Source organism: Amycolatopsis sp. NPDC041971, assembly GCF_055588925.1.
The window spans coordinates 1-57034 of record NZ_JBVJCE010000026.1 but is presented as its reverse complement, the minus strand read 5'-3'; the positions used below and the strand labels follow the sequence as shown (position 1 = coordinate 57034).

Genomic DNA, 57034 nt, shown 5'->3' with positions numbered 1-57034 from the left:
GCGCTGGCGCTGCTGATCGCCGATCCGCCGGAGGTGCTCCTGCTGGACGAGCCGACGAACCACATCTCGCTCACGCTGGCCGAGGAACTGTTCGCAGCGCTCGATACCGCGCCGGGTGCCGTCGTCATCGCGTCGCATGATCGGTGGCTGCGGCGGGACTGGGCCGGTGACCACCTCCGGCTGGAGGCCGGTCGCGTCGCCGTGTAGGGCGTTATACACACTGCTGGGGCGGAGAAGCCCTCCGCCCCAGCAGTGTTTCAGAGCTCGATGCCGAGCAACGCGTCGACGGCGTTCCGGATCAGGCCAGGCGCCGATGGGTCGGTGCCGGAGCGGTTCAGCGCCTGCTCCGCCCAGGCGTCGACGGCCTCGAGCGCCTTGGGTGTGTCGAGGTCGTCGGTGAGGTGGTCACGCAGACGCGCGACGGTGTCGTCCGCCGACGGACCCGTACCGACGGAGACGGCTTCGCGCCAGCGCGCGAGGCGCGCTTCGGCGTCCGTGCGCAACTGCTCGGTCCACGGACGGTCCTCGCGGTAATGGCCGGCGAACAGCGCGAGCCGGATCACACCAGGGTCGACCTTGTCGGCACGCAGCCGCGAGACGAACACGAGGTTCCCGCGCGACTTCGACATCTTCTCGCCGTCGAGGCCGATCATCCCGGCGTGCACGTAGTGCCGCGCGAACGGCCGGTCCCCCGCGACGGCCTCCGCGTGCGCGGCGCTGTACTCGTGGTGGGGGAAGATCAGGTCCGAGCCGCCACCCTGGACGTCGAAGCCGAGGCCGAGCCGGTTGACCGCGATCGCGCTGCACTCGATGTGCCAGCCCGGCCGCCCGGCGCCCAGTTCGGACTCCCACGACGGCTCGCCCGGCCGCGCCATCCGCCACAGCAACGCGTCGAGCGGGTGCCGCTTGCCAGGACGGTCCGGGTCGCCGCCGCGTTCGGCGAAGAACTTCGCCATGGTCCCGGCGTCGTAGTTCGACTCCGAACCGAAGTGCCCGGTCGCGTTGTGCTCGAAGTAGATGTCCGGGTACTCCGCGTCGTCCGCGCGGTACGCGCTGCCGTTCGCCACCAGCTTGGCGATGACCTCGACGATCTCCGGGATGCTCTCGACGGCCCCGACGAACTGCCGCGGCGGCAGCACCCGCAACGCGGTCATGTCCTCACGGAACAACGCCGTCTCGCGCATGCCGAGGACGACCCAGTCGTCCTTGTCCCGCTCCGCGCGCTCCAACAGGGGCTCGTCGATGTCCGTCACGTTCTGCACGTAGTGGACGTCGTGCCCGGCGTCCCGCCACAGGCGGTTCACCAGGTCGAATGTCAGATACGTGGCGGCGTGCCCCAGATGGGTCGCGTCGTACGGCGTGATGCCGCAGACGTACATCCGGGCGGTGGACCCGGGCGCCGTGGGGCGGATCTGCCCCGTGGCGGTGTCGTGGAGCCGCAGCGGACGGGGGGTGCCGGGGATACGGGGCACGTCGACCGATGACCAAGTCTGCATACCTCGACTGTAAGCGGAGCCGCCACGCCGTTCCCGTCCGGTGGGAGCCGGACACGGCCGGAGTAACAGATTCGCTATGCCGCGGCCCGGTCGGCGTTGGCGTGGACGGCCTCGCGGATGTATTCGCCGAGGCCCGGTCGCTGGTCCGGCTCCCGCACCAGGAACCCCAGCTGGACCGGTTCGGTCGCGTACAACCCGCCGAGCTCGCGGTGTGTCGCGAAGTCGCACTCCCCCATGAACGCCGCGAGCATCCGGCGGTGCTCCTCGGCGAGGTCCATCGCCTCGTCGCTGTCGGCGGGCGCACCGGAGTCGAAGACGGCGAGCAGCCGCCGGACCCAGTCCTTCCGGACTTTCTCCGCCTCGATCCATTCCTCCTTGGACCGCGGCGCGGCCGCCGTCCGCCACTGCGGGGTGTCACCCCACCGGCGGACGGCCTCCTCCGCGTATCCCCTTGGTTCCCGGAAGTCGCCGAAGACCTCGAACCGCTCCTCCGGTGTCAGCGCTTCGCCGATCTTCTTCGCCGCGATGACCCGATCGACGGAGTCGACCATCCGCGTCAGCTCGCCGATCCGGTCCACGAGTAGCGACCGCTGACGCCGCAGGTGCTCCAGCGCGTCCACAGCCGGGTCATCGACCACCTTCGCGATCGCTTCGAGCCCGAACCCTAGTTCGCGGTAGAACAGGACACGCTGCAAGCGATCGAGGTCGTCGTCGTTGTAGCTGCGGTACCCGGCGGCCGTCCGCCCGCTCGGGGACAGCAGGCCGATCTCGTCGTAGTGATGCAGCGTGCGCACGGTGATCCCCGACAGCGCCGCGACCTTTCCGACCGAGTACCCCATCGGGCAAGGGTAAGCGAGTTCAGCGCTTCCTGGTCCGCAGGTAGTCGCCGACCACGGCGGCACCGAGCCCGTCCAGATCCGGAGCGACGACTCGACCGCCCGAGCGCCGGGCGATGAGGTCGACGAACTCCGTCAGGCGCGGGTCGTCCCCGAGCCGGAACACCGTCACCGACGCGCCCAGCTTCGCCATCCGGTCCACTTCGGACAGCGTCTTGAGCAGCGTCCTCGGCTGGGGCGGGTAGTCGAACTCCGCCGCGCCGTCGGGCTCCAGATGCGCCGTCGGCTCGCCGTCGGTGACCATCAGGACCACCGGCCGCGCGTCGGGATGGCGCCGCAGATGCCGTCCGGCCAGCAGCAGGGCGTGGTGGGCGTTGGTGCCCTGCTCCCAAGCGCCCTCCAGCCCGATGAGTTCGGCCAGCTCGACCGCCGTCGCGTAGCGGCCGAAGGTGATCAACTGGAGGGCGTCGTCGCGGAACCGGGTGCTGATCAGCTGGTGCAACGCGAGCGCCGTCCGCTTCATCGGCAGCCAGCGATCCTCCTGCACCATCGACCACGACGTGTCCACGAGCAACGCCACCGCCGCCCGCGACCGGTGCTCGGTCTCGATCACCTCGACGTCGGAGACGTCCATCCGGACCGACCGCTCGCCCACCGAGACCGAGCGCAGGACGGAGTTGCGGACCGTCCTGGAGACGTCCCACGGCTGCATGTCCCCGAACCGCCACGGCCTGGTCGCGCCGGTCGGCTCGCCCGCGGCTCCGGCGGACTCGGTCTCCCGCCGGCCGGTCCTACCGCGCAACGCGTTCACGACGTCGGCGAGCGCCGTCTCCCCGAGCCGTCGCAAAGCCTTGGGCGACAAGCGAAGCGTACCGTCGGGGGCACGCTCGAAGAGGCCTTGCCGCCGGAGCTCGCGTTCCAGTTCGGACAGCCGCCGCGCGTCCACGCCGGCGTCCGGTCCGAGCTGTCGTTCGAGAGCGTCGACGTCGATGTCCTCCAGTCGCGCACCGGGGTAGGACTGGCCGAGCTGTTCGGCCAGCGCGTCCAGTTCGGCGAGATCGGACATCGCCCGGGCGCCTTCGCCGAGGCCCAGGGGATCGTTGCCCCGGAACCGTTCCGACGACGTCCAGTCCTCGCCTGGCCGCAGCGCTCGCAGGTGAGCGTCCAAAGTGGATAGTTGCTGCGCGAGCCGGGGATCGCCGAACGCCTGCTGCGACAGTTCGGACAGTTCGGCCCGCTGCTCCGGAGTCATCGAGTTGAGCATCCGCTGCGCGGCCGCGGCGCGAGCGGCGAGGACGTCGATCAGCTCCTCGACGTTCTTCGGGTTCTCCGGGAAGAATTCGCCGTGCTCGCGCATGAACTCCGCGAACCGCTCCGGGACGTCCTCGCGGCCCTGCGCGTGCGCGGCCAGCAGATCGTTGAGATCGGCGAGCATCCTGTTGGCTCGCTCGGCCTCTTCCGGTCCGGCGTTCCGCAGCGTCTCCTTCATCCCTTCGAAACGGGAATCCAGCAGCTCACGCCCGAGCAGGTCACGGATCTTCTCGTAGGTCTCCCTGCCCTCTCCCGACCGCCAGTCGTACTCGGCGAGATCGCGCACGGCCGCCGCCGTGCCCGGCGGCAACGCGTCCAGCTGAGCCTCACGGAAGCGGGCGTCGTCGTCCGGATCGGGGAACAGCTCACGCCGTTCGGCCTCCAGTGCCTGGTCGAGCAGCCGCTGGACCTCCTGGAGCGTGCCGTCCAGCCGATGCCGCCGCTGGATCTCCGACCGGCGCTGCCAGAGCCGCCTGCTCAGTTCGTCGAGCCCGGCGGTGCGCGGGGTGCCGCGCCGCAACAGCTCTTCCAGCGCGGACCGGGGCGAAGCACCCGCCATCACGTCACGGCCGATCTCGTCGAGCGCGTCCCGCAGATCCGCCGGCGGCGCCAGCGGATCCGGACCGTCGTGCCACGGCCCGTACGAGTAGCCCTCCGCGACCGCGCTCATCGGCCGTAGACGGTCGTGTCGTCGTCGGAGTCCTTGGCGAGTTTTCTCGACAGGAACAGGGATTCCAGCGCCAGTTCGACCGCGGCCGCGATCCGCCCCGCCGGTTCGTCCGGGCCGACCCCGGCGCGCGCGGCGACGTCGTGGAGCACGGGTAGTTCCGGCAGCGCGGCGAGGACATCCTTACCGGGCACGCGTTCCCCGGTGGCGACCAGATGCCCGGATTCGACGGCGTCGGCCAGCGGCAGCAGATCCAGTCCGGCGAACCGCGAACGGGCCGTCTCCGCGACCGCCCGGCGCAACAGGTGCACGAGGTGCTCGGTCTCGCGACCTTCCTCCCCCGGCTCGAATTCGAGTTTGCCCCGCAGGACCGCGGGCACCGCGTCGAGGTCGACCGGGCGCGCCACGGCGGGTTCCTCGCCGGTCAGCGCGGACCGGCGAAGTGCGGCCGCGGCGACCGTTTCCGCCGCCGCGACGGCGAACCGGGCCGAGACGCCGGACCGCTGGTCGATCACCGGCGATTCGCGCAGGTTCCGCACGAACCTGGCCAGCACTTCCAGCAGCGGCTCGCCGACCTCGGCGACCAGATGCGCCTCCTGCCGGACGACGGCGATCTCCGCCTCGACGTCGAGCGGATAGTGCGTCCGGATCTCGGCGCCGAACCGGTCCTTGAGCGGGGTGATGATGCGGCCGCGGTTGGTGTAGTCCTCGGGATTGGCCGTCGACACCAGCAGCACGTCCAGCGGCAGGCGCAGCGTGTAGCCGCGCACCTGGATGTCGCGCTCCTCCATCACGTTCAGCAACGCGACCTGGATGCGTTCGGCGAGGTCCGGCAGCTCGTTGATCGCCACGATGCCCCGGTGGGCGCGCGGGACGAGTCCGAAGTGGATGGTCTCGGGATCGCCGAGGCTGCGGCCTTCGGCGACCTTCACCGGGTCGACGTCGCCGATCAGGTCACCGACCGAAGTGTCCGGTGTGGCCAGTTTCTCGGTGTACCGCTCGTCGCGGTGGCGCCAGGACACCGGCAGGGCGTCGCCGAGTTCGGCGGCGCGACGGCGCGATTCCGGGGTGATCGGGTCGAGCGGATGCTCGGCCAGCTCGGCACCCTCGATGACGGGCGTCCATTCGTCGAGGAGCCCCGTGAGAGTACGGAGCAACCGGGTCTTGCCTTGGCCGCGTTCGCCGAGGAGGACGACGTCGTGCCCGGCCAGCAGCGCCCGTTCCAGCTGCGGCAGCACGGTGCGCGAGAAACCGACGATCCCGGGCCAGGCGTCCTCCCCGGCGCGGAGCTTGGCGAGCAGGTTGTCGTGCAGTTCTTGTTTGATCGACCGCGGCAGGTGACCCGCCGCGCGGAGGTCCCCGGCGGTCCGGGGCAGGTTTGCGGGAACATCGTTCACCCGTTCGACGCTACGTCGCGACCGTGGCCCCTGTCGACGTGAAGCAACTCCAGCTGAGACGTTCACCCGCCCTCCCCCTGGATATCGCGCCCATTTCCGGGTTTCGCCGGAAGCACGACTAAAATCAATCCAGTGTGCCGTCCTAGTGCGACCCTCGCGGTCTGGTCTTCGGCGTGGCTGAACGGAGCCGCCGCCTCCGACGACATCCTTGACGCCCTTCAGGTCTGGGGCGAAGCCCACGATTTCGTCGCCGCGGACGCGGCGGCCGCCGAGGCGTTCGACCTGCCGCTCGCGTTCAACCGGGCCGCGACCCCGGTCCAGCTGCTGCTCGCCCTGCGCTCGCAGGGGGCCAAGAGCATGCAGTTGCTGCTCCCGGTGCCCGGCGACGTGCGGGGGCTGGGTGGCGGCGGGCAATTCACCGAGGCCGCGCTTCGGATCGGGGAGGCCGTCCTGTTGCCGGATCTCGGCTACGGCATCGTCCCCGAGGCCATCGCCGAAGGTCTCATGCGGTGGACCGTGTACTCGGTGCCCACACCGGGCATCCTCGAGCACCGCCCGCTGGGTGAGGCCGAGCACGGCTTGACCGACGCGATCCGCGCCAGCGCGGGCGCGCTCCAGACACTGGACGTCGCCAGTGAACGGCCAGGTGTGCGGGCGGAACTCTCGGCACGGTTGCGGGCGGCCACCGACGCCCCATGGCCCGCCGGGATGCCCGGCCGGGCGCTGCGGGTGCTCCAGCGAGCGCAGGAGATCGCGGCGATCCTCGCCATCGCCGAATCCGACGATCCGGGCGGCGCGCTCTCCGCGTCGGCGGCGCTTCGGCGGGCCGAGGCCCTCCGGCCGCTGACCGAAGCCGTCCGCGCCGCCCGGTGCGCGGCGATCAACGAGGCGGTGCGGGAGTTCGCCGAGCAGGCGGACAGGCACCCGTAGCGGCTCACGTGGTCACGGTGTGCCTTTTCTGGACCTTCTCGGCATACCGGACGGACCACAGCGAAAGCCCGCCGATGACAACGACCAGCAGGACCACGCTGAGCGCGTTCATCACGTCCGCCGACAAGGTGTAGACCAGCGGCACCCGGACCGCGGCTTCCAGCAGCAGCGCCACTGCCCACACCGCCGACATCCGGGTGAACGCCCGGCGGAAACCGGGCACCTCGTCGGTGAGACGGTCGATCTCCGCGCGTTTCGCCGCGCTGGAACCGGCCCGCACGGCGACGAGCACCATGGGCGTGCGGCTGAAGCAGCTCACCAGCAGCACGATCGCGGCGGTCGCGGTGGCGAAGGATTCCTTGAGCAACAGGAACTTCGCGTCACCGCTGACCAGCGAAAGCACGAGCCCGACACCGAGCACACCGGCCAGCAACGCGGCGAAGCCGTCGAAGGACCGGTCACGGACGGCGACCCACGCGATCCGGGCCGCGGCCACCACCGCCCCGGCCAGTAAGGAGACCTGCTCGCTCTGCCCGGCGAGCCGGAGCCCGTAGTAGGCGGCCAACGGGAGCGCGACATCCCAGAGCAGCAAGGAGAGCGTCGGGTTTCTGCCTTGCCCGGTCACGACGGTGTCTCCTCTGCCGCCAGGAAGGTCAGGATCCGCGCGTTGACCTCGTCCGCCGCTTCGCCCGCGATGGCGTGGGTCGCCGACGGCCACAGTTCGACCTGTCCCCGCGGCAGAAGCTCACGAGCCCGTGCGGCCGCGCGGTCCGGGTGATGGATGACGCTGCGTCCGGCGATCAGCGCCAGCACGGGCATCCGCAGTGAGCGCAACCGCGCGTCGGTGATCAACCTGGGTGACGGCAGGGCGATGCGGTAGGTCCGCATTCCTTCGTCGATCACCCGCGCGACCGGATCCGCGGTGTCGATCTCCGCGCCACCGGAGATCCAGTGCAGGAACGACGGCCGGGCCCAGCGGTTGACGCCGGGGATCGCGGCGAGCGTCGCGCGGACGACCAGTCCCGCGGTGAGCCCACCGAACGTCAGCACCGGGTCGATCAGCGTGAGCGACCTCAGCCGCTCCGGCGCCCGCGCGGCGAGGTTGGCCGCGAGCCAGCCGCCGAACGAGTACCCGATCAGGTGCACGGCCGCCAGGTCGAGTTCCGCGAGTACCGTACTCAACCAGGCGGCTTGATCCGAACCGTCCCGGATCGGGGCGGTCTGTTCACTGCGGCCGGGTTCGCCGATGAGGTCCACCGCGTAAACCTCGCCATGCCGGAGCAACGCGGTGAGGTTGGGTTCCCACATCACCGCGGTCCCGGCGCGGCCGGGCAACAGCACGATCGGCGTTCCGCCCGGCTGCCCGAACCGGTACACACGCGCCACCCCGAACGCCGTCTCGACGTCGTGGATCCCGGCCGGCGCGGGCAAGGCCGCCAGGCCTCGTTCGTAGACGACGTCGTATTCGGCCCGTGCCGCCGACGAGGCGAAACCGCCCACCTTCATACTCACCCCTCCTTTTACGGTACGATCGGATTGTAAACAGTTGGTGAGAAGTTTGCAATCCGATCAGACTGCCAAAAGGAGGAGTGGGTGCCCAAACGAGTCGATCACGAGCACCGGCGGCAGCAGATCGCCGCGGCCGTCCGACGCATCGCGGCCGACCGGGGACTCGAAGGGGTCAGCCTGAACGAGGTCGCGGCCGAAGCCGGTATTTCGAAAGGGTTCGTCCAGCACTACTTCGCGTCGAGAGACGACATGCTGCGCTTCGCGACGACCACCTTGCGAAGCGGACTCGAGGAGCGCATCACCACCCCCTCAGCACCCCGCGTCCGGGATCTGCTCGTCGCCCTGCTCCCCCTGGACGAGGCCGCCAGGGACGACGCGCTGGTCGCCAACGCCTTCCTGATGCGCGCGCTCAAGGATCCGGAGATCGCCGGCCACTTCCGGACCGGCCACGGCCAGCTCCGCGACGCGGTGGCGGCCATGCTCGCCGCCGCCCTGGACGACGGCGAGTTCGTGCCCACCGTCGACCCTGCCACCGAAGCCGCGCTTCTGCTGGCGCTGGTCTCCGGCCTCGGCGACGCGGTGCTGCTCGGCTATCAGTCCGGCGAAGAGGCCATCGCCCTGATCGACCTCCACCTGTCGAGGATCACCGCCACCCCGGGAAAAGCTCACTGACCATCGACAGTGGCAGGAATCGAACCGCACGTTCGGGTCAGCTGGGCGGTCCGTGAAGGCCTCCTTGAGGGACTCTGGGTCCCTCAAGGAGGCCTTCACGGACCGTCGGCCTACGCCAAAGTAACTTTCGCGACACGTCTCGGCATTGCGGGACTGACCTCAATGCTCAAGGGCGCGCGGGCCTCTTCGCGGGCTCGCAACACCCGATCGCGCAAGGCGCCCCGTTGACCGTGCACCCGGCCGCCGGGAACGGCGACAGCTTCCGCGCGGGCGCTCCTTCGGTGTGTTCCCGGATCAGCTCCACGACGAGCTCGGCGAAACGCGGGTCGGCATCTGGCGTCGCGGCCCGGGCGAAGCCCATGCCGTACTCCGCGGCCCGTTCGGCGGCCTCGTTGTCGAGGTCCCAGATCACTTCAAGGTGATCGGACACGAAACCCACCGGGCAGACGACCACCGAGGTGACGCCTTCCGCGTGCAGTGCGTCGATGTGGTCGACGATGTCCGGCTCCAGCCACGGCACCTGCGGCGGGCCGGAGCGTGACTGCCATACGACGTCGTAGGTCTCGATACCCGCTTCGGCCGCGACAAGGCGCGCGGCCTCGGCGATCTGGCGCGAGTAGCGCCGGCCGCCTTCCGAGGGCGGTCCGGACGCGGTGTCAGCGGATTCGGGCACCGAGTGAGCGCAGAAGACGGTCCTGGTTCCGGGCTGATTCCCCAGCTTCGCGTGCGCGGCGCGAACGGCGTCGGCGAAGGCGGCGACGAACAGCGGGTGGTCGAAGAACTGCCGCAGCTTCACCAGTTCCGGCGCGCCGTCACCGACCGACGCGCGGGCGCGCTCGATGTCCTCGTCGTACTGACGGCAGGCGGAATAGCCGCCGTACGCGCTCGTGGGGAAGACCAGGACGCGCCGGGCACCCGCCTTGGTGATCTCGGCGAGGGTGTCCTCGACCATCGGCCGCCAGTTGCGGTTGCCGAAGTGGACGGGCAGCTCGATCCCGGCGGCCGCGAGTCGCTTCTCCACCGCGGAGATCGCGTCCCGATTCAGCCGATTGATCGGCGAGACCCCGCCGAAGTGCTGGTAGTGCTCGGAGACCTCGAGCAGTCGTTCCCGGGGGACCCCACGGCCCCGCGTGACGTTCTCCAGGAACGGCATCACTTCGTCGGGTCCCTCGGGACCACCGAACGAAAGCCAAAGCAGCGCGTCGTAACCCACCCTGTCATCTTGCCGTTGTGGCACCCCGCACGCTGACTGGGCCCGTTTTGAACTGATCGATCCAAAATCTGGTACGGTCGCTCCCATGGCCAGGCCGAAGGAATTCGACGAGCGCGCCGCGATCGGGCGCGCCATGAACGCGTTCTGGCTTCGCGGCTACGAGGGCACGTCGACGCAGGCCCTCTGCGAAGCCACCGGCCTGGGCCGCAGCAGCATCTACAACACCTTCACCAGCAAGCACGAACTGTTCATACGTGCGCTCGACCACTACGCCGAACGCGGAATCGTGGCCAGGACGGCCTTGCTGGAGGAGCCCGGGACCGGCGTCGTACGGTTCCGCGCGCTGTTCTCTTACACGATCGACGAGGAAGTCGCACACGACGGCCGCGGTTGCCTCGTGGTCAACACGGTGGCCGAATTCGGCGACCGCGATCTCGAGATCAAAGCGCGGATCGACGCCGACACCGCGCGGCATCTCACCCTTCTCTCGGCCTGCGCCAGAGAAGGACAGCTCGACGGGACGATCGACGGCGACCGCGATCCCGGCGCCATCGCCGAGTTCGCGCACAGCACCGTCGCCGGACTCCGGCTGATGTCCCGGCGCGGCGCCGGACGGGAGGCGATGGAGGCCGTCTCCGCCATCGCACTGGACGCGATCGCCGCGAACTGACACTTGGAAGAACCCCGCGCGCAACGCTGCCCAAATTTTGGACTGATCAATACAAAACTGGAGGGAATCCCCGTGCCTTTGGCAGTCTGCGTACTCGGACTGAGCGTGTTCGCGCTCGGCACGTCCGAGTTCATGATCACCGGCCTGCTGCCCGGGATGGCGGCCGATCTGAACGTCGGCATCCCAGAGGCCGGGCTGCTCATCTCGGCTTTCGCGATCGGCATGGTCGTCGGCGCTCCCCTGCTCGCGATCGCGACGCTGAGGGTGCCGAGGCGCGCCACCCTGATGGCCTTGCTCGTCGTCTTCGGCATCTCGCACGTCGTCGGCGCGCTGAGCTCGGGATACGCCTTGCTCTTCGCGACCCGCGTGGTCAGCGCCGTCGCCTGCGCCGGCTTCTGGGCGGTCGCGGCGGCCACCGCCGTCGCGCTGGTCCCGGTCGAGCGCCGCGGCCGCGCGCTGGCCATCCTGGTCGGAGGGCTCACCATCGCGAACATCGCCGGCGTGCCCGCGGGGACCTTCCTCGGCCAGCACGCGGGCTGGCGGGCCGCGTTCTGGGCGGTCACGGCACTGACCGTCGTCGCGTTGATCGGGGTCTTCGCCTTGGTCCCCGAGACGCAGAACGGTGCGACCAAGACCGACGTGGCGACCGAACTGCGGCTCTACCGCGGCGGCCGGTTCTGGCTGGCGCTCGGCGTCATCGCGTTCGCGCAGGCGATGATCTTCGCAACGTTCAGCTACCTCGCGCCCCTGCTGACCGAGGTCGCCGGGCTGCCGGAAAGCTGGGTGCCGGGTGTGCTCTCCCTGTTCGGGCTCGGCGCGCTGATCGGTATCACCGCCGGTGGACGGCTCGCCGACGCGCGCCCCTTCGCGACCCTCTACGTCGGACTCGCCGTCGCCCTCCTCGCCCTGGTGCTGCTCGCGCTGTCCGGCCCGGCCACCCCGGTCGCGATCGTCGCCGTCTTCCTGTTCGGCGTCGCCGGATTCGGGGTCAACCCCGCTTTGAACGTCCGCGCCTTCGCCGTGGCGGGCAACGCGCCCACGCTCGTCGGCGCGAGCACGACCGCCGCGTTCAACGTCGGCAACACCGTCGGCCCGTGGCTCGGCGGCGAGTCGATCGACGCCGGTCTCGGCTATCCCAGCGTCGCCTGGGTGAGCGTCGGCCTCGGCGTCGCCACCGTCGTCGCGCTCACCTTCGCCGCCGGTGTCCAGCGCACCGACGACACCCGCCTGCTCCGCGAACCCGTTACCCAGTAAGGAGAATCATGTCCGAACGAACCCGAGCCACCCTTGCCGAGTTCTTCCGTCGAATGTCCAAAGGGGACACCGACGGAGCCACGGAACTGTTCGCCGAACGTGTCGCGTGGGACATCCCCGGTGCGACCGAACTGGTCCCGTGGATCGGACCGCGCCGGAACCGGGCGGAGATCCGCGAGTTCTACGATCTGCTCGACAAAGGGCTCGTCAAGGACCGGTTCGACGTCGAACGCGTCCTCGTCGACGGGCCGCACGCGGTCGCGATCGGCCGCCTCCGCTCGACGATCCGCGGCACCGGCAAGGTGATCGAAACGGCCTTCACCATCGAATTCGAGGTGAACGACGACGGCCTGATCACCAAGTACCTGCTGCTCGAGGACTCGTGGCAGGTGGCTCAGGCCGTTCTCCCCTGATGCGCGTCCCCTGAAGTACATGAAGGCCCCCTTCCTTGCGCCTGGCGCAAGGAAGGGGGCCTTCATGTACTTGTGGAACTAGAAGCCGGTGGCGTGCAAACCGCCGTCGACCATGATCATCGAACCGGTGGTCGCGGGCAGCCAGTCCGAAAGCACGGCGCAGACGGACTTCGCCGTCGGGTCCGGGTCGGAACTGTCCCAGCCGAGCGGGGCCCGGTCGCCCCAGCCGTTCTCCAGATCCGAGAACCCGGGGATCGACTTCGCGGCCATGGTCTTCATCGGGCCGGCGCTGACCAGGTTGACCCGGATGCCCTGCGGGCCCAGGTCGCGGGCCAGGTACCGGTTGACCGACTCCAGCGCGGCCTTCGCGACGCCCATCCAGTTGTAAGCGGGCCACGCGACGCGCGCGTCGAAGTCCATGCCGACGATCGACGAACCGCGCGACAGCAGCGGCAGGGTCGCGACCGTGAGTGCCTTGAAGGAGTACGCCGAGACGTCGACGGCTACCTTCACGTCTTCGCTGGGGGCGTCCAGGAACGGCGCACCCAGGCACGACGGCGGGGCGAACCCGATCGAGTGCAGCACCCCGTCGAGACCGTCGACGTGCTCACGGACGCGGTCGGCGAGCGAGTCGAGGTGCTCCTGGTTGGTGACGTCCAGCTCCAGCACCGGCGCCTCCTCGGGGAGACGCTTGGCGATGCGCTCGACGAGCGACAGCCTGCCGAAGCCGGTGAGCACGACCTTCGCGCCCTCCTGCTGCGCGATCTTGGCCGCGTGGAACGCGAGCGAGGCGTCGGTGATGACGCCGGTGATCAGCAGGCGCTTGCCTTCGAGCAGTCCTGGCACGGGACCTCCAGTCCGGGTGGTTTCGATCAGTACGGGAAAACGGGGACGTCAGTGGCCCATGCCGAGGCCGCCGTCGACCGGCAGCACGGCGCCGTTGACGTACCCGGCCTCTTCGGAGGCGAGATAGCGGACGGCTGCGGCGATCTCCGACGGCTCGGCGTACCGGCCGGAGGGAACCTGGGCGAGGATCTCCTTCTTGCGGTCCTCGCCGAGTTCGTCGGTCATGTCCGTGGCGACGAATCCCGGCGCGATGACGTTCGAGGTGATGTTGCGCGAGCCCAGCTCACGCGCGAGCGAACGGGCGAGACCGACGAGACCGGCCTTGCTCGCCGCGTAGTTGACCTGGCCGGCCGAGCCGGTGAGGCCGACGACGGACGAGATGAAGATGTAGCGACCCCATTTCCCGCGCAGCATGCCGCGCGAGGCGCGTTTGGCGACCCGGTAGGCGCCGGTGAGGTTGGCGTCCACCACTCGGGTGAACTGCTCCTCGCTCATCCGCATGAGGAGGGTGTCGTCGGTCATGCCCGCGTTCGCGACGAGGACCTCGACCGGGCCCTGGTGCTCCTCGACGAGTTTGAAGGCGGCGTCGATCTGCTCGGCGTCGGTGACGTCGGCCTGCACCCCGAAGAGGCCTTCGGGCGCTCCGGAACCGCGGTGTGTGATCGCGACCTTGTGCCCCTGCGCCGCGAGGTCCTTCGCGATCGCCAAACCGATGCCGCGGTTTCCGCCGGTGACCAGTACCGACCGTCCCACTTCAGCTCTCCTCGCCTCGTCCTGTCGCGCTGACGGCACTGAGGTTATCGGCACACCCGGCGCCCGCCGGAGCCGCGCCACCCCTACCTCCGGGTAACCGCGACCGTCCTAAGCGGATGTTAGGAACCGCGCCGAAACCTTGCCCGGCGGTCACGGATTGTTCACCGTGAGCCGGAACACAGGAGGTCAAAGATGACAACCCGGATCGGCGAAGCGTCGCCGCCCGTGAGCGAGAGGCGAGTCGTCGGCAACGTGCTGCGCGGCTCCATCGGCAACCTGGTCGAGTGGTACGACTGGTACGCCTACGCCGCCTTCACCACGTACTTCGCCAAGTCCTTCTTCCCCACCAAAGACACAACGGCGGCCTTCCTCGGCACCGCTGCGGTCTTCGCCGTCGGTTTCCTCATGCGGCCGCTCGGCGGCTGGATGCTGGGCCGGTTCGCCGACCGCTTCGGGCGGCGAAGCGCACTCGTGCTTTCCGTCACTTTGATGGCCGCGGGCTCGTTGATGATCGCGCTGACGCCGACCTACGCCTCGATCGGGATCGCCGCGCCGATCCTGCTGCTGGTGGCCCGGCTCATCCAAGGGCTCTCGGTCGGCGGTGAGTATTCGACCTCCGCGACCTATCTGTCCGAAGTGGCCACTCCGGGCAAGCGCGGCTTCTACTCCAGCTTCCAGTACGTGACGCTCTACGGCGGCCAGCTGCTGGCGCTCGGTCTCCAGCTGCTGCTGCAGGCCACCCTGACCGAACAACAGCTGACGTCGTGGGGCTGGCGGATCGCGTTCGTCGTCGGCGCGCTCGCCGCGGTCGTGGTGATGTTCCTGCGCCGCGGGATGGACGAGTCGGCCAGCTTCGAGGAGGCCAAGGCGTCCGGCACCGGCAAGGACGCGGGCGACAAGGGCACGCTGCGAGCGCTGATCAAGTACCCCAAGGAGATCGCGCTCGTCATCGGCCTCACCCTCGGCGGCACGGTGTCGTTCTACACCTTCGCCACCTACAGTCAGAAGTTCATGGAGAACACCGCGGGCATCCCGCGCCGGACGGTCACGCTGATCCTGTTCTGCGCGATCCTCGTGGCCGCGATCCTGCAGCCGTTCGCGGGCAAACTCTCCGACCGCATCGGCCGCCGTCCGCTGCTGATGTTCTTCGGCATCGCCGGCACGCTGCTGACCGTCCCGATCATGACGCTGATGGGCGGGACGAAGGAGCCGGTGCTCGCCTTCCTGCTGATGCTGGCCGGGCTGGTGATCGTCACCGGGTACACCTCGATCAACGCGATCGTGAAGGCCGAGCTGTTCCCGACGAAGATCCGCGCCATCGGCGTCGGTCTCCCCTACGCGCTCACCGTGGCGATCTTCGGCGGCACCGCCGAGCTCATCGCGCAGGCGCTGAAGGGCGCCGGTCACGAATCGGTGTTCTTCTTCTACGTCGCGGGCTGTGTCCTGGTGTCGCTGATCGTGTACGGCACAATGCGGGAAACCTCGAAGACCTCGGAGCTGGACAAGAAGAAGCAGCCCGAGCCCGAGCTCGTGTCCGGCCGGGAAGGCTAGGCGGGAAGGTATGGCCGTGCGGGTGCTGCTCGTCGAAGACGACGCCGGGGTCGCCGACGCGCTCGCCGAAGCGCTGCAATCGCGCGGCCATACCGTCTCCCACGCGATCCGGGGCAGCGACGCGCTGCACCGGCATCGCGCGGCCGACGTGATCCTGCTGGATCTCAACCTGCCCGACATGCACGGGCTCGACGTGCTCAGGAAGGTCCGGCAGGTGTCGCCGGTGCCGGTGCTCGTGCTCACCGCGAGCGGGGACGAACGGTCCGTGGTGCGCGGACTGCGGCTCGGCGCCGACGACTACCTGACCAAACCGGTCCGCCTGGCCGAACTGCTGGCGAGGATGGACGCGGTCGTCCGGCGTGCCGCGGTCTCGGCCACGCCGCAGGACGGCGTCGTCCGCGTCGAGGACGTCGAGATCGACCTCGGCGCGCGGCGCGTGCTTGTCGACGGGACCGACATCGGGCTCACCGCCAAGGAATTCGCCGTACTCGCCGTGCTCGCCGCGCGGCCGGGCACCGCGGTGAGCCGCCAGCAGCTGATGGACGAGGTCTGGGGCGACGCGTACCTCGCCGTCTCCCGTTCGCTCGACGTGCACCTGACCCAGCTGCGCGCGAAGCTCGACCGGCCGGGACTGCTCACCACGATCCGGGGTTTCGGCTACCGCCTCGGCCGGGACTGACCCGTGCGCACCCGGCTGTTGGTCGTCCTCGTCGCGCTCGCGCTGACCGTGGTCGCCGCGTTCGCGATCCCGTTGTTCGGTTCGACCGCCGCGCAGCGGACCCAGCAGCTGGTGATCGCCCGCAACGCCGACGTCGACCGGTTCGCCGTCCTCGCCCAGCAGTCCGTCGACGCCGGCGACGCGACCACGCTGACGGTCGACGCCGCCCGGTATTCGTCGTTATACGGCGAGGCCGTCGTGGTGGTCGACGCGCGCGGAGGTCCGCTGGTCGAAACCGGCGGGATGACCGCCGGGGAACCGGTGGTCCGCTCGCTCGTCGAGGCCGCGCTGCGCAACCAGCCCGCGAAGGGACCGGAGCAGCTGAGCCCATGGTCGGCGGATCCGGTCTACTTCGCCCGCCCTGTGGGAACCGGGACCCGGGTGGCCGGAGTGGTCGTCCTTCGCGCGTCGGTGACCGCGGCGGCGGCCGACGTCGCCACCCGCTGGGCCGCCATCGTCGCGGGCGCGGTGCTGGTCGCGGCGCTGTTCGTCCTGCTCGCGGTCCTGCTCGCCCGCTGGATGGTGCGGCCGCTGCACGAATTGGAAACCGGCGTCCAGGCGGTCACCGAGGGGCATCGCGCACAGGTGCCCGACCGCGCGGGGCCCCGCGAGCTGCGTTCGCTCGCCACGTCGTTCAACCGGATGTCCGACGCCGTCGTCGAGGCGTCCGAGCAGCAGCGGCGGCTCGTCGCGGACGCGTCGCATCAGCTGCGGAATCCCATGGCCGCCTTGCGGTTGCGGGTGGATTCGCTGGCCGCGCAGGTCGACGGGGACGGCCAGCGGGCCTACCGGGCGACCGTCGCGGAGGTCGAGCGCCTGGAGTCCTTGCTCGACGGGCTGCTCGCGCTGGCGCTCGCCGAAAGCGCCGCGACCCGGCTCGCCGCGGGTGAATCCGGCGACGAACCCTGCGATCTCCCGGCCGTACTGGCCGAACGGGTCGACGCGTGGCGTCCCTCGGCAGACGACGCGGGAGTCCACCTCGCGGCGTCGGAAGGCCACGACGAGCCGGTGCCCGTGCGGTGCCCGGAAGGCGATCTCGCCCAGGTGCTGGACGTCCTGCTGGACAACGCGGTGCACTACGCGGGCCGCGGCGCCACGATCACCACCGGCTATGTGGCCGGTGACGCGAGCGCCACGGTCTTCGTCTCCGACAACGGTCCTGGACTGTCCACAGAGGACCGTGAACGGGCGACCGAACGGTTCTGGCGGGCAGGTGGCGACGGCGCGCCGCGCGGGACGGGACTCGGCCTCTCGATCGCGAACCAGCACGTGCTCGCCCGGGGCGGGAAACTCGAGCTGCGCCAAGCCGAACCGCACGGACTCGAAGTCCGCGTCGAACTCCCCCTCGCCACGGGAGGGACATCATGACCGTCACCAGGCGTACGGCGATAGTCGCCGGGCTGGCCACACTCGCGGGCTGTTCGACGGCGGGTTACCGGGGGCCGGAGCGGGAGGTCGTCATCTCGGCGGGCGAAAGCGGCGGTTTCTATCTCGCCTTCGCGGAACTGCTCGCCCAGCAGCTGAACCGCGCCGAGCCGCGGCTGCGCGCGACGGCCGTCGCCACCGAGGCCAGCGTCGAGAACCTCCGGCGGTTGCGGGACGGCCGGGCCGATCTCGGGCTCGTCCTCGGCGACGTCGCCGAGGCGGCCTTCGCCGGCGCGGAGCCGTTCTCCGTCCCGATCGCCTTCTCGGCCATCGGCCGTGTCTACGAGAACTATCACCAGCTCGTGGTCCGCGCGGACGGCCGTGTGCGGTCGCTCGCCGATCTGGCCGGACGGCCGGTGGCGATGGGCGCGAGCGGCTCCGGCGTGGCGGTGTTCAGCTCGCGGCTGTTCGCCCGCGCCCAAGTTTCGGTGAAGGCGAAGAACCTGCTCCTGGGTGCGGCGATCACCGCGTTGGCGGCACACGAGGTCGACGCGCTGTTCTGGTCCGGCGGGATCCCGACTCCCGCGCTCACCGAGCTGAACCGGACCACCGCGATCACCCTGCTCCCCCTGGACGCCCATCTGCCGGAGCTGCGGGCGGGCTACGGCCCGGTATATGACCAGGTCCACGTGCCGGCGCAGGCCTACCAGGGAGTCGGCGAACTGCGGACGATCGGCGTCGCGAACCTGTTGCTGGCCGCGCCTTCGCTACCCGACGACGTCGCGGCCGCCGTCGCGCGCGTGCTCGCCGGACACGCCGCCGACCTCGTCCCCGCACCCGCTGTCGGAACCCAGTTCCTCGACGTCCGGACGCTGATCGGTACCGGCAAGGTCCCGCTGCATCCCGGTGCCGCGTCGGCCTACCGTGCCCTGCACGGGTGACCCGCGCTCCATCCTCAGAGGGATGCGCGCCGACCTGGAGCGCTGCCAGAGTCGGAGGCAGGCGGCCGCCCGGCCGCCCCGATCCGGAAGGACTCCAGCAGTGTCATCGAGACACACCAGGGTGGTGCGGGGTTCGGCGCTGATCGCGGGCCTCGCGCTCGCGGGCGGGCTCGCCACGGCGGCCCCCGCCGTCGCGGCCGGCCAGGCCAAGCTCACCGCACCGGCCCTCACCGGCCACCACGACGTCGGTACCACCGACATCCACCTCGTCGACGGTTCCCGGCCCGATCCGTGGAAACCGGAACGGCGCCGGGAACTCATGGTCACCGTCACCTATCCGGCGGACCGGTTCGCCGACGGGCCGCGCGCGCCGTGGCTCACCCCGGGGATGAGCGGCGTCATCGACCAGGCGCTGTCCGGCGAGGACTATCTCGGCCTCCCGGTCGGCTCCATCGACTGGGCGTCGGCGAAGCGACGGGCCGAGATCGGCGTTCCCGCCGCGCATGGCGCGCCCAAGCCGGTCGCGCTCTTCTCCCCCGGTTTCGGCGGCCCTCGGGAGACGTACTCGGCGATCGTCGACGATCTGGCGAGCCGTGGCTACGTGGTCGTCTCGCTCTCGCACACCTATGAGAGCGCGGCGGTCGAATTCCCCGGCGGGCGGCTCGAAACGGCCCTGCCGCCGGGCGAGGGACCCGAATTCATGAAGAAGGCCCTCGACGCACGGGTCGGCGACACCCGATTCGTCCTCGACCAGCTCGCGAAGATCGCCCGTGGCGAGAATCCCGACGCGGAGAAGCGGCAGCTCCCCCGCGGCCTCGGCTGGTCCCTCGACCTGTCCCGCGTCGGCGCCTACGGGCATTCCTACGGCGGGTTCACCTCCGGCGAGACGATGGTGCACGACCGCCGGATCGACGCCGGGATCAACCTGGACGGCGCGATGGCGACCGCGTTCGGCTACCCCCCGGGCAGTGCCTACGTGCCCGGCGAGGTCACGAAACGCGGTCTCGACCGGCCGTTCATGCTGATGGGCGCCGAGGGCGTCGACGAGAACGGGAAGCCGCTGGAGCACACGCACCGGCAGCCCGAGTTCGACCGCAGCTGGTCCGACTTCTGGGCCAACCAACGAGGCTGGAAGCGGGACCTGCTGCTGCGCGGCGGCAGCACGCACATGGCCTACAGCGATCTTCAGGTCGTCGTGCCGCAACTCGGCTCGCGAGTGGCGCCGGAGAAACGTGAGGCGGTCATCGGCACCATCGATCCCCGCCGATCGCTGGCGGCGCAACGGGAGTACATCGGCGCGTTCTTCGATCTGCACCTGAAGGGCCGCGACCGGCACCTGTTCGACGGTGAGTCGCCGCGCCATCCGAACATCGATTTCATCGACTGAACCCCGTGAAGGGCTCCTTCCCCCGAGGCCAGGGTCCCGGCAAAGTCGCATAGCCGCTGGTCGGTTTCGCTCTTGGTAATTCGAGCTGGGCATCGTCTACTACCCCAAGGGGGCAGATGACAGGGGGCCGAGCCGCATGACGGGATGGACGACGCGAGTGAGCCGATGGACGACACGCGTGTCGTCCATCCTGTCACGTGTGTCGTCCCGCTGGTCACGCGACACCGCCACCCGCACACCGCGATAGTTACCAGGCGAGCCCTCTCTTAGGTACCTGCGGCGTTCCTTTGCCTGATGCCACGAGGTCGTACGAGGTACATGAAGGCCCCCTTCCTGTACCTAGACGCAAGGAAGGGGCCTTCATGTACTGGGAAGGGAACCTTCACGCGCAGCACCAGTAGGTACCTAAACCCTCTTGGCTCTAACCATCCTCACCACTTACGACCGCTCCGCAAACACCCGAATCGGGCACCATCTCCCCTGAAGCGTCCTCTGTGGACAGTCGAGAAGGTGCCAGGCCGCTGTGACGAGCCCGCCTCCGTCACTCCAACACTCACTTGACCAGCGGTGATGCGACTGCGCCGGAACCCTGCCCTCAAGCCAAGCCAAAGGAAGGAGTCTTTCACGTAGGTTGGAACCGTGACCGAGCCACGGAAACCGATCGTCGAAATGCCGCTGCGCGTGCGCTACCACGAATGCGACGGACAGGGCATCGTGTTCAACGCGAACTACCTCGCCTACGTCGACATGGCCATGTTCGAAGTGGAGAAGGCCCTCTTCGGCTCCCACGAAGCGGCGCTGGACCACGGTGTCGACGTCGTGGTCGCCGAGTCGAACCTCCGCTATCGCGCGCCCTGCCGCTACGACGACGAACTGGTCGTGGCCGTGTACCTGGACCATCTCGGCACGACGTCGCTGATCGTCGACTTCGAGATCAGCCGCGGCGGCGACCTGTGCACGGAAGTGAAGACCCGCTACGTCTTCGTCGACCCGAAGACGCTCAGGAAGGCGGCGCCACCCGCGTCGGTGCGCGAGGTGTACGCCGCCCTCTTGCCCGCTCAGGCGGACTGAACGCCGGGGCGCCGGTCTTCGACGACGTAGCTGGCACGCGTGCTGATCGGCGCGCCGGGGGTGTTGACGAACGGCACCACCCGGAAGTCGCTTCGCCAGCGCCGCCGGTTGACGTTGACCCGGACGTACCCGCGCTGGCTGTTGAAGAACTTCATGTGCGGGTTGGCCTTCAACAGGTTCTCCCCGGCAGGCGTCATGTCGGCGCCGTTGCCGCCGCTGGTGATCGATGTCCCGACGAACTCGCTCGCGACGGTGGGCGAACCCGGGTCGCCGAAGTCGCGTTTGAGGTCCCAGGCGTAGTTCTGGTGCCTGTCACCGGTGATGACCACCAGGTTCCGCACGCCGCGGTCCTGCGCGGCGGCGAGCACACGGTCGCGGTCGGAGACGTAGCCGTCCCACGGGTCGAGGTGGACGTTCGTGGCCTCCCCGGCGTCGGTGTCGGTCTGGCCCATCGGCGCCTGGTTGCCGAGGATCTGCCACCGCGCGCGGGACCGGGAGAAGCCGTCGAGCAGCCATTTCCGCTGTTCCGAACCGAGCAGCGTGCGCTCCTCGTCGAATCGCTCGGTGCAGTTCGCCGACTGGCCGTCACCGCACGGCTGGTCGTCGCGGTACTGGCGGGTGTCGAGCATGGTGAAGTCGGCCAGCGTGCCATAGCTCAGCCTCCGGTGAAGCCGCGCGTCCGGCCCCTTCGGCAGCTGGGCGATGCGGTACGGCAGGTGCTCGTACATCGCCTGGAACGCCTGGGCGCGCCGCTGGCGGAACACCGCGCGGTCCTGGTCCGGCTCCTTGTCGATCTGCGAGATGTCGCCCGCCCAGTTGTTCTCCACCTCGTGGTCGTCGTTGACGTGAATCCACGGGAAGGCGGCGTGCGCGGCCATCAGCGGCGCCTCGGACTTGTAGAGCGCGTACTGGAGCCGGTAGCGGGCCAGGTCGAAGGTCTCGCCCTTGAACTGCGGCCCCACCGGCGTTCCGCGGCCGACACCCGTGACGCCGCTTTCGTAGAGGTAATCGCCCAGGTGCACGACCAGGTCGAGGTCCTCGGCCGCCATGTGCTCGTACGCGGTGAAGTGCCCGGCCTCCCAGTTCTGACACGACGCGAACGCGAAGTTCAGCTCGCGCGGCGACGACCACGCGACGGGCGCCGTCCGGGTGCGGCCGACCGGCGAGACCTCGCCACCGGTGCGGAAGCGGTAGAAGTACTCGTGATCCGGCGCGAGACCGTGGATCTCGGGGTGCACGGAGTGGCCGAGTTCGGGCGTGGCGACCACGGACCCGCGACGGATCACGGCGCGGAAGCGCTCGTCGAGCGACACCTCGTACTCGACGCGGACCGGCGTCCGCGGCATCCCGCCGAGGCCGTCGGCCTCGTAGGGCTTCGGCGCGAGCCTGGTCCAGAGCACGACACCGCCGGGCAACGGGTCACCCGACGCGACACCGAGGGTGAACGGGTCACCGGCACCGCGAGCGAGCGGCATCGCGCCGGCGGCGTTCCAGGCACCGGTCCCCAGCAGGACCGCGGCCGCGCCGGCGGAGCCATAACCGAGGAAGCGACGCCGCGACAGGGGATGAGGGAGTGAAGGCATGAAGCCCTCCTGTGGTGGGATGGTCACGGGCGGGCCTCATGCTCGTCCGGCATGATGGCCACCCGGCCGCGCTCAGGCGAAGCGACCGTGAACGAAAGACGATCAACCCTCGTGTTCCGCATCCTGTTCTACCGCCCGGAAATCCCGCCCAACACGGGTAACGCGATCCGCTTGACCGCGAACACCGGCTGCGAACTCCACCTGGTGGAGCCGCTCGGTTTCACCCTGGAGGACAAGCAGTTGCGCCGCGCCGGGCTCGACTACCACGACCTCGCGCGCGTCCACGTCCACGCGGATATCGACGCCGCGTGGACGGCGCTGCTCCCCGCCCGGGTCTACGCGTTCAGCGCTTCGGCGACGCGGCTGCACACCGATGTCGCGTACGAGCCCGGAGATGTGCTGATGTTCGGGCCGGAGTCGGCTGGGCTGCCCGCGGAGGTCCGGGAGGCCTCCCAGGTGACCGACCGGGTGCGGCTGCCGATGCTGCCGACGAGCCGTTCGCTGAACCTGTCGAACACCGCGGCGATCGCCGTCTACGAGGCTTGGCGGCAGAACGGCTTCGGGACCCCCTGAGGCGCTCAGCCCCGTGCTATGAACGGTCCGTTACTTGCAAATTTTGCAAGTAACGGACCGTTCATAGCACGCGCGGTAGGTGAAACTAGGGCAGTCGCTGCCCCAGGAAGAGCGAAGCGGCCGCCCCGATCATCAGCACCAAAGTCCCCAGAATGACCCAAGGCCTGCTCGCGTCGGCGTCCTTCAGTTCGTACCCGATCTGCTCACCGAGGTCGTCGTACACGCGTTTCAGTTCGTCCGCGCTCGCCGCCTTGTAGAAGTCGCCACCCGAAAGCCGGGCGATCTCCTCCAGCGACTCGTCGTCGACCTTCACGTCCTGCGGTTTGCCATCGATGTCGACTGAACCGTGCGTGGTCCCGAACGAGATCGACGAGATCGGCACCTGGGCCTGCTTCGCGGCCTGCGCGGCCGTGTAGCCGCCTCGCGGGGCGTACAGGTCGTCCGGGACCGTCTGCTTGCCGTCACTCATCAGGACGATCCGGGCGGGCGGCGGACCTTCCGCGCCGCCGACGATCGCCGAGAAGCTCTCGATCGACTGCAACGCCGCGAAAATCCCCTCACCGGTGGCCGTCGACTGCGCCAGCTTGAGGTTGTCGATCGCCTTCACCACACCGCCGCGGTCGGTGGTCGGCGCGACCAGTACGGTCGCCGTCCCCGCGAAGGAGATCAGCCCGAGGTTCACCCCGGGGGTCATGTTCTGCGCGAACGAACGCGCCGACTCCTGGGCCGCCTTCAACCGGGTCGGGGCGACGTCGGTCGCTTCCATCGACAGTGAGGTGTCGATCACCAGCATCACGGTCGCCCGGTTGCGGGGCACCTTCTGCTCGGCCGTCGGCCCGGCGAGCGCGACGGTCAGCACCAGCAGCGAGAGCACGATCAGGATGGCGGGAACGTGGCGCACCCATCCCTGGCTCTTCGGCGCGACCTTTTCCAGCAGTTCCAGGTTGGCGAACCGCATGGTGCGCTTGCGCCGCGCACGCTGGGAGAGCACATAGCCCACGGCCACCGCGGCGACCGCCAGCAGCAGCAGGAACCACCACGGTGACGCGAATCCGGTCAGGCTCACGCGACACCACCGGACCAGCGGCGTTTGCGGGCCACCACGAACCGGACCATATCCGCGATCCAATCCGAATCGGTGCGCAGCACCAGATGCGCGGCACCGGCCCGGCGCAGCGCGGCCGCGACATCCTGGCGGTGCGCATGCGCCGCGGCGCCGAACTCCTTGCGCAGCAAGGCCGAAGCGTGCACTTCGCGCTGTTTCCCTGTCTCCGGGTCGGCCAGCACGACGGTGCCCACGTCGGGCAGGTCGATGTCGCGCGGGTCGAGGACTTCGATGGCGATGAGGTCGTGGTGCCCACCGAGCGCGCGCAACGGGCGCTGCCATTCCATGTCACCGAGGAAGTCGGAGATCACGACGGCGAGCCCGCGACGGCGGGGCGGGCGGCGCAATTTCTCCAGCGCCGCGGCGAGATCCCCGCGGACACCTTCCTCGGCACGCGGGGTTTCGGCGATCTTGCGGACCAGTCCCCGCGCATGGGGGAGCCCGCCGCGTGCCGGGATGCGCGTGATGCTGCCCGCCCCGTTGGAGACGAGCGCGCCGATCCGGTTGCCGCCACCGCCGGTCAGGTGGGCGACGGCGGCCGTCGCGCAGACGACCAGGTCGCGCTTCTCACACAGCGCGGTGCCGAAGTCGAGACTCGCGGACACGTCCGCCACCAGCCACGTCTCCAGCTCGCGGTCGGCGACGGTCTCCCGGATGTGCGGGCTCGTCGTCCGGGCGGTGACCGCCCAGTCCATCCGGCGGACGTCGTCACCGGGCTGATACGGCCGGGCCTCCCCCGGTTCCGAACCGGGCCCCGGCACCAGGCCGAGATGATTCCCCTGCAGCAGACCGTCGAGACGACGGCGCACGTCGAGTTCGAGCGTGCGCAGGCCCGCCTCCATCCGCTCCCCGCGGAGTACCGGCGGTGCCCAGGAAGGACGTTCGCCCTTCTCGTTCTTCACGCGAGTTCCTTACCTGACCGGTGCGCCGGCCGGGACCGGGCCACCCTGCCCGGCGCCGCCCTGCGGACGGGCCGAGACCTGCGGCAACGGCACGGTCTGCAGCACCCGCGTGATGATGTGGTCGATGGGGACGCCGTCGGCCAGCGCGTCGTAGGACAGCACGAGCCGGTGGCGCAGCACGTCGGGAACGACGTCGACGACGTCCTGCGGCAGCACGTAGTCCCGGCCGCGGACCAGCGCCAGCGCCCGTGAGGCGGCGATGATGCCGAGGCTGGCACGGGGCGAGGCACCGTAGGACACCCAGCCCGCGACGTCGGCGAGGCCGTGGTCGTTCGGGGTGCGGGTGGTGAGCACGAGGCGGACGACGTAGTCCACCAGCGCGTGGTGCACGAACACCTGCGAGGCCACACCCTGCAGGCGGACCAGTTCACCCGGGGAGAGCACCTCCTGCGGGGTGGGCGGGGTGACGCCCATCCGGTAGATGATCTCCCGCTCTTCCTCGGCGGTCGGGTACTCGACGACGATCTTGAACAGGAACCGGTCGCGCTGCGCCTCGGGCAGCGGGTACACACCCTCGTTCTCGATCGGGTTCTGCGTGGCGAGCACGAGGAACGGGTCGGGCATCGAGAAGGTCTGGCCGCCGATCGACACGTGCCTTTCGGCCATCACCTCGAGCATCGCCGACTGCACCTTCGCCGGCGCGCGGTTGATCTCGTCGGCGAGCACGAAGTTCGCCACCACCGGGCCGAGTTCGACGTCGAACCGCTCGGCGCCCTGCCGGTAGATCCGGGTACCGAGGATGTCGGCGGGGACCAGGTCCGGGGTGAACTGCACGCGAGAGAACGAGCCGCCGACCACTCGCGCGAAGGTCTCGACGGCGAGGGTCTTCGCGACGCCGGGAACGCCTTCGAGCAGGAGGTGGCCCCTGGCCAGCAGGCCGACCAGCATCCGTTCGACCAGCCTGTCCTGGCCGACGATGATCCGCTTGACCTCGAACACGGTCCGCTCCAGCAACTGGGCGTCCCGCGCCGGCGTTCCGGGCTGCTGCTGCGCGCCGTCGGCGTAGCCGGGCTCGGTCACTCGTGCCTCCTGTGTTCCCCGCTTGCGTTCTTGCGTCCGGATGTGACCGTAGTGGTCGGTGACACAGCCGTTCGTGAAGGTAGCCAACCCGATCAGCGGTATGACGGCTGTGAAGGCCTCGGCGACCTGTCCGCTTAGCTCAGCCCTTGGTTCTTCCGGAACTCCGTCAGGTCGTCCCACGCCTGCCGCGGATGCATCGCCATCCGCTGCCTGACGACGGCCAGCCGATGCAGTTCCGGGCCCAGCCGGTCGCCCGTCAACGTATCGTCGAAGATCTCCAGCACTGTCGCACAGAACAGCACGAAACAGCCGCTGTGCCAGCGCAGGTCGCTGATCGGCGCGGCCGCGTCCACTCCGTCGGCCCGCACCAGACGCCCGGCGAGTTCGGCTAGTTCCCCCGGTGGACCCGTCCCGGGAATGCCGAGCAAGTCAGTGGTCAAGGTCACCAGTTCGGGTGATCGGTCCAAGCTCGCCGCGGTGGCGGTGAACGCTCGGGTCTTCCCCGCCATCTCTCCAGTGACCAGGCTTCGCGCCACGATCTCCAGCGACGGCTGATAGACCTCGTTGGCGAGGTCGACCATCTCGACGGCACAGCGTTTGAGATCACGGGGCAGACCGCCTGAAAGACAGTGCGCCAAATAGCAGAATTGCTCGGAAATTCCCCTCAGCCGTAAGGCGATCCAGAGCCTGCTTTCGTCCAAAGTGAACGGTTCGAGCCGCACCATCTCCGAGAACGCGCTGTCGAACGCATCGCGAACGCCGAGTCCTCGCTGCTCGAAGCCGAGGACGGCGTCGTCCGACACTGAGACGAAGAACAGGCACCCCGGGACGTCGAATACGCCCTTCACATCGTTGATGAACTGGTGCGCCTTGTCGGGTTCCCCGATCTTGTCCAGTTCATCGATCGCGATCACGACCCGCCCTGCGACGTTCTCCGCGTCGAGTCGCTCAGCGGCCAACTGGGCAAACTCCCGGAACTTGTCGACGACCTCGGGATGAGTGAGTTGCTGCTCGGCACGCTGCGTGGACCAGGTCCGGCCGGCTTCACCTTTCAGCGGCATGCTGAGTTTTCCGGACCATCCGGTCGTGTAGGTCTGCAGGAAGCGGATCCGGTCGAGCTGCTGTCTCGCGACACGTTGCAAATTGTTGAGTCTCGCCTCTCTCCTCCGCACCACCATCCGGAAGACGGTCTTGAGGAGAACCATGATCACGCCGAAGGACACTCGCCAGAGAACAATGACCAAGACGCCGAGGGCCAACAAACGCCGAACAGACAAGCCTGACCAGATCAACTGCATGGTGATCTTGCCGCGCAGGAGGTCAGTACCGAAAGCACCGAGTTCTGCAGAGGCCCGGGAAGGGGTTCCACCCCAGAGGAGCCAAACGACCGTCAAAGCGAAGCCGACTTTCAGGACGAAGGAAACCAAGCGCCTGACAGCTCCAGCCAGCATCGTCCACCAGCGGACACGATCCGCCGGCCTGGTAAGTCCCGGCGGGATCGCCGCGAGTACGGCCTTGCACAACAAAGCGTGCAAGTGCAGGACGAAGTCACGGGCCTCGTAGGCAGCCGGCGCGGAAGCGATCACAACCAGTGGCGCGGCCTGACCCGCCCGGTTGAGCAACCCTCGCTCGAGGGAACGGATCGAAGTGGTCTTGCCCGCTCCTCGATACCCGGCCAGGGCGACCGCGACCGAATCGGCCCGATCGACTATCCGTCGCAGCCTCTTGACAGCCGATGTGTGCACCAGGTTGTGTTCCGAACCTTCCTCGAAGGGATCCGGCTCGGCGAACACCAGGTTCGTGCTGTCACGCGTCTGGCGGCTGTCTCGTATGTAGGCACGGACTTCGGGCAGAACTATCTCGCGAAGTGCGTGATCCCAGCGGTCACCCAGTGCGATCAACTTGGGATGCGGCACAGCTGCGACACGCCGCGTACCCCGAACGAACAACTCCGGCAAGCGACGGCCGATGATCCCGGCACACAAGACGACCACACAAGCTAGACCTGTCAGGCCGAACGCCCTGAAGAACACCGGCATGTTCAGCCAGGCGGCCTGCAGAACACTGAGATATCCGACCAGCAAGGTCCCTACGCCGACCAACAGGCGCCCTTCCCTGAAGGCGAGCGCCCAGGATATCGGCTGGGGGGACGCGGTCCGAGCACGTTCGCGTTCCATCCTGACCTTTGCGAGCGCCGAGACGCTCGCAAGGACCGCTTCGCGCGCCCCCTCCGCACGCAGTTCTTCCCGCTTCAACTCCCCCGAGATCTCCGGCATCGCCAGGGCTTCGTCGAGTAGCTCTTCCAGAGCCAGACGAGTGGACCAAGTGTCAAAATCCTCGAAGAACGCCTCGCTGTCGAGGAGAACACTCGACCTGCTCTTCGCCCAAGACTGCTTGCGCACCGGCTTATGATGCCGGACCACGCCGACAGGTTCCCGGGCCTTTAGGAGAACCGGTCCAGATCCTCCGGCGTGTCGATGTCGTCGCTCTCGCCCGGCTCCTCGGGCACCTCGACGATGTCCAGCCCGCCCAACGTCCGCCGCAGCGAGGCGTTCTCCACCGTCTCCGGCAAGGCCGCGCGCAACGCCTTCGCGCGCCAGGCGCCGAGCAGCCATTGCCGCTCCCCCGAACCGTCGACCAGAACCGCACCCGAGGCGGCACCGAGGGAGGCCACCAGCCGATCCACAGTGGACTTCCGGACGCCGGCGAGGTCACCGGCGAGCACCACGACGATCTCCGTACGCACCAACGCGAGTCCGGCGGCCAGCGCGGCGACCGGACCCGTTCCGGGCGAAGCTTCCCGGGTCCAGACGACATCACCGAAACCCGGCCGTTCCGGGCCGACGACGATCAGCGGATCCGCCTCCGCGAGCGCGGCCAGCGCCCTGGCCAGCAACGGTTTCCCCCCGACGGGGAGCGCGGGTTTGTCCACCCCGGACAGGCGACGCGCGGCGCCGCCCGCCAGCACGATCCCCGCGTGAGTCACGCTCAGCCGATCAAGCGGGTCGCGTACGGCATGATGCCGCCGTAGCGCACCGGCGAGATGCGGACCCGCAGACCCGACTGCGGCGCCTCGACCATCTGCCCGTTCCCGAGGTACATCGCGACGTGGTGGATGCCCCGCGCGCTGCCGCCCCAGAAGAGCATGTCGCCGCGGCGCATCTGCGAAAGCGGCACCTTCCGCCCGGCGTTGTACTGGTAGCCGCTGTAATGCGGGAGCGACCTCACCCCGGCGAACGCGAAGATCATCAGGCCCGAGCAGTCGAAGCCGATCTTGTTGTAGTCGCCGTAATGGTCGGCCGTGCCACCGTCGCGGATACCGCGCGTCGGACCGGCCGTGTTGCCACCGCCCCAGGCGTAGACCACGCCGAGTTGCGACAGTGCCCGCCGGACGACGGCTTCGACACTCGCCCCGGTGGGGGCCGACTGGACGGGTTTGGCCGTCGGACGGCCACCTCCGCCCTGGCTGGGGCTGGGGCTGGGCGTCGACGCGGCGAGAGCCGCCTGACGAGCGCGTTCCTCGTCCTCGCGGGCCTTCTGCGCCTTCCAGTCCTCGTAGCGCTGCCGCTGCCCCTGCAGGCCGCTGACCTTCTGCTGCGCTTCGAAGAGCTGCTTCTCGACACCGGCCCTGTCGGCTTCGAGCTTCTGGTTCTGCGTGGCCTGGGTGTCCTGCGCGTGCTGCGCGGCGCTCTGCGCGTTGTCGGCCTCGTGTTCGGCCGCCTCGGCCGCGCGCTTGCGCTCCTGCGCGATCTCCAGCTTCTTGCGCGCGGTCGCGTCCTTGTTGGACTTGTCCGTCTGCGCGCGCTTCATCGTGTCCAGCGCGTTGAGCCTGCTGCCGCCGACCGCGTCGAGCATCTGGGCGCGGCCGAGGAGTTCCTTCGGGCTGTTGACCGTCAGGTACGCCGACACCGAGCCGATGGTGCTGCCCTGCTGGAAGCTGGCGGCGGCGAACCTGTCGAGGTCGGCGCGGGCCTTGTCGATGGTCGCCTGCGCGGCGTCGGATTCGGTGCGCGCGGACCGCGCCTCGCGATCGGCCCGGGCGGCCTCGTCCTGCGCGCTCTCCGCGTCGACCCTCGCCTTGTTGGCCTCTTCCATCTTCAGCTGGACGTCGTCGTTCAGCTGAGCGAGCTTGGACTCGGCCTGGGCCAGCTGGTTCGTGAGCCTGCCGACGTCACCCGCTTTGGCGTTGGCTTCGGCCTTGCTGGAGTTGATTTCGGAGTCGCTGGGGTTCGGCGGAGGCGGCGGGACCGCGAGCCCCGTGCCCGTCACGCCGAGCAACAAGGCGACGGCGAGCGCGCCGATGGTCACACCACGGCGGGTTTTCGCCCGCGACCCGGCTTCACCACGCACGATCCGCCCACCTCCTGATCTTGAACACTGAACTCACTGTGCCACTGCCGTCACAGCAATACCACAAGCACCACCAGGAACTTACACACCGTAGGCATCATTTCCCCTCAACGGGGGACGAACAGACGAACGTTTCGTCACTCGGACGGCCGCACGCCGGTGAGACCTTCATGAGCCGCATGCCGGCCTGCCGACCAAAGTGAGCGGGAAGGGTGCGGAACCAGGGGGTGACTTGAATTCAAAAAAGGACGGGCGTACTGTTTGAAGGGACGAACGAGGTGTGCCATCCCGCGTCCGGACTTACGGTGGGGGTGCGCAAGACTCGCTCCCGGCCGACCCGCACGGCCTGGAGAACTCACCGAACTGACCCGCCACTGGAGTTAGAAGTGACCGCACCCGCCAGCAAGGACAGCTTCGGCGCCAAAGACACGCTGAAGGTGGGCGACGCCTCCTACGAGGTGTTCCGCCTGAACAAGGTCGAGGGCTCCCAGCGCCTTCCCTACAGCCTGAAGATCCTGCTCGAGAACCTGCTGCGGACCGAGGACGGCGCGAACATCACCGCCGACCACATCCGCGCGCTCGGCGACTGGGACGCCAAGGCCGACCCGTCGATCGAGATCCAGTTCACGCCCGCCCGCGTGATCATGCAGGACTTCACCGGCGTGCCCTGCGTCGTCGACCTCGCCACCATGCGCGAGGCCGTCACCGACCTCGGCGGCGACCCGGACAAGGTCAACCCGCTCGCCCCCGCCGAGCTGGTCATCGACCACTCCGTCATCATCGACGTCTTCGGCCGCCCCGACGCCTTCGAGCGCAACGTCGAGATCGAGTACGAGCGCAACCGCGAGCGCTACCAGTTCCTGCGCTGGGGCCAGGGCGCCTTCGACGAGTTCAAGGTCGTCCCGCCGGGCACCGGTATCGTGCACCAGGTCAACATCGAGCACCTCGCGCGCACGGTGATGGCCCGCAACGGCCAGGCGTACCCCGACTCCTGCGTCGGCACCGACTCGCACACCACCATGGTCAACGGCCTGGGCGTGCTGGGCTGGGGCGTCGGCGGCATCGAGGCCGAGGCCGCCATGCTGGGCCAGCCGGTCTCCATGCTCATCCCGCGCGTCGTGGGCTTCAAGCTCACCGGCGAGATCCCGACCGGCGTGACCGCCACCGACGTCGTGCTCACCATCACCGAGATGCTGCGCAAGCACGGTGTGGTCAGCAAGTTCGTCGAGTTCTACGGCGAGAGCGTCGGCGCGGTGCCGCTGGCCAACCGCGCCACCATCGGCAACATGAGCCCGGAGTTCGGCTCCACCGCGGCGATCTTCCCGATCGACGAGGAGACCGTCCGCTACCTCAAGCTCACCGGCCGCTCCGAGGAGCAGGTCGCGCTCGTCGAGGCCTACGCCAAGGAGCAGGGCCTCTGGCACGACCCGTCGCACGAGCCGGAGTACTCCGAGTACATCGAGCTGGACCTGTCGACGGTCGTCCCGTCGATCGCCGGCCCGAAGCGCCCGCAGGACCGCATCGAGCTGACCGACGCGAAGAACGCGTTCCGCAAGTCGATCCACGACTACGTCGGCGGTGAGCAGGACACCCCGCACACCAACGTCGACGAGGCCGTCGAGGAGTCCTTCCCGGCCAGCGACCCGGTCGCCCTCTCGTTCAAGGACGAGGGCGCGGTCGACATCCAGTCGGCGGCGAACGGCCACAGCGGCCGCCCGAGCAAGGCGGTCAAGGTCAGCACGTCGGACCGCGGCGAGTTCGTCCTCGACCACGGCGCGGTGGTGATCGCCTCGATCACCTCCTGCACCAACACCTCCAACCCGTCGGTCATGCTCGGCGCGGCACTGCTCGCCCGGAACGCGGTCGACAAGGGCCTCGCGGTCAAGCCGTGGGTCAAGACCTCGATGGCGCCGGGTTCGCAGGTCGTCACCGACTACTACGACAAGGCCGGCCTCTGGCCGTACCTGGAGAAGCTGGGCTACCACCTGGTCGGCTACGGCTGCACCACGTGCATCGGCAACTCGGGTCCGCTCTCGGACGAGATCTCCGCGGCGATCCAGGAGAACGACCTCACCGCGGTTTCGGTGCTCTCGGGCAACCGGAACTTCGAAGGCCGCATCAACCCCGACGTGAAGATGAACTACCTCGCGTCGCCGCCGCTAGTCATCGCCTACGCGCTCGCCGGCACGATGGACTTCGACTTCGAGAACCAGGCGCTCGGCCAGGACAACGACGGCAACGACGTCTTCCTGAAGGACATCTGGCCGTCGGCCACGGAGATCCAGGAGACCATCGACTACGCGATCACGCAGGAGATGTTCACCAAGGACTACGCCGACGTCTTCGACGGTGGTGAGCGGTGGAAGTCGCTGCCGACCCCCGAGGGCAAGACCTTCGACTGGGACGCGGAGTCCACCTACGTCCGGAAGCCCCCGTACTTCGAGGGCATGCGGGCGGAGCCCGCCCCGGTCACCGACATCTCCGGCGCGCGCGTGCTGGCGAAGCTGGGCGACTCCGTCACCACCGACCACATCTCCCCCGCCGGCGCGATCAAGCCGGGCACCCCGGCCGCGCAGTACCTGACCGAGCACGGCGTCGAGAAGAAGGACTTCAACTCCTACGGCTCGCGTCGCGGTAACCACGAGGTCATGATTCGCGGCACCTTCGCGAACATCCGGCTGCGCAACCAGCTGCTGGACGACGTGCAGGGTGGCTACACCCGCGACTTCACCCAGGACGACGCCCCGCAGGCGTTCATCTACGACGCGGCGCAGAACTACGCGGCGCAGGGCACCCCGCTGGTCGTCCTGGGCGGCAAGGAGTACGGCTCCGGTTCCTCCCGTGACTGGGCGGCCAAGGGCACCTCGCTGCTGGGCGTGCGCGCGGTGATCACCGAGTCGTTCGAGCGCATCCACCGGTCGAACCTGATCGGCATGGGCGTCATCCCGCTGCAGTTCCCGGCGGGCGAGTCGGCCTCGTCGCTCGGCCTCGACGGCACCGAGACGTTCGACATCTCGGGCATCACGAAGCTGAACGACGGCGAGACCCCGCGCACGGTGCACGTCACCGCGACGAAGACCGACGGCACCAAGGTGGAGTTCGACGCGGACGTCCGCATCGACACCCCGGGTGAGGCGGACTACTACCGCAACGGCGGCATCCTGCAGTACGTCCTGCGAAAGATGACCAAGGCGTAAGCACCTCCCGCGTTGGCCGCTTTCCCCGCACTTCGGGGAAAGGGGCCTTCGTCGTTCTTCGGTACCGTGCGGTAAGACCACGGGGAGAGTTCAGTCGGGAACGGCGAATTGGCGTAAGAAGTCCGGGTGAAGGCGATCCGGTGATCCTGCTGCACGGCGGGATCCTCGACTCCCGGATGTGGGACACCGAGATGGCCGCGCTCGCACCGCACCACACCGCCATCCGAGGATCCACCACGAGCTGATGACCGCGCTGAGGCTTCCCCGCGCGTCACTGGTCGGATTGTCCGGCGGTGGGCGGATCGCGGTCGACTTCGCGCTGACCTATCCGGACCTCGTCCGACCAGATCGAAAGCGAAGCGCGCGACGCCCGGAAACTCGTCATTCCCGGGGTCCCAGCCACACCTTCCCCAGTACATGAAGGCCCCCTTCCTTGCGCCTAGGTAAAGTAAGGGGGCCTTCATGTACCTCCACACGGGCGAAGGCGCTCGGAGGAGGCGCCGCGAAAGCCACTTTCGCAACGTCGAAGGTTGTGGGAAGTGGCTTTCGCAACCTACCCCGGCCGATTCTCAAGCGGTCTCACGGTCTTCCCGCTCCGCGCATTCTTCCCGGTGCTCCGGCCGGCGGTCGACGACGCGGCCGAGCGGGCGCAACAGCACGTTGACCCCGACGATCACCACCGTCCCGGCGAGCGCGACGACGTAAAGCCCCGCTCCCGCAAGGGATCCGACGGCCGCCGAGCACCACAGCGTGGCCGCGGTGTTGAGTCCGCGCACGTTCAGCCCGTCCCGCAGGATCACGCCGGCGCCGAGGAAACCGATCCCGGAGACGATCTGGGCGGCGACCCGCGTCGGGTCGGCGTCACCGCTGGTGTTCAGCCCGCCGAAACCGTAGGCGGACAACAGGACGAAGAGGGTCGCGCCGACGGCGACGAGGGCGTTGGTGCGGAGTCCGGCCATCCGGGCGCGGTACTGGCGCTCGATGCCGATGACGGCGCCGAGGCCGACGCCGGTGCCGACCCTGAGCAGCATTTCGAAGGTGTTCATGATTCCGGCTCTTTTCTGGCGTGCGTACACAAAGCCAGACAGGGAAAGGAGACCGGAGAAGGTCAGCGCACCGCGCACACGGGTGAACGGCGACCACTTCCGGTCGATCCAGAACTGTCTTCCGGCATGTGCCGCTCACCTCGCTTTCGTACTCGATCGGTGTTGATCAACCTTCGAGACCCTACCACCGGACGGCCCGAACGCGGCGTGGATCGTGTCACGCAGCCAGCGCTGGGCCGGATCGGCGTCGAGCCGCGCGTGCCACAGCTGGCAGACCTCGATCGCCGGCAGGTCCGCGGGGACCGGGAACCAGCGGATGCCGAGTGACCGGCCGTACTGTTCGGCGAGCCGCTGGGGCGCGAGACCGATGTAGTCGCTCGACGCGACCAGGAACGCGGCGACGGCGGAAGTGGGGACGACCGCCGCGACCCGCCGCTGGAGACCTGCCGCCTCGAGCACGTCGTCGAGCGGTCCCCTGCCCTTGCCGCGCCGCGAAGCGGAAACGTGGGGATACCGGCAAAGCTGCGCCAACGTCGGGCGACGGACGCCGCCGAGCGGGCCGTCCGCCCGGACGATCGCGACCACGCGTTCGTGGTACAGCAGGGTCGAATGGATGTCGGGGGCGGTGATGTCGCCCGCGCCGATGTCCAGATCCACCGATCCGTCTCGCAACGCCTCGGTGCTTTCGCTGCCTTCGGCGACGAAGCGCAAGACCACGCCCGGCGCGACGGCGGCGGTCGCCTCGACGGCCGCCGTCACCAGAGTCGAGGCCACGCCGTCGTTGATGCGGATGGTGAAGGTGCGTTCGAGGTCGCCGATCGCGAGGTCGCGGTCGGCGCTGATCAGGGCCGACGCCTCGTCGAGCAGCGACCGCACACGCGGGGCGGTCCGAAGCGCGAACGGCGTCGGCACCATCCCGCGTCCGGCGCGCACCAGGATCGGATCCCCCATCGCCCGTCGCAACCGGCCCAGCGCCCGGCTCGCCGCCGGGATCGACAGGTGCAGTCGGTCGGCGGCCGCCGTCACGCTGCCCTCCCGCAGCAGGGCGTCGAACACCCGCAGAAGGTTGAGGTCCAGCTGATCCATAGTTGCATTGTACGCAACTAGTACTTGCCGAAGTTGCGTGGCGCGAAGAACGCGCAGGCCAATAGCGTCGTGGACATGCCACTCCGACTCCAACTCCGCGACGCCCACGAAGCCACAGCGGACCGACGCGGCCTGCTGACCGCCATGTGCGCCTGTGTCGTACTCGTGGTCGGGATGGTCGCCGCCATCAACCTCGCCGTCCCGATGCTGGCCGCGAGCGACCTTCACCCGTCCGCGTCGGCGCTTATCTGGATCGTCGACACCTACGTCGTCTTCTTCGCCTGTCTCGTGATCCCCGGCGGCGCGGCGGGCGACCGCTTCGGCCGCAAGGGCGTCCTGCTCGCCGGCCTTGCCCTGTTCGCGCTCGGCACACTGCTGTCGGCGATCGCGCCGAACGTGCCGTTCCTGCTGATGGGCCGCGCGGTCACCGGGATCGGGGCCGCCGCGGTGCTCCCCAACACGCTCGCCGTCCTGCTGCACGCCGTACCCGCGGCGCGCAAGAACGTGACCATCGCGACCTGGGCGTCGATGACCGGGATCGGCGGTGTCGTGGGGAACGTCGGCGGCGGCGCGGTGCTCGCGGGCGGATCTTGGCGCTGGCTGTTCGCAGCTGTCGTCCCGCTCACCCTGGTGCTCGCCGCGCTCGTCGCCCGGATCGCGCCGGTGTCCCCTCGGCACGACCGGCCGCTCAGCCCCCTCGGCGCCATCCTGCTCGTCGGCGCGTCGGTCGCATTGCTGCTCGGCATCGTCGAAGGCCCCGAAGAGGGTTGGGGAAGCCCGATCGTCTTGGCCGGATTCGCCGGCGCGGTCGTGCTGTTCGCCCTGTGGACACTCGTTGAACTGAGGGCCGAGCACCCGCTGCTCGATCCCCGGTTGTTCCGTGTGCCCGCGCTGCGCAGCGCCTGCCTCGGTATGACCGCGATCTTCTTCGGGATGTTCGCGCTCTTCTACGTCAACGCGTCCTTCCTCCAGTACGGCAAGGGTTTCGGTGTCCTGCTGACCGGGCTCGGGATCATCCCGCTGACCGTCCCGGTCATCCTCGGCGCCCGACACGTGGGCGGTCTCGTCCGGCGCGTCGGCATCGACGCCACTGTCGCCATCGCGTTCGTCTTCTGTGGCTGCGGCCTCATCGGATTGTCCACAAGCGACAGTTTGACGCCGTACCCGGTGTACGCGGCCTGGCTCGTGGTGACCGGTATCGGTGTCACGCTGGCCCTTCCGACGCTGTCCGCGGCGATCTCCGGTGCGCTGCCGCCCGCACAGGCCGGTGTGGGCGCCGGACTTCAGGCCACCACCCGCGAATTCGGCAGCGCGCTCGGTGTCGCCGTCATCGGCACCGTCCTCACCGGACGGTTCGTCGCCGCGCTTCCGCCCGACATCCACGCCGAGCACGATCCGCACACCGTCGCGCAGGCGCTGGCCGTCACCGCGCCCGGCCGCGCTCCCGAAGTGATCTCCGCGTTCGTCACCGGCGCGAGCACAGCCCTCCGGGTGATCGGCGTGAGCGTGCTCGTCCTCGGGGCGCTCGTCGTCCTGCAATCCCGTCTTTCCCGTAACACCAGATAGAAGGAGTACTCTCGTGCACGTATTCGTCACCGGGGCGACCGGCTGGATCGGCTCGGCCGCCGTGGACGAGTTGCTCGACGCCGGCCACGAGGTCACCGGTCTCGTGCGCTCGGATGCCTCCGCCACCGCCTTGGAGCGGAAGGGTGCCCGGAGCCGACGCGGCGACCTGGACGACCTCGACGGTCTCCGCGCGATCGCCGAAGAGGCCGAGGCCGTCATCCATCTGGCGAACAAACACGACTGGGGCAACCCCGCCGAGTCCAATCGGGCCGAGCGAGCCGCCGTCCAGACCTTCGCCGATGTTTTGGCCGGGACAGGCCGGGCTTTCGTGCTAGCCGCCGGTCTCTCGACTCTGACCAAGAGCCGTCCCGCCAGCGAGAACGACCGCTCCCCCGCCGTCGGCCCCGACTCCCATCGCGGCGGTAGCGAGAACCTCGCGCTCGAGTACGCCGAGAAGGGCATGCGGGTGATCAGTGCCCGCTTCGCACCGTCGGTGCACGGCGTGGGCGACCACGGTTTCGTCTCAGCCGTCGTCGCGGCCGCTCGCGAGCACGGCGTGTCCGCCTACGTCGGTGACGGCACCGCGTCCTGGGCCGCGGTACACCGTGCCGACGCGGCCCGGCTCGTCCGGCTGGGACTCGAAGGCGCGCCCACTGGCTCGCTGCTGCACGCGGTGGCCGAGGAAGCCGTTACGACACGGGAAATCGCCGAAGCCGTCGGACGGACGCTCGACGTTCCGGTGGTGTCCGTGGCACCGGAGAAGGCCGGTGAGCACTTCGGTTTCGTCGGCCGGTTCTTCGCGCTGGACATGTCCGCGTCCAGCGAGCGCACCCGGGAACTCCTCGAGTGGACCCCGTACGGACCGACCCTCGCCGAGGACATCGAAGCCGGCGCCTACGCCTGAGCGAAAGGAACCACCATGTCCGAAGTGACCGCTTTCATGCTGGTGAAGACCACCCAGCGATCGAGAGCAAGGTGAAGGGGGTCCGGTCGCGGTTCTTCGACACCGAGTTCTACTCCGCGCGGGTGACCGACGTGTGGGTCTGGGAGGCCGAGGACCACCACTCGTACCAACTGCTCGTCGAGGCGCTGCGCGAGACGCCCTTCTGGGACCGCTATTTCCAGGTCGTCGACCTTCTGGTCGGCGTCGAAAACGCCTACGCCGCGCACTACGGTTTGGCCGCCTATGCGAGCGTCAACGTCTGAAGCCGGTGGGCGGGCCAGGTGCACCGGCGGCCGCGACCTTGGCCTTAGCCGGTGCCCTGGTTACCCACCCGGCTCAACCGGGCGAGAATCCCGTCCGGTGCGCCGTCCTCCCCGCCGGAACCCTAGACGGAGTCTTCGGGACCGGTCCCGGACGCCACGAAGGCCACCGTCGCGACGGTGGCCTTCGTGTTCACGAGCCCAGGATCAGGCGGTGGTTTCGAACGGCTGGACGTTCGGCTGGAACACCTGGCCGTTGGCCGGGACCTTCAGATCGATCAGGTAGTCGGCCGTCACCTTGTCCACCCCGAGCGAGTCGCCCAGGATGCAGTGCCCGAAGGCGTCGACCGAGAGCAGCCGGGCGTTCCCCAGCTGGTCGGCCATCCGCTTCGAGAACAGGTACTGGGTCGCCGGGTCGTAGTAGTTGCCGACGACCAGTACCGGGGTGTCGGTCTTGGCCCGCCACGGGCCGCGGTAGACGTCCGGCTTCTTCGCCGGCCACACCGGGCAGGCCGCCACGTCCGAAAACGCCTGGTAGCGACCGAAAGTGGGCGATTCCTTTTCCCACTTCGCGGCGATCCCCGGGACCTTCTCCTGATTGATCGTGATCTTCTTGTCCGAGCAGTTCACGGCGAAGTAGGAGTCGTCGCCGACGTACGGGCTGTCCGGGTTCACGTCCGCGCGTCCGTTCACTCCCGACCGCAGCACCTTCAGCTCGACGGCCCGTGCCGCCTGCGTCTGCGCCGCCGCCGGGTGGACGACGTTGTACAGCGCCTGCAGATCGTCGGCCAGCGGCGGGAACGACGTCGGCGAGTACAGCACCCCGGCCACCGTGCCGGTGAACGCGTTGATGTCGTAGGTGCTCCCGTCCGGCAGCTTGATCGGCTGCCTGCGCAGGTGAGCGCGGATCTCGTCGAACTTCTCCCGCGGCGTGCCCGAGCTGAAGGAACACTTCGGCCCGACCTGCGCGCACTTGCGCAGGAAGGCGTCCAGCGCGATCTCGAACCCGCGAGCGCGCTCGCGGTCGTACTGCACGCCGTCGCTGGTGCGCAGTGCCGGGTCGACGTTGCCGTCGATGACGATCGCGCGGCTCTGCTTGGGGAACATCGACGTGTACGTCGACCCGATCAAGGTGCCGTACGAGAAGCCGACGAAGGTCAGCTTCCGGTCGCCGACGGCGGCCCGCATCTTGTCGAGGTCACGCACGACGTCCTTGGTGGACATGTGGTTCAGCAGCGCGCCGGCGTTGTTCTTGCAGAACCGGCCGTAGTCGCGGTACGACGCGAGGGTGCCGGAGATCTCCTGCCGCGACAACGGCACGGGGATCTGCGCGGCGAAGACGTCGTTCGCGTCCTCCTGCGTGGTGAAGCATTTGAGCGGGTTGCTGGCGCCGACCCCGCGCGGGTCGAACCCGATCAGGTCGAACCGGTCCAGCACCTGCGGCTGGAAGTAATTCGCCGCGCCGATCGGCATCCGGAATCCGGAGCCACCGGGGCCACCAGGGTTGAGGAACAGCGAACCGACCTTCTTGTCGGGCGTCTTCGCCGCCCGCTTCAGCATCGCGATGTCGATGGTGCCGAGCGCCGCGTTGTCGTGGTCGATCGGCACGCGATACCGGGCGCAGCTGTAGAACTTGACCTGGTCGGCGGGAACACCGCGGATCTGGTCCGCCGTGCAGGCACCCCAGTTCACCGGCGCCGTCGCGCCGACCTGGGCGGCGGGCGTCCCGGCCTCCGGTGCGGCGACCGCCGTCCCGGACGCACCGGTCAAGGCGGCGCCGGCCACGAGTGCCCCTACCAGTACGAAACCGCGCACCGGCCTCCTTGTGGATCTCGGCAAAACGACTCCTCCCTCGGCTGGCGACGTGACGGATCACGTCGCACGATGCGCCGCCGACGTCACGGCGCGTAACATCAAGCGAGCCTCGCACAAGCCGGTAACCCAGTCACCGGCCGAAAGGATGGTACGGACCCTGTCGAGTGGTGGTCTTCACCTCGAAAATCGGTAACGTACGGCGGGCGGCGTGAGCCTCCATGGAGTAACCGGGCCAGAAGTCCAGCAGCAGTTTCCACCTCGCTTCGTACTCGTCGCCCAGGAGTTCCCTGGCCCGGACCGGGATTTCCTTGCCCACCAGTGCAACGACCGCGTCGGGGTGCGCGCGCAGATTGTGTGTCCACGCGGGATCGTTCGGCCTACCCCAGTTGGAGCCGACGAGCACGAAATCCTCCCCGTGCGGGAAGTACAGAAGGTTGGTACCGCGGGAGAGCCCGCTCTTGCGGCCCGTCGTGGTCAGCCGCAGGGAAGGGAGCCCGGCCAGCGCGACCAGGCTCACCTTCCCCTTGAACAGGCGGTGGAGTCTCTTGTCCACCCAGCTGATCCCGCCCGCGAGCCCCATCAGCCACGGTTTCGTGCCGAGCACGCGGGCGAGCGACGTGAGAGGGTTAGGCACGGACTGATCTTGCCAGGCTCACGCCGAACCGCGATTCCGAGTCCGTCCACCATTTCTCGACCGAGAAGCCGGCTTCGGCCAGTTCCGCGGCGATTCCCTCCCGCCGGAACTTCGCGGAGATCTCGGTGCGCACGTACTCGCCCTCGGCGAACTGCACCCGCAGGTCGGCGCCCGGGATGTCGATGGTCAGCGGCTCACGGGCACGCAGGCGCATTTCGATCCATTCGTGCTCCTCGTCCCAATACGAGACGTGATCGAACGCGGGCGGGTCGAAGTTCGCGCCGAGACCGTTGTTGATCACATGGAGCATGTTGCGGTTGAACTCGGCGGTGACCCCGGCCGCGTCGTCATAGGCGCGCTCCAGCGTTTCCCGGTCCTTCACCAGATCCGTCCCGAGCAGGAGCCACTCCCCTTCGTCGAGCACCTCGCGGACCGAGCGCAGGAAGGTGGCGCGGTCGGCGGGCAGGAAGTTCCCGATCGTGCCGCCGAGGAAGACCACCAGCCGCGGCCGGTCACCCGGCAGCAGGTCGAGATGCCGGGTGAAGTCGCCGACCACGCCACGGACTTCGAGGGACGGGTAGTCGGCCGTGATGGCTTCCGCGGCTTCGGCGAGCGCGGATTCGGAGACGTCGAGCGGGACGAACTCCTTCAAGGTGCCGTGGTTCGTCAGCGCGTCGAGCAGGAGCCTGGTCTTCTCACTCGATCCGGAACCGAGTTCGACGAGGGTGTGCGCGCCCGAGCAGTCGGCGATTTCGCCGCCACGCGCGGCGAGCACCTCCCGTTCGCTACGGGTCGGGTAGTACTCGGGGAGGGCGGTGATCTTCTCGAACAGTTGGCTGCCGCGCGCGTCGTAGAACCATTTGGGCGACAACCATTTCTGGTCCGCCTCCAGGCCGGCGCGGACGTCCGCGCGCAACTGCTCGGTGACGTCCGATTCGCTGTGGTGTACGTCGAGGTCGACTTCGCTCATCGTGCCTCAGGGCTCCGATCGGCTTCGAGGGCGGCGTTTTCTTTAAGGGCGATGATTTCCACGCCCGCGCCGGTGACCCGGACGGCGTGGTGGTCGGGAACGGGAGTCCAGCCGGGATCGTCGTCGCACGGTTCCGACGCGACGAGCACACCGTCGCCGATGTCCCGATAGGACAGGGAATGCGTCCACGCGGTACCGATGAGCGTCCGGCCGTCGGTCAGCAGGAGGTTGAGCCGCGAACCCGGCCCTGCCTCCTCGACCACTCCGGTCAGCCACGTGACGGCCGCGAGCGGGTCTTCGCCCGCCTCGAGCCGCTCACGCAACAACGCCCACAGCAGTAACGAATCCGTGGTCGCCTCCAGGGTCAGCAGGCGGGTGATCGGCAGTTTCGCGGCGAGCTCGGCCATCGAATCCGGCCAGCCCCGCACCAGCCCGTTGTGGCTGAAGAGGTAGCCGCCGCCGGTGAACGGCGCGTTCGCCGCCTCGACCACGGGCATCCCCGTCGTGCCGTTCCGGACGGCCGCCATGAAGACGTGCGACCGGACCGATCCGGCCAGCGCGGGCAGATCCCCGTCCGTCCACAAGGGAGCGGACCGGCGCAGCCTCAGCGGCTCGGGACCTTCGGCGTACCAGCCGAGGCCGTACCCGTCCGCGTTGACGGAGCCGCCGCCCCGCATGTCATCGGGGGCGTAGGACTGCACGAGCAGCGAATGAGGGGCGTGAAAGAGCGTCTCGGCGGGCGAACGCGGTTCGCCGAGATACGCGAGGTGACGGCACATGCCGCTCAGGCCACCTCGCTCGGCCGCGCGTCCCGGGCACAGCGGAACCCGGAGAAGATCTGCCGCCGGATCGGATGATCCCAGTTGCGGAACGTGCCGCGGATGGCCGCCGCGTCCGTGCCGAACGAGCCACCGCGCAGGATCCGGTAGTCCCCGCCGAAGAACACCTCCGAATACTCCTTGTACGGGAAGGCGGCGAATCCCGGATACGCCTCGAATCCGCTGCTGGTCCACTCCCAGACATCGCCGATCAACTGGTGCACGCCCAGCGGCGAGGCGCCCGCCGGATACGCGCCGACCTCCGCGGGCCGCAGGTGCCGCTGCCCGAGGTTGGCGTGGTCGGGGGTGGGTTCCTCGTCGCCCCAGGGGAACCGGCGCGACCGGCGGGTCGCCGGGTCGAACCGGGCGGCCTTCTCCCATTCCGGTTCCGTCGGCAGGCGCCGTCCGGCCCAGGCGGCGTACGCCTCGGCCTCGTGGAAGGAGACGTGGACGACGGGTTCCGCGGCGGGCACCTTCTCGTAGACGCCGAACCGCGACCGCCACCAGCCATCCTGTTCCCGCTTCCAGAAGCGCGGCGCGTCGATGCCGTGTTCGCTGCGGTACGCCCAGCCGCGTTCACTCCACCACTTCGGGTCTTCGTAACCCCCGGAGTCGAGGAACTCGGCGTACGCCCCGCAGGTGACCGGCGTCGTGTCGATGAAGAACGCCTCCACCGCGACCTCGTGCGCCGGACGTTCGTTGTCCAGCGCCCACGGCTCGGCGGAGGTGCCCATGGTGAAGACGCCGCCGGGTACGAACACCTCCGCGGGCAGCGGCCCGGACCGCGACGGCGGCGGTGCGGGCGCGTGCAGCACCGGATCACCCTTGCGGAGCTGATGCGTGGCCAGCATCGTTTCGTCGTGCTGCTGCTCGTGCTGGGTGATCATGCCGAAGGCGAAGGCGTCTTCGGTGAGCCGCCTGCCTTGCAGCGGAACGGTTTCCAGGATGTCGAAGGACTTCTCCCTGACTTGGCGGACGTACTTGCGGGCTTGCTCCGGGTCCAGCAGCGGCAGCGCCGGGCGATCCGCGCGGGCGTGCTGGAACGCGTCGTAGATGTCGTCGATGTCGGGCCGGAGCGCCTCGCGGCCGCCGACGTCGCGCACCAGCCAGAGTTCCTCCTGGCTGCCGATGTGCGCGAGGTCCCAGACCAGCGGCGACATCAGTTTCGAATGCTGGCGGACCAGGTCTTCGTCGTCGACGTCCGTCAACGCGACACTGCGCTCGCGAGCCCTGGTCAGCGCCTCGGCCGCGTGGGCCCGCAGGTCTTGCGGGCTCAGCGCGCGAAGCGGGTTGGTCTCGGTGCTTTCCACGCTCATGACTGGTGGCTCCTCGAACCGCGCACGAGGGCCTGCACGCCCTCGCTGATCTCAGTGATGGTCTCCGGTGGGAGACCGGTCATGCCGAGTTCGGCACAGCCGAGGTCCACCACCTCGCTCGCCACGGCGGCGATCGCCCCGTCGGCCAGGCCGAACCGGGCCGCGCGCTCCCATCGGCCCGTGACCGGTTCGCACAGTTCGAGCACTCTGTCCACTGTGGATGGCCGCGCGAGAAGTGCGGCCAGCAGCGCCACCGGATGCAGCCACTTGGCGGCGGGCTGGGCGTCCAGGTAGCGGATCTCCAGATACCCCTGTGGACGGACGGGAGTGAAGAAGGTCGTCAGGTGATAGGCCAGGTCGTCCTCGGTCGGCTTGCCGAGCCGTGCCCCCTCGCCCCGTCCGTCGATCCAGTCGGCGAAGGTCAGGGAATCGGGCGCGTCCCAGCGGCCGTCGCGGCCGGGAAGGACCATCAGCGGGGTGTCCAGGATCCTGCGTGCCCACTCCCCTGCCGGATCCAGGGTCGGTTCCGCCGACCGGGTGCGGACGTTCTCCGTTTCCATCACGGCCAGCCAGCGCGCGGACGCGTGGCCGGTGTCGCGTCCGGCGTGGACCCGGGAGTTGGCGAACGTGGCCAGCAGGGGCGGGCCCAGCGCGTGGACGGCGGCCCAGCGGCCGGCCAGATCGCCCGCTTCACCGGTGTCCACGCAGACCTGCAGGCCGGCGGTGCTGCACATCATCGTGGCGCCCCCGGTGCCCATGGGGGCGAAGCGGCGTTCCATCGCGGCGTAGCGCGGTGTGCCCAGTTTGCGGACAGGGGCGCGATGCTTGTCTATCCCGGAATCACCCAGATACAGGCCTCGGGCGGCGAGAAGATTTTCGAGGTGGGCCAGATCGGCCGAGACGACGGCGTCCAGTTGGCGCAGCGTGGTCTGTGGTTGAGCGGAGATCTCCACCTGACATCCGGGCTCGAGGCTCAGCGGCGAACCTGCCGGAAGCGGGAGGGCGGGGCTGTCGGGGCGCAGTGTCCGCGGGGTGTGCGGGCCGAGCGCGGTGGCGAGATCGTCGGGGTCGAGAGGCCGGGTGGGCTCGTCGGCGTAGTGCACGGTGAATTCCAGCTCTACGCCGAGAAGTCTCGGTGGCCCGTGCTTGAAGCACACGCAAGCCACATACGCCTCGCCCTCGGCGCGGTCCGAGAGGACCTTCGCCGTCGCGTTCGACGCGCTCCCGGACTTCTCGGGGAAATCATGAACAGTAGTCATCTTTCCGCCGTCCAGTCGGTTGTCCGATCAGTGAAAACCTCGACTTCGGACGCTACACGCGGGGTCCGACAAATTCAGGTCGGTTCTCGCCGGGCAGGATCGGCGGACCACCACTCAGGACGGGACGAATCAGGGCAAAGCGGGCTCGGTGCCCAGGCCCAGCGACGCGGCCGCGTCGCGGACCGCCCCGATCACCAGCTGCAAGGCCGGTCGCCGCGACGACGTCGTCCGGTAGGCGATCGAAACCGTCCGGAGCAACGGTGTGGTCAACGCGACCACGTCGATCCCCGGCGGCCGGAGGCCGAGCCCGAGATCCGAAACGAGGGTCACCCCGAGCCCGGCGCGGACCATCGCCATCGCCGTGGCCTGTTCTTCGACCTCGTGGTTGATCTTGGGTTCGAACCCGTGTCGATGGCAGGCGGTACGCACGGCACGGCCGAAGTGGCTCTTCGGGCTGGCGAGGATCCACGGGTGTTCGGCCAGTTCGAGCAGGGACGCGCTGCCCGTGGGAACGGCGCCGGCGGGCACCGCGGCGTGCAGCCGTTCGACCGCGATCACCGCGCGCTCCAGTCCCGCGTCCCAGGGCATCGGCGCGTCGGAGTAGTCGATCACGAACGACAGGTCCAGCTCACCGTCCCGGACCGCGTCGGCGGTGTCCTCGGGCGCCAGCTCGCGGGTCCGGACCTGGATCCCCGGATGCTCGCCCGCGAGCGCGGTCAGCGCGTGCGGCAGCAGCCCCGAAGCGACCGACGCCCACACCCCGGCCATGAGCCGGACCGAAACGGTCTCCTGTGCCTCTTCCAGCGCCAGCGTCGCCCGCTCGACCGAACCCAGGATCTCCTCGGCGTGCTCGGTGAGCAACAGCCCCAGTTCCGTCAGCTGCACCCGTCTGCCGAACCGTTCGAACAGCTTCGCGCCCACGTCCCGCTCCAGCTGCGCCAACTGCTGCGACACCGCCGAAGCGGTGTAATGCAGCGAAGCAGCGGCCGCCGTGACGGTGCCGCGCCTGCTCAGCTCGCGGAGCATCCGCAAGCGGTGCAACGAAAGCTCCATGAGCCCAACGTAATCGGGTGCGATCGCGGACGCCGGATGACGCGTTACACCAGTTTCTCTGCACATCATCGTTCAGATTCGGTAAATGGACGCCCGTGCCCGGCAGGGCGCACCCTCGGAAGTGGCGCAGGACGATCCCGAAATCCCGAAGGAGGTGGCCGCATGGCCGCGAGGAACGCCGAACCGCTGATGAGGCTGATCTGGACCGACCCCGTCACCGATGCCACCGGCTACCTCGTAGTCCACACCCTGGTCTCCGGTATCGCGACCGGCGGGACCCGGATGCGCGCGGGTTGCACGATGTCCGAGGTCGAGGACCTGGCGAGGGGGATGGCGAACAAGACCGCGACCTTCGGCCTGCCGGTGGGCGGGGCCAAGGGCGGCATCGACTTCGATCCGAAGGACGAACGCGCTTTCGGTGTGCTGGAACGATTTTGCTCGTTCCTGCGGCCGTGGATCGACAACCACTGGGTGACCGCCGAGGATCTCGGCGTGCCGCAGCACCTGATCGACGCGGTGTTCGCGAAACTGGGGCTGGAGCAGTCGTACCACGCCGCGATCCGTCGTTCGGCCGATCCGGCGCATACCCTTCGCCGCGTTCAGGCCGGGTTGAACACCCCGGTCCCCGGCGGGCTCCTGCTCGGCGACGTGATCGGCGGCTACGGCGTCGCACAGGCTTGCCTGGGGGTCGCAGACGCGTGGGAGTGGCCGGTCGGGAAGACCACGGTCGCCGTCCAGGGCATCGGCACGATGGGCGGCGGCGCGGCCTGGTACCTGCACGAAGCCGGCATGACCGTCGTCGCGGTCGCCGACGCCGCCGGGACGCTGTACCGGCCCGAAGGCCTCGACATCCCCGCACTGCTGGAGCTGCGTGACTCCTACGGCGAGATCGACCGCGACCGGCTCCCCGCCGACGTCCAGCTGCTCCCCCGCGACGAGATCGTGTCGACGGAGGCCGACATCTTCGTCCCGGCGGCGATCTCCTACGCCCTGCGCGCCGGGAACCAGGGCCTGGTCAAGGCGAAGGTCGTCATCGAGGCGGCCAACGCGGCGACCACACCCGACGCCGAAGCCGGCCTCGCGACCCGTGGCGTCCCGGTGATCCCGGACTTCGTCGCCAACGCCGGCGCGGCCGCGTGGGCCTGGTGGCTGCTGCTCGGCGAGGTCGGCGCCGATCCCGCCGATTCGTTCCTGCGGCTGCGGACCGAGATGCGGGCGAAGGTGGCGCTGCTGCTGAGTTCCTGGAACCTCGACCGGATCGCCCCGCGCACCACCGGCCTGCGGCTCGCCGAAACCACCCGTTCGGCCGCCGCCGTCAGGTCAGAAGCCGCCCCCGCCCTGGTGATTCCCTGACAATGCGCGTGGCTTAGGAGGCGAAGCGGTCCGTCGCGCCGATGAGGACTTCGCGCACCGGCTCGTCCTGGATGCTGTGGCCGACCTCGTCGATGATCACCAGTTCGCTGCCGGGCCACGCGTGTGCCAGTTCTCACGGGGTGCCGATGAGGTTGCCGAGGTCGAGGCTTCCTTCGGCGAGCACGGCCGGGATACGGGGCAGTTTCCCGGCTCCCACAGGACCACGCTTTCGTCCAAAAAGGACCCCTGGCTCCAGTAGTGCGTGACAAGTTTGGCGAAGGCGAGCCGGAACTCCGGCTTCTCGAAGCTCTCGACGGCGGCGGAGTCGGGATGATCGCGTTCTTCAAGTACATGAAGGCCCCCTTCCTTGCGCCAGACGCAAAGAAGGGGGCCTTCATGTACTTGCCTGTAGCTAGCCGGGCAGGGTCCCGGAGACGTGCCGGAGCGCGTCGGCCAGCTCCGGCGGACCGGCCGGTCCGATGTGGACCACCGCGTCCTTGCCGCGCCCGGTCGTGTAACTGAGGTACCGGCCCCAGTCGGTGTCGGCGAAGTGGAGCGGATCCTCGACCGCCACATGCCTGCCGACTTCGTCCCGCTTGCCGACGTAAAGCTCGCCGCTCCCCTCGACCGGCCGCTGCACGAGGCTCACGATGTCCGCGATCACCGGCGGCAGCGAATGCGTGTCCGGACCGCGCCGGGCCGCCTCCTCGAGCTCGTACGCGCGGACCGTGCGAAGCCTGCCACCGCCCGCGGGAACGGGCGGCAACTGCTCGATCAGCGTTTCGGGCAGCCGCCGGCGGTCGATCTCCTGGAGTCCGACCCAGTCCCCGGACGCCACCGCCAGCACAGCTTGCAGTCCCAGCGAGGCGGCGAGAACGCCGTAGGTCTCGCCGCCGGTGTTCACCCAGCCGTAGTACTCGATGGCCGGTTTCGTGAGCACCGGAAGCCAGTCCAGGAAGTCGACCGACGCGCGGCCGCTCGAATCCAGCAACCCGGCCTGCGCCAACGCCGCTTGCACTCGCTTGTCCGCCTCCGCGCGGGCCGTCCTGGACAGCCAGCGCGGCTCGGGGCGCAGCGTGATGTGCAGGTCGCCGACACGTTCGCGTTCGGCGAGCACCGCCAAGGCTTCGACCGGGACGTCCACCCGGCCTGTTCTGACGGTCATCCGCTACTCGCCGATGACCGGCGGACTGGTCCGCTGGTCGGTGCCGAAGATCGCGTCGGGGTCGGCCTCGATCAGGTAATCGGGACGCTGGTGCTCGTCGTCCTCGTCACCATCGGCACGCCTGCCGCCTGCCCCCATCGGGCCCATCTGACCGGCGCCACCGCGGCCGGCGCCACCACGACCACCGGCCACGTCGGCACCACCCACGCCGCCGAGCCCGCCCATGCCGGAGCCCCTGCCCGCGCCCGGTCCGCCGGAACCCGGTCCGCCGGAACCCGGTCCGCCCGGTCCACCAGGACCACCCGCGCGGCCACCGGTGCCACCCTCGCCACCGAGGAGTCTGCCCGCCGCGCTGTTGGGTCCGGGAACGTTGCGTCCGCTGCCGCCCCCGGGCGGATTCTGCCCGGTGCCACCGGGGTTGTAGTTCTGGCCCGGCCCGTTCGGCAGACCGATGACGTTGTCCGAGTCACCGGGTCCGCGTCCGGGGTTCCTGCCCGGGATCTCGGGGGGCTGCCCGGGCTTGCCCCGGCCACCGCCGGTCGGGCGCGTGGTGTCGTCGTCCCCGGTACCCGGCTTTCGTGTCGGCGTCGTGATGTTGGTGTCGCCGCCGGGCTTGTCCCTCGGGTTCACCGGACGGTCCTCATGGGCGCCCGGCTTGGTCTGGTTCTGGTCGGTACCCGGCTTGTGCTGGTTCTGGTTGGTGCCGTTGTCGTCCGTGCCGCTGGTGTCGGTGCCGTCGTTGTCGTCCCCGTTGCCGTTCCTGCCCGGCTTCACCGGGATGACCGGCGGCGGCTTGATCGGCGGCGGACCGTCATCGACCTTGACACTGACGTTCGCACCATCGTTCTTCAGCACGCCGTAGTCGGTCGGCAGGCTGGAGCTCGTGCTGCTGGTGACCGAGTCGTACTGGTCCATCACGCGGACGTTGTTCTGGTTCGCCGCCTCGTGCTTCGCGACGCCCTCTTGGTAGTTCTGGATATCGTTGTTGACCATGAACGGTCCGGCGATCGGGATCGCGCCCTTGAGGCCGGTGGTCCAGGGGTTGGGCTTGTCCGGCTTGGGGGGCACCGGGACGACGGACGACCCGGAGTCGTCGAAGCTGTCGGCCTGCGTCGTCACCGAATCCCTGGTCTGGAACAGCGGGTCCGCGGTCTCCTTGAAGGCCTGCTCGAGCGGGCCCGCACCGGCGTTGGCCGCGTCGGCGGCGGACCCGGTCCAGGAGGACGCCATTCGCGACTGCAGCGACTTGATGGCCATACCGCGTTCGACATAGGCGTCCGAGAGTTCGGCGATCCGATCGGCCGCGGAGCGCAGATTACGCGTGTCTCCCTGCGTGAAGTTCTCGTAGATCTGTTTCCCGTCCACCCTCATGCCCCCTTGAGTGTCTTGATCAAGGCCGACGCGACCTTCTGCGCGGTCCCACAGGAATCCTGTTCGTTTTCGTAGCCCTCGGCTTGCGCGCTGATCGCCAGGTCGTCGGCGACGCCGACCGAAAGGTCGCAGTTGCCCCGCGCTCGCCGGTCCTGTAGCCCGTAATAGACGGTCGGATAGCCGTCGACGTCGGGGCCGGGCTCCAGAAACTTCAGTTGCCCGGCTTCCTTGGCCTTATGCAGTCCGGCCAGCCCGCCCGTGCCTTTTTCGCGGTTGCCGCTGCCGAGGATGATTTGCAGGCTGTCGGCCTTCCCGCGGATTCCCCAGCTGCAAGCCGGGTTACTGGTGTCGTTCTTCGGTTCTCCGGGCTCGGTGAACCCCAGTTCCGCAGCCGCGGCAGCCGGGAGCAGCTTGCACGCGTCCCCGACGTACGCCGAAGCGTCCAGCGGATCCGCCACCTTCGGGACGTTCGGATTTCCCGGCGTGTCCGACGAAGCCGACGACGACCCCGGTCCCGGGGTCGGGCTCGGCGTACCGGAGGTCTCCCCCGTGCACCCTGCGACCGCGACGGAAACGAACAAGAGCGCCACCGCGGCGGCACGATTTCTCAACACGTTCGGCATCCTCAGGTCGTACGCAGGGTGTTGGCCTGGTCGGTGGCCATCGTCTTCGTGCGAGCGAGCTCGAGTTTCTCGATGTACCCCTCGATGTACGCCTTCATCGAGTCGTTCTGGTTCTGCAGGGATATCAAGGAGGTGATGCCGGAATCGACATAGCTCGAGCTTGCTTCGTCGCGCCCCGGCGGCATCAGGTCCTCCCCGATACGACGGATCTCGTCGCCGTCATCGACGACCTTCTTCAGCTCGTCCTGCCACAACCCGATGACGGTCTTCAACTCTTCCGGGCTCATCTCGAACCCGCCGCCACCGCCGCCTCCACCGCCGTAAACGGTCGGTTCCTTCGGCGTGATCAGGTCACCCCAGACGGCCTTGATCGCGCTCGCGGCGTCGCTGATGATGTCCACGCCCGCACCTTCCCCTCAGCATTCACGCACCGTGACGGACAAAGCGTAGCCAAGCGGCGGACGGCGTGTCAGCCGATCCGGCCGAGTAGTCGGACGTGTCGTGAAACCGTCCGGTTCCCCGACCGGCCGAACATCCCGCGAACTGGTCACAGTACGTACGTACGGATTGCATTAACCGGGGAGTCGGTGTCAGGATTCCAGGATGCCACGGGTCAGCCAGGATCACCTCGACGCACGCCGGCGCCAGATCCTCGACGGCTCCCGCGTGTGCTTCGCGCGTTATGGCTACGAGGGTGCCACGGTCAGGCGGTTGGAAGAAGCCACCGGCCTTTCCCGCGGTGCGATCTTCCACCATTTCCGCGACAAGGAGTCCCTCTTCCTCGCCTTGGCCGAGGACGACGCGGTCCGCATGGCCGACGTCGTCGCCGAGCAGGGGCTCGTCCAGGTGATGCGGGAGCTGCTGTCGAACCGCAGCGAGCACCCCGCCGACTGGCTCGGCACGCGGCTGGAGGTCTCCCGGCGGCTGCGGACCGACCCCGAGTTCCGCGCCCGCTGGGCAGAGCGGTCCCATCAGCTGACCGCCGCGACCCGCCGCCGTCTGCTGCGCCAGCGCGACGCCGGGATTCTGCGCGACGACGTCGACGTCGACGTCCTGACCGCGTATCTCGAGCTCGTCCTCGAGGGACTCGTCTCGCACCTCGCGATGGGCCAGCCGGGGGACGATCTCGGGCCGGTGCTCGACCTGGTCGAAGAGAGCGTGCGGCGGCACCGCGCTCACGCGGCCGGGGGAACGCGTTAAGATTGTCCTATCGCCGCAGTACAGCGGTGGTATTCGTTGATTTCGATCGAGGAGTGACTCTTTTCGTGCGCGACGCGCAGTCACCTGGTGACAGTATCGAGCCGGGTGGCACACCCGGCTGTTCCGCGGACCTTCCCGCCGACCCCGCCGGCAGGAAATGATGGAAGTCCTGCTCGCCGTTCTCGGCATTCTCCTGTTCCTCCTGCTGACCGTCGGCACCGGCCTCGCCGTCGCCGCCGAGTTCTCCCTCACCGCGCTCGAGCGCAGCACGGTCGACGCGAACGTCCGCCAGGTCGGCGACCGGCGCGCGCATACCGTGCAGAAGGCGCACCGCACACTCTCGTTCCAGCTCTCCGGCGCGCAGGTGGCGATCACCATCACCACCCTGATCACCGGCTATCTCGCGGAACCGGTGATCGGCGACCTGCTGCACCCGCTGTTCACCGCCATCGGGTTCTCCGAGGGTGTGGCGAACGGCGTATCGCTGGCGGTCGCGCTGATCCTGGCGACGTCGCTGTCGATGATCCTCGGCGAAATGATGCCGAAGAATCTCGCGATCGCCCGGCCGCTGCAGACCGCGCGGGCCGTCGCGGGGTACCACTCGCGGTTCTCGTCGCTGTTCCGCTGGCTCATCACGCTGATGAACAACAGCGCCAACTTCCTCGTCCGCAAGTTCGGCGTCGAACCGCAGGAGGAACTGCGTTCGGCTCGTTCGCCGCAGGAACTGGGCTCGATCGTGCGCTCCAGCGCGGAAAGCGGCACACTCGACACGTCGACCGCCGAACTGCTGGACAAGTCGCTGCGCTTCGGCGAGCGGACGGCCGACGAGCTGATGACCCCGCGCGTGCAGCTCGAATCGCTGACCGTGGACGACACGATCTCCGACCTCATCGAGATCTCGAGCCGCACCGGCTTTTCGCGTTTCCCGGTCTACACCGAGGATCTCGACGACGTGCAGGGCGCGGTGCACATCAAGCAGGCGTTCACCGTCCCGGCCGCCCAGCGCGCCACGGTGCGGATCGGTTCGGTCATGCGGCCGATCCCGACGGTGCCCGAATCGCTGCCGGGCGACTCGCTGCTCAACCGGCTGCGTGATTCCCGGTTCCAGCTCGCGATCGTCGTCGACGAATACGGCGGCACCGCGGGGCTGGTGACACTGGAGGACGTCGTCGAGGAGATCATCGGTGACGTCCGAGACGAGCACGACGAGCGTGAAGCACCGTCTTCCCAGCAGGTCGGCACCGACAACTGGCTCGTTTCGGGACAGCTTCGCGCCGACGAGGTCACCGACGAGACCGGATTCCGGATGCCCGACGGCGACTACGAGACCATCGCCGGGCTCATCCTCGAGCGGCTCGGCCGGATCCCCTCCCCCGGCGACGCCACCGATCTCGACGCCTGGCGGCTCACGGTGACCAAAATGGACCGTCTCCGCATCGCCGAGGTCGAAGTCCGCCGGGTCAGCGAGACCGCGACCTCCGCCGAGCAGGAGCCCGCCCGATGAGCGACTGGTTCAACATCTTCCTCGTCGTGGTCCTGCTGCTGGCCAACGCGTTCTTCGTCGGTGCCGAATTCGCGCTGATCTCTTCGCGGCGCGACCGACTGGAAGCGTTGCTGGAGCAAGGAAAGACCCGCGCGCGGATCGTCATCAACGCGAGCAAGAACGTCTCGCTGATGCTCGCGGGCGCGCAGCTCGGCATCACGATCTGCTCTCTGCTGCTGGGGCGGCTCGGTGAACCGGCCATCGCACACCAACTGGCCGGGTTCTTCGAACTGTTCGGGATTCCGGAGATGCTGCTGCACCCGATCTCGTTCGCGATCGCGCTGGCGTTCATCACCGTCCTGCACGTCCTCGTCGGTGAGATGGTGCCGAAGAACCTCGCGATCGCCGAGCCCGAACGGCTGGCGCTGTGGCTGGTCCCGGTCCACGTGGCCTGGGTGAAGCTCGCCAACCCGTTCATCTGGCTGCTGAACTTCGTGGCGAACTCGCTGCTGCGGTTGTTCAAGGTCGAACCGAAGGACGAGCTCGAAACCGCATACACCTCCGACGAACTCGCCGAACTGCTCAGCGAGTCGCGGCGCGAAGGGCTGTTGGAGCACTCCGAGCACCAGCGGCTGAGCAAGACGCTGTCTTCGGTGGAGAAGACGGTGGCCGACGTCCTGGTCCCGACGGCGCAACTGACCACGCTGCCCTGCTCGCCCACGCTGGGCGACGTCGAGCGCGCGGTGTCCTCGACCGGGTTCTCCCGCTTCCCGGTGTGCACCGACGACGGGACGCTGACCGGCTACATCCACGTCAAGGACATCCTCGACCTCGTGGGCGAGGATCCGAGCACCGTGGTGCCGTCGGACAAGACACGGGCGCTGACCGAACTGCACGCCGACGCCCGGCTGGACGACGCGCTGTCGGCGATGCGCAAGGAAGGCAGTCACCTCGCGCGGGCGCTGAGCGCGGCGGGGACCGCCGTGGGCGTGGTCACGCTGGAGGACCTCGTCGAGGAATACGTGGGGACTGTCCGCGACGGTACCCACGTCAGGTCATGACCGGTCCGATCGTTCTTCCCGAGCCCGTCTGGCGGGCTCGGGAGGACGACCACGTGACGCGGATGCGGCGCTGGACGACACCGCACCAGCGCCGCCGCTCGCGGGGCGAAAAGCATCCGGTGCTCGACTTCCTCTTCACCTACTACTCGCACCGGGCCGGGCATCTCGAACGCTGGCAGCCGGGCGCGGGCGTCCTGCTCGAAGGCGCGTCCGCGCGCCGGTTCCTGGAGCGCAAGGGCTACCTGGAGACGCCGAGCGGAGTCATGCTCGATCCGGCGGGCTTCACCGAGGGCCGGGCCAGGACGGCCGAATTCGTCCTCGGGCTGCTTTCCGCGACCGCGTCCCGCTCGCCGAGACTCAGTTGTTTCGGGCTTCACGAATGGGCGATGGTTTACCGGGAATCGGCGGATGAGGTTCGTCACTCACAACTTCCGCTCCGGCTGGGTTCCGCCGGAACGGACGGCGTCGTCGAGTCACTGGAGATCCGGTGCGGACATTTCGACGCTTTTCGGTTCTTCACCGAACCCGCCCGGCCGCGCAACACGCTGCGGCCGGAGCGGGAGAACCAGCTCGAGTTCGAGCAGCCGGGCTGCCTGCACGCCAATATGGACCTCTTCAAGTGGGGGTACAAACTCGACCCGTTCGTGCCCGCCGAACTGGTCGGGGACTGCTTCGAACTGGCGGCGGACATCCGGGAGCTGGACATGCGGGCCAGCCCCTACGATCTGGCGTCGTTCGGGTACTCGCCCGTCCGGATCGAGACTCCGGAAGGCCGGGCCGAGTACGCCCGCGCGCAGGCCGGTTTCGCCCGCCGGGCCGCGCCGCTGCGTGAGCACCTGATAGCGCATTGCCAACGGCTCCTGACCGAGTTAAAGACGGCGCCTGCGACACGCGGAAAACAACTGTGAGTTGCCGCATTCCCAGTAACATCCTCCCCTGTTAGAGTGATAACGGTTTGATTGCATACGCAGCGCGAGCGCGCACGTTTCGAAAGGACAACGATGGGGCGACACAGCGTGGCCGAAGAGCCGGTGCCGCATCCCCTCGACCCACCGAAGCGGCCTCAGGGTCGCGGTGAGGCGACCGGTTCGCACCGGATCGTCGGGAAGAAGGCCCCGCGGCGACGGATCGCCAAGTGGCCCATCGCCTGCCTGGTCCTTCTGGTTCTGGTCGCGATCGGCGTCTTCGGCTGGAACTGGGCGGACGGGGAGCTCAACACCCGCGCCGAAGCCCAGGCCAAGGCCTGCAGCGCCGGCGACACCCCGATGCGGGTCATCGTCACCCCCAGCATCGAAAAGCCGGTCCGGGCGGCGGCCGAGCGGTGGAACAACGCCGCGACCGTGGTCCGCGATCACTGCGTGGTCATCCAGATCGACGCGCTGTCCTCCGCGTCCGTGCTCGACGGCCTCGTCGGACGGACGAACCTGGACTCCATCGGCGGTCTCCCCGCCGCCTGGATCCCCGAGTCCTCCTACTGGGTGACCGAGCTGAACACCGCCAAACCCGAACTGGTCGGCTCGCCCGCCCAGTCGGTCGCGACGGCGCGTTCGGCCGACTACCCGCTCGTCGGGCTCGCCGGGAAGAACATCGACGAGGTCCAGATGCGCGCCTCGCAGACGTTTCGTCAGTTCCTGCAGCAGCCCGCCCAGCAGGCCGATTTCGCCGCCGCGGGTATCAAGGCCACTTGAGCCTCGGATTTACGGAAAGGCCCCTTCGCCGCTCGGCAAGGGGCCTTTTCCGTACCTGGAGTGTGGCCGCGCGCGAAAACCCCCTGCTATAGGGTCCGGCAAAGGTGGCGTGTCCGTGAAAGCCTCCTTCCCTACGCTCAGGGTCAGGGCCCCGGCAAAGTCGCATATCCGCTGATCGGTGGGGCTCATGGTGATGCGAACCGGCATCGTCGACTGTCCGCAGGGGGCAGCCCGCAGGGGCGTGAGTGGCGATTCGGCTGACTCGAGGGATGAGTCGGACCTTGAATGTCCACAAAGGACGCTATCTGACGACTACGTGTCCATTTTATGCGTATATACGGTTTTTGACTGGCGTCGTGAGTGATCAGGAGGGTTCTATCGAGGGACAAGGCAAACGTGGCTTTCGCGACACGGGGCCGGCTGCCAATGGTCCACCACTGGAGGCCGGGCGTCACAGCCGTCCCAGTGTCACCAGGGATCACGCCCGAGGGTAGCGAAAGGCCCCTTCGCTACCCTCAAGGTCAGGGTTCCGGC

At 68.9% G+C, this 57034-nt stretch carries 52 protein-coding genes (1 of these 52 cut by a window edge); 23 read left to right on the top strand and 29 right to left on the bottom strand.

Going from position 1 to position 57034, the window contains the following annotated elements; translation table 11 throughout:
* Nucleotides 1-207 carry the 3' end of an ABC-F family ATP-binding cassette domain-containing protein gene (locus ACZ6DT_RS37035; protein WP_465603950.1) on the top strand. The gene continues 1401 nt to the left of window position 1, outside the view, so the window shows 207 of its 1608 coding nt (coding positions 1402-1608); the start codon falls outside the window, past its left edge; the stop codon is at nucleotides 205-207.
* Nucleotides 208-257: 50 nt separating this feature from the next.
* On the opposite strand, the gene mshC is transcribed toward ACZ6DT_RS37035, so the two are convergent.
* The 4 genes from mshC to ACZ6DT_RS37015 form a co-directional block, all read right to left on the bottom strand.
* Nucleotides 258-1496 (bottom strand): cysteine--1-D-myo-inosityl 2-amino-2-deoxy-alpha-D-glucopyranoside ligase, encoded by a 1239-nt coding sequence (gene mshC, locus ACZ6DT_RS37030; protein WP_465603948.1) that lies wholly within the window; start codon nucleotides 1494-1496, stop codon nucleotides 258-260.
* A gap of 74 nt (nucleotides 1497-1570) precedes the next feature.
* Complete coding sequence (locus ACZ6DT_RS37025; RefSeq protein ID WP_465603946.1) at nucleotides 1571-2335, bottom strand: MerR family transcriptional regulator; 765 nt, start codon at nucleotides 2333-2335, stop codon at nucleotides 1571-1573.
* A gap of 19 nt (nucleotides 2336-2354) precedes the next feature.
* Nucleotides 2355-4313: a vWA domain-containing protein gene (locus ACZ6DT_RS37020; protein WP_465603944.1), complete on the bottom strand. Its 1959-nt coding sequence runs from the start codon at nucleotides 4311-4313 to the stop codon at nucleotides 2355-2357.
* Nucleotides 4310-5707, bottom strand: a complete 1398-nt coding sequence (locus tag ACZ6DT_RS37015; protein ID WP_465603942.1) for a sigma 54-interacting transcriptional regulator — start codon at nucleotides 5705-5707, stop codon at nucleotides 4310-4312. The genes ACZ6DT_RS37020 and ACZ6DT_RS37015 overlap by 4 nt, the downstream gene beginning before the upstream one ends.
* Before the next feature lie 132 nt (nucleotides 5708-5839).
* Between ACZ6DT_RS37015 and ACZ6DT_RS37010 the strand changes: the two genes are divergently transcribed.
* Nucleotides 5840-6637 (top strand): hypothetical protein, encoded by a 798-nt coding sequence (locus ACZ6DT_RS37010; protein WP_465603940.1) that lies wholly within the window; start codon nucleotides 5840-5842, stop codon nucleotides 6635-6637.
* Nucleotides 6638-6641: 4 nt separating this feature from the next.
* Here ACZ6DT_RS37010 and ACZ6DT_RS37005 read toward each other — a convergent pair whose 3' ends face one another.
* Together ACZ6DT_RS37005 and ACZ6DT_RS37000 are read right to left on the bottom strand one after the other, a co-directional pair.
* Entirely contained in the window at nucleotides 6642-7262 is a 621-nt protein-coding gene (locus ACZ6DT_RS37005) for a VC0807 family protein (protein WP_465603938.1), read from the bottom strand.
* Complete coding sequence (locus ACZ6DT_RS37000; protein WP_465604051.1) at nucleotides 7259-8143, bottom strand: alpha/beta fold hydrolase; 885 nt, start codon at nucleotides 8141-8143, stop codon at nucleotides 7259-7261. Before ACZ6DT_RS37000 ends, ACZ6DT_RS37005 begins: the two co-directional genes overlap by 4 nt.
* An 87-nt stretch (nucleotides 8144-8230) precedes the next feature.
* Here ACZ6DT_RS37000 and ACZ6DT_RS36995 point away from each other — a divergent pair, with 87 nt between their 5' ends.
* Nucleotides 8231-8818, top strand: a complete 588-nt coding sequence (locus ACZ6DT_RS36995; RefSeq protein ID WP_465603937.1) for a TetR/AcrR family transcriptional regulator — start codon at nucleotides 8231-8233, stop codon at nucleotides 8816-8818.
* 166 nt (nucleotides 8819-8984) lie between these two features.
* Here the strand turns inward: ACZ6DT_RS36995 and ACZ6DT_RS36990 are convergent, their stop codons facing one another.
* Nucleotides 8985-10031: a ferrochelatase gene (locus tag ACZ6DT_RS36990; protein ID WP_465603936.1), complete on the bottom strand. Its 1047-nt coding sequence runs from the start codon at nucleotides 10029-10031 to the stop codon at nucleotides 8985-8987.
* 85 nt (nucleotides 10032-10116) lie between these two features.
* On the opposite strand from ACZ6DT_RS36990, the gene ACZ6DT_RS36985 reads away from it, so the two are divergent.
* The 3 genes from ACZ6DT_RS36985 (at nucleotide 10117) to ACZ6DT_RS36975 (ending at nucleotide 12368) form a co-directional block, all read left to right on the top strand.
* Nucleotides 10117-10701, top strand: coding sequence for a TetR/AcrR family transcriptional regulator (locus ACZ6DT_RS36985; RefSeq protein ID WP_465603934.1), 585 nt, complete (start codon nucleotides 10117-10119; stop codon nucleotides 10699-10701).
* Nucleotides 10702-10773: 72 nt separating this feature from the next.
* Nucleotides 10774-11955, top strand: coding sequence for a Cmx/CmrA family chloramphenicol efflux MFS transporter (locus tag ACZ6DT_RS36980; RefSeq protein WP_465603932.1), 1182 nt, complete (start codon nucleotides 10774-10776; stop codon nucleotides 11953-11955).
* A gap of 8 nt (nucleotides 11956-11963) precedes the next feature.
* Nucleotides 11964-12368, top strand: a complete 405-nt coding sequence (locus tag ACZ6DT_RS36975) for a nuclear transport factor 2 family protein (RefSeq protein ID WP_465603930.1) — start codon at nucleotides 11964-11966, stop codon at nucleotides 12366-12368.
* A gap of 78 nt (nucleotides 12369-12446) precedes the next feature.
* On the opposite strand, the gene fabI is transcribed toward ACZ6DT_RS36975, so the two are convergent.
* Both fabI and fabG read right to left on the bottom strand, forming a co-directional pair.
* Nucleotides 12447-13214 (bottom strand): enoyl-ACP reductase FabI, encoded by a 768-nt coding sequence (gene fabI / locus ACZ6DT_RS36970; protein WP_465603929.1) that lies wholly within the window; start codon nucleotides 13212-13214, stop codon nucleotides 12447-12449.
* Between the two features lie 48 nt (nucleotides 13215-13262).
* Nucleotides 13263-13967 carry a beta-ketoacyl-ACP reductase gene (fabG, locus tag ACZ6DT_RS36965; protein ID WP_016334125.1) on the bottom strand — a complete coding sequence of 235 codons (705 nt, stop codon included), beginning with the start codon at nucleotides 13965-13967 and terminating at the stop codon, nucleotides 13263-13265.
* A gap of 192 nt (nucleotides 13968-14159) precedes the next feature.
* Between fabG and ACZ6DT_RS36960 the strand changes: the two genes are divergently transcribed.
* The 6 genes from ACZ6DT_RS36960 (at nucleotide 14160) to ACZ6DT_RS36935 (ending at nucleotide 21000) form a co-directional block, all read left to right on the top strand.
* On the top strand, nucleotides 14160-15518 hold the full coding sequence (locus ACZ6DT_RS36960) for an MFS transporter (protein WP_465603927.1): 1359 nt from the start codon (nucleotides 14160-14162) through the stop codon (nucleotides 15516-15518).
* Nucleotides 15519-15528: 10 nt separating this feature from the next.
* Nucleotides 15529-16197: a response regulator transcription factor gene (locus ACZ6DT_RS36955; protein ID WP_465603925.1), complete on the top strand. Its 669-nt coding sequence runs from the start codon at nucleotides 15529-15531 to the stop codon at nucleotides 16195-16197.
* A gap of 3 nt (nucleotides 16198-16200) precedes the next feature.
* Complete coding sequence (locus ACZ6DT_RS36950; RefSeq protein ID WP_465603923.1) at nucleotides 16201-17604, top strand: sensor histidine kinase; 1404 nt, start codon at nucleotides 16201-16203, stop codon at nucleotides 17602-17604.
* Complete coding sequence (locus ACZ6DT_RS36945; RefSeq protein ID WP_465603921.1) at nucleotides 17601-18542, top strand: TAXI family TRAP transporter solute-binding subunit; 942 nt, start codon at nucleotides 17601-17603, stop codon at nucleotides 18540-18542. The genes ACZ6DT_RS36950 and ACZ6DT_RS36945 overlap by 4 nt, the downstream gene beginning before the upstream one ends.
* Nucleotides 18543-18642: 100 nt before the next feature.
* Nucleotides 18643-19929: an alpha/beta hydrolase family protein gene (locus ACZ6DT_RS36940; RefSeq protein ID WP_465603919.1), complete on the top strand. Its 1287-nt coding sequence runs from the start codon at nucleotides 18643-18645 to the stop codon at nucleotides 19927-19929.
* Nucleotides 19930-20568: 639 nt separating this feature from the next.
* Nucleotides 20569-21000, top strand: a complete 432-nt coding sequence (locus tag ACZ6DT_RS36935; RefSeq protein WP_465603918.1) for an acyl-CoA thioesterase — start codon at nucleotides 20569-20571, stop codon at nucleotides 20998-21000.
* On the opposite strand, the gene ACZ6DT_RS36930 is transcribed toward ACZ6DT_RS36935, so the two are convergent.
* The gene (locus tag ACZ6DT_RS36930) at nucleotides 20988-22583 is read right to left on the bottom strand and encodes an alkaline phosphatase D family protein (protein WP_465603916.1); all 1596 of its coding nucleotides are present in this window, start codon (nucleotides 22581-22583) and stop codon (nucleotides 20988-20990) included. The genes ACZ6DT_RS36935 and ACZ6DT_RS36930 overlap by 13 nt on opposite strands.
* Nucleotides 22584-22694: 111 nt before the next feature.
* Here ACZ6DT_RS36930 and ACZ6DT_RS36925 point away from each other — a divergent pair, with 111 nt between their 5' ends.
* Entirely contained in the window at nucleotides 22695-23156 is a 462-nt protein-coding gene (locus ACZ6DT_RS36925) for a tRNA (cytidine(34)-2'-O)-methyltransferase (RefSeq protein ID WP_465603914.1), read from the top strand.
* A gap of 85 nt (nucleotides 23157-23241) precedes the next feature.
* On the opposite strand, the gene ACZ6DT_RS36920 is transcribed toward ACZ6DT_RS36925, so the two are convergent.
* The 6 genes from ACZ6DT_RS36920 to ACZ6DT_RS36895 form a co-directional block, all read right to left on the bottom strand.
* On the bottom strand, nucleotides 23242-24222 hold the full coding sequence (locus ACZ6DT_RS36920; protein ID WP_016334115.1) for a VWA domain-containing protein: 981 nt from the start codon (nucleotides 24220-24222) through the stop codon (nucleotides 23242-23244).
* Nucleotides 24219-25103, bottom strand: coding sequence for a DUF58 domain-containing protein (locus ACZ6DT_RS36915; RefSeq protein WP_465604050.1), 885 nt, complete (start codon nucleotides 25101-25103; stop codon nucleotides 24219-24221). Before ACZ6DT_RS36915 ends, ACZ6DT_RS36920 begins: the two co-directional genes overlap by 4 nt.
* Nucleotides 25104-25172: 69 nt before the next feature.
* Nucleotides 25173-26243: an AAA family ATPase gene (locus ACZ6DT_RS36910; protein ID WP_465603912.1), complete on the bottom strand. Its 1071-nt coding sequence runs from the start codon at nucleotides 26241-26243 to the stop codon at nucleotides 25173-25175.
* Nucleotides 26244-26377: 134 nt separating this feature from the next.
* On the bottom strand, nucleotides 26378-28645 hold the full coding sequence (locus ACZ6DT_RS36905; RefSeq protein WP_465603910.1) for a hypothetical protein: 2268 nt from the start codon (nucleotides 28643-28645) through the stop codon (nucleotides 26378-26380).
* Nucleotides 28646-28686: 41 nt separating this feature from the next.
* Nucleotides 28687-29229, bottom strand: coding sequence for a molybdenum cofactor guanylyltransferase (mobA, locus tag ACZ6DT_RS36900; protein ID WP_465603907.1), 543 nt, complete (start codon nucleotides 29227-29229; stop codon nucleotides 28687-28689).
* A gap of 2 nt (nucleotides 29230-29231) precedes the next feature.
* The gene (locus ACZ6DT_RS36895) at nucleotides 29232-30593 is read right to left on the bottom strand and encodes an NlpC/P60 family protein (protein ID WP_465603905.1); all 1362 of its coding nucleotides are present in this window, start codon (nucleotides 30591-30593) and stop codon (nucleotides 29232-29234) included.
* A gap of 386 nt (nucleotides 30594-30979) precedes the next feature.
* Here ACZ6DT_RS36895 and acnA point away from each other — a divergent pair, with 386 nt between their 5' ends.
* Entirely contained in the window at nucleotides 30980-33790 is a 2811-nt protein-coding gene (gene acnA / locus ACZ6DT_RS36890) for an aconitate hydratase AcnA (protein ID WP_465603904.1), read from the top strand.
* 569 nt (nucleotides 33791-34359) lie between these two features.
* Here acnA and ACZ6DT_RS36885 read toward each other — a convergent pair.
* Together ACZ6DT_RS36885 and ACZ6DT_RS36880 are read right to left on the bottom strand one after the other, a co-directional pair.
* The gene (locus ACZ6DT_RS36885) at nucleotides 34360-34836 is read right to left on the bottom strand and encodes an MgtC/SapB family protein (RefSeq protein WP_465603902.1); all 477 of its coding nucleotides are present in this window, start codon (nucleotides 34834-34836) and stop codon (nucleotides 34360-34362) included.
* A gap of 135 nt (nucleotides 34837-34971) precedes the next feature.
* Nucleotides 34972-35922 carry a LysR family transcriptional regulator gene (locus tag ACZ6DT_RS36880; protein ID WP_465603900.1) on the bottom strand — a complete coding sequence of 317 codons (951 nt, stop codon included), beginning with the start codon at nucleotides 35920-35922 and terminating at the stop codon, nucleotides 34972-34974.
* Between the two features lie 144 nt (nucleotides 35923-36066).
* Here ACZ6DT_RS36880 and ACZ6DT_RS36875 point away from each other — a divergent pair, with 144 nt between their 5' ends.
* The 3 genes from ACZ6DT_RS36875 (at nucleotide 36067) to ACZ6DT_RS36865 (ending at nucleotide 38694) form a co-directional block, all read left to right on the top strand.
* Nucleotides 36067-37488, top strand: coding sequence for an MFS transporter (locus ACZ6DT_RS36875; protein ID WP_465604048.1), 1422 nt, complete (start codon nucleotides 36067-36069; stop codon nucleotides 37486-37488).
* A 13-nt stretch (nucleotides 37489-37501) separates the two neighbouring features.
* A complete protein-coding gene (locus ACZ6DT_RS36870; protein WP_465603898.1) occupies nucleotides 37502-38392 on the top strand; it encodes an SDR family oxidoreductase in 891 nt (296 codons plus the stop codon).
* Between the two features lie 71 nt (nucleotides 38393-38463).
* Nucleotides 38464-38694, top strand: a complete 231-nt coding sequence (locus ACZ6DT_RS36865; RefSeq protein WP_465603897.1) for a darcynin family protein — start codon at nucleotides 38464-38466, stop codon at nucleotides 38692-38694.
* A 204-nt stretch (nucleotides 38695-38898) separates the two neighbouring features.
* On the opposite strand, the gene ACZ6DT_RS36860 is transcribed toward ACZ6DT_RS36865, so the two are convergent.
* From ACZ6DT_RS36860 to ACZ6DT_RS36830, 7 genes are all read right to left on the bottom strand, one after another.
* On the bottom strand, nucleotides 38899-40506 hold the full coding sequence (locus tag ACZ6DT_RS36860) for an alpha/beta hydrolase (protein ID WP_465603895.1): 1608 nt from the start codon (nucleotides 40504-40506) through the stop codon (nucleotides 38899-38901).
* A 130-nt stretch (nucleotides 40507-40636) separates the two neighbouring features.
* The gene (locus tag ACZ6DT_RS36855) at nucleotides 40637-41086 is read right to left on the bottom strand and encodes a nitroreductase family deazaflavin-dependent oxidoreductase (RefSeq protein ID WP_465604046.1); all 450 of its coding nucleotides are present in this window, start codon (nucleotides 41084-41086) and stop codon (nucleotides 40637-40639) included.
* 46 nt (nucleotides 41087-41132) lie between these two features.
* Nucleotides 41133-42110 carry an L-histidine N(alpha)-methyltransferase gene (egtD, locus tag ACZ6DT_RS36850; RefSeq protein WP_465603893.1) on the bottom strand — a complete coding sequence of 326 codons (978 nt, stop codon included), beginning with the start codon at nucleotides 42108-42110 and terminating at the stop codon, nucleotides 41133-41135.
* Nucleotides 42107-42889, bottom strand: coding sequence for an ergothioneine biosynthesis protein EgtC (gene egtC, locus ACZ6DT_RS36845; protein WP_465603891.1), 783 nt, complete (start codon nucleotides 42887-42889; stop codon nucleotides 42107-42109). The genes egtD and egtC overlap by 4 nt, the downstream gene beginning before the upstream one ends.
* Nucleotides 42890-42894: 5 nt before the next feature.
* Entirely contained in the window at nucleotides 42895-44244 is a 1350-nt protein-coding gene (gene egtB, locus ACZ6DT_RS36840) for an ergothioneine biosynthesis protein EgtB (protein WP_465603889.1), read from the bottom strand.
* Nucleotides 44241-45503, bottom strand: coding sequence for a glutamate-cysteine ligase family protein (locus ACZ6DT_RS36835; RefSeq protein ID WP_465603887.1), 1263 nt, complete (start codon nucleotides 45501-45503; stop codon nucleotides 44241-44243). Before ACZ6DT_RS36835 ends, egtB begins: the two co-directional genes overlap by 4 nt.
* Nucleotides 45504-45632: 129 nt before the next feature.
* Nucleotides 45633-46556 (bottom strand): LysR family transcriptional regulator, encoded by a 924-nt coding sequence (locus ACZ6DT_RS36830; RefSeq protein WP_465603885.1) that lies wholly within the window; start codon nucleotides 46554-46556, stop codon nucleotides 45633-45635.
* Between the two features lie 162 nt (nucleotides 46557-46718).
* On the opposite strand from ACZ6DT_RS36830, the gene ACZ6DT_RS36825 reads away from it, so the two are divergent.
* Complete coding sequence (locus ACZ6DT_RS36825; RefSeq protein ID WP_465603883.1) at nucleotides 46719-47909, top strand: Glu/Leu/Phe/Val dehydrogenase dimerization domain-containing protein; 1191 nt, start codon at nucleotides 46719-46721, stop codon at nucleotides 47907-47909.
* Between the two features lie 412 nt (nucleotides 47910-48321).
* On the opposite strand, the gene ACZ6DT_RS36820 is transcribed toward ACZ6DT_RS36825, so the two are convergent.
* Genes ACZ6DT_RS36820 through ACZ6DT_RS36805 form a run of 4 tightly spaced genes read right to left on the bottom strand, consistent with a single transcriptional unit; the run spans nucleotide 48322 to nucleotide 51469 of the window.
* Complete coding sequence (locus ACZ6DT_RS36820; protein WP_465604044.1) at nucleotides 48322-49053, bottom strand: ESX secretion-associated protein EspG; 732 nt, start codon at nucleotides 49051-49053, stop codon at nucleotides 48322-48324.
* A gap of 24 nt (nucleotides 49054-49077) precedes the next feature.
* Nucleotides 49078-50445, bottom strand: a complete 1368-nt coding sequence (locus ACZ6DT_RS36815; RefSeq protein ID WP_465603881.1) for a WXG100 family type VII secretion target — start codon at nucleotides 50443-50445, stop codon at nucleotides 49078-49080.
* Nucleotides 50442-51068: a DUF3558 domain-containing protein gene (locus ACZ6DT_RS36810; protein ID WP_465603879.1), complete on the bottom strand. Its 627-nt coding sequence runs from the start codon at nucleotides 51066-51068 to the stop codon at nucleotides 50442-50444. The genes ACZ6DT_RS36815 and ACZ6DT_RS36810 overlap by 4 nt, the downstream gene beginning before the upstream one ends.
* Nucleotides 51069-51070: 2 nt before the next feature.
* The gene (locus ACZ6DT_RS36805; RefSeq protein WP_465603877.1) at nucleotides 51071-51469 is read right to left on the bottom strand and encodes a hypothetical protein; all 399 of its coding nucleotides are present in this window, start codon (nucleotides 51467-51469) and stop codon (nucleotides 51071-51073) included.
* Between the two features lie 202 nt (nucleotides 51470-51671).
* On the opposite strand from ACZ6DT_RS36805, the gene ACZ6DT_RS36800 reads away from it, so the two are divergent.
* The 5 genes from ACZ6DT_RS36800 (at nucleotide 51672) to ACZ6DT_RS36780 (ending at nucleotide 56500) form a co-directional block, all read left to right on the top strand.
* Nucleotides 51672-52268 (top strand): TetR/AcrR family transcriptional regulator, encoded by a 597-nt coding sequence (locus tag ACZ6DT_RS36800; RefSeq protein WP_465603875.1) that lies wholly within the window; start codon nucleotides 51672-51674, stop codon nucleotides 52266-52268.
* 157 nt (nucleotides 52269-52425) lie between these two features.
* The gene (locus tag ACZ6DT_RS36795; RefSeq protein ID WP_465603873.1) at nucleotides 52426-53772 is read left to right on the top strand and encodes a hemolysin family protein; all 1347 of its coding nucleotides are present in this window, start codon (nucleotides 52426-52428) and stop codon (nucleotides 53770-53772) included.
* Entirely contained in the window at nucleotides 53769-54812 is a 1044-nt protein-coding gene (locus tag ACZ6DT_RS36790; RefSeq protein WP_465603871.1) for a hemolysin family protein, read from the top strand. Before ACZ6DT_RS36795 ends, ACZ6DT_RS36790 begins: the two co-directional genes overlap by 4 nt.
* The gene (locus ACZ6DT_RS36785; protein WP_465603869.1) at nucleotides 54809-55720 is read left to right on the top strand and encodes a 3-methyladenine DNA glycosylase; all 912 of its coding nucleotides are present in this window, start codon (nucleotides 54809-54811) and stop codon (nucleotides 55718-55720) included. Before ACZ6DT_RS36790 ends, ACZ6DT_RS36785 begins: the two co-directional genes overlap by 4 nt.
* A 93-nt stretch (nucleotides 55721-55813) precedes the next feature.
* Nucleotides 55814-56500: a hypothetical protein gene (locus tag ACZ6DT_RS36780; protein ID WP_465603867.1), complete on the top strand. Its 687-nt coding sequence runs from the start codon at nucleotides 55814-55816 to the stop codon at nucleotides 56498-56500.
* The last annotated feature ends 534 nt before the right edge of the window (nucleotides 56501-57034 follow it).

Bases quoted from the DNA above. Each gene is read 5' to 3' on its own strand.
- ACZ6DT_RS36800 (WP_465603875.1), top strand. From the start codon at position 51,672: ATGCCACGGGTCAGCCAGGATCACCTCGACGCACGCCGGCGCCAGATC.
- egtC (WP_465603891.1), bottom strand. From the start codon at position 42,889: ATGTGCCGTCACCTCGCGTATCTCGGCGAACCGCGTTCGCCCGCCGAG.
- ACZ6DT_RS37000 (WP_465604051.1), bottom strand. From the start codon at position 8,143: ATGAAGGTGGGCGGTTTCGCCTCGTCGGCGGCACGGGCCGAATACGAC.
- ACZ6DT_RS36825 (WP_465603883.1), top strand. From the start codon at position 46,719: ATGGCCGCGAGGAACGCCGAACCGCTGATGAGGCTGATCTGGACCGAC.
- ACZ6DT_RS37025 (WP_465603946.1), bottom strand. From the start codon at position 2,335: ATGGGGTACTCGGTCGGAAAGGTCGCGGCGCTGTCGGGGATCACCGTG.
- ACZ6DT_RS36790 (WP_465603871.1), top strand. From the start codon at position 53,769: ATGAGCGACTGGTTCAACATCTTCCTCGTCGTGGTCCTGCTGCTGGCC.
- ACZ6DT_RS36785 (WP_465603869.1), top strand. From the start codon at position 54,809: ATGACCGGTCCGATCGTTCTTCCCGAGCCCGTCTGGCGGGCTCGGGAG.
- ACZ6DT_RS36815 (WP_465603881.1), bottom strand. From the start codon at position 50,445: ATGAGGGTGGACGGGAAACAGATCTACGAGAACTTCACGCAGGGAGAC.
- ACZ6DT_RS36955 (WP_465603925.1), top strand. From the start codon at position 15,529: ATGGCCGTGCGGGTGCTGCTCGTCGAAGACGACGCCGGGGTCGCCGAC.
- ACZ6DT_RS36855 (WP_465604046.1), bottom strand. From the start codon at position 41,086: ATGGGGCTCGCGGGCGGGATCAGCTGGGTGGACAAGAGACTCCACCGC.
- ACZ6DT_RS36795 (WP_465603873.1), top strand. From the start codon at position 52,426: ATGATGGAAGTCCTGCTCGCCGTTCTCGGCATTCTCCTGTTCCTCCTG.
- ACZ6DT_RS36930 (WP_465603916.1), bottom strand. From the start codon at position 22,583: ATGCCTTCACTCCCTCATCCCCTGTCGCGGCGTCGCTTCCTCGGTTAT.
- ACZ6DT_RS36875 (WP_465604048.1), top strand. From the start codon at position 36,067: ATGTGCGCCTGTGTCGTACTCGTGGTCGGGATGGTCGCCGCCATCAAC.
- ACZ6DT_RS36880 (WP_465603900.1), bottom strand. From the start codon at position 35,922: ATGGATCAGCTGGACCTCAACCTTCTGCGGGTGTTCGACGCCCTGCTG.
- ACZ6DT_RS36830 (WP_465603885.1), bottom strand. From the start codon at position 46,556: ATGGAGCTTTCGTTGCACCGCTTGCGGATGCTCCGCGAGCTGAGCAGG.
- ACZ6DT_RS36810 (WP_465603879.1), bottom strand. From the start codon at position 51,068: ATGCCGAACGTGTTGAGAAATCGTGCCGCCGCGGTGGCGCTCTTGTTC.
- ACZ6DT_RS36945 (WP_465603921.1), top strand. From the start codon at position 17,601: ATGACCGTCACCAGGCGTACGGCGATAGTCGCCGGGCTGGCCACACTC.
- egtD (WP_465603893.1), bottom strand. From the start codon at position 42,110: ATGAGCGAAGTCGACCTCGACGTACACCACAGCGAATCGGACGTCACC.
- ACZ6DT_RS36985 (WP_465603934.1), top strand. From the start codon at position 10,117: ATGGCCAGGCCGAAGGAATTCGACGAGCGCGCCGCGATCGGGCGCGCC.
- ACZ6DT_RS36960 (WP_465603927.1), top strand. From the start codon at position 14,160: ATGACAACCCGGATCGGCGAAGCGTCGCCGCCCGTGAGCGAGAGGCGA.
- ACZ6DT_RS36975 (WP_465603930.1), top strand. From the start codon at position 11,964: ATGTCCGAACGAACCCGAGCCACCCTTGCCGAGTTCTTCCGTCGAATG.
- ACZ6DT_RS36915 (WP_465604050.1), bottom strand. From the start codon at position 25,103: ATGGAGGCGGGCCTGCGCACGCTCGAACTCGACGTGCGCCGTCGTCTC.
- ACZ6DT_RS37020 (WP_465603944.1), bottom strand. From the start codon at position 4,313: ATGAGCGCGGTCGCGGAGGGCTACTCGTACGGGCCGTGGCACGACGGT.
- ACZ6DT_RS36780 (WP_465603867.1), top strand. From the start codon at position 55,814: ATGGGGCGACACAGCGTGGCCGAAGAGCCGGTGCCGCATCCCCTCGAC.
- ACZ6DT_RS36835 (WP_465603887.1), bottom strand. From the start codon at position 45,503: ATGACTACTGTTCATGATTTCCCCGAGAAGTCCGGGAGCGCGTCGAAC.
- ACZ6DT_RS36885 (WP_465603902.1), bottom strand. From the start codon at position 34,836: ATGAACACCTTCGAAATGCTGCTCAGGGTCGGCACCGGCGTCGGCCTC.
- egtB (WP_465603889.1), bottom strand. From the start codon at position 44,244: ATGAGCGTGGAAAGCACCGAGACCAACCCGCTTCGCGCGCTGAGCCCG.
- mshC (WP_465603948.1), bottom strand. From the start codon at position 1,496: ATGCAGACTTGGTCATCGGTCGACGTGCCCCGTATCCCCGGCACCCCC.